The organism is Nostoc sp. LPT (assembly GCF_017115165.1).
Taxonomy (GTDB): Bacteria; Cyanobacteriota; Cyanobacteriia; order Cyanobacteriales; family Nostocaceae; genus Nostoc.
Genome location: NZ_JABXKF010000185.1, coordinates 1 through 57,671 on the forward strand (window position 1 = coordinate 1; position 57,671 = coordinate 57,671).

54 protein-coding genes and 2 pseudogenes (1 of these 56 running past the window's edge) are annotated in these 57,671 nt (G+C 42.0%); 31 read left to right on the forward strand and 25 right to left on the reverse strand.

From position 1 onward, the window contains the following. Window positions 1-90 precede the first annotated feature (90 nt). Together HWQ58_RS37075 and HWQ58_RS37080 are read right to left on the reverse strand one after the other, a co-directional pair. A complete protein-coding gene (locus HWQ58_RS37075; RefSeq protein ID WP_292873642.1) occupies window positions 91-2,379 on the reverse strand; it encodes an FUSC family protein in 2,289 nt (762 codons plus the stop codon). A gap of 108 nt (window positions 2,380-2,487) precedes the next feature. Next, the gene (locus HWQ58_RS37080; RefSeq protein ID WP_292873644.1) at window positions 2,488-5,064 is read right to left on the reverse strand and encodes a dynamin family protein; all 2,577 of its coding nucleotides are present in this window, start codon (window positions 5,062-5,064) and stop codon (window positions 2,488-2,490) included. Window positions 5,065-5,207: 143 nt separating this feature from the next. Between HWQ58_RS37080 and HWQ58_RS37085 the strand changes: the two genes are divergently transcribed. Together HWQ58_RS37085 and HWQ58_RS37090 are read left to right on the forward strand one after the other, a co-directional pair. Further along, on the forward strand, window positions 5,208-6,494 hold the full coding sequence (locus HWQ58_RS37085; RefSeq protein ID WP_292873646.1) for a hypothetical protein: 1,287 nt from the start codon (window positions 5,208-5,210) through the stop codon (window positions 6,492-6,494). A 508-nt stretch (window positions 6,495-7,002) separates the two neighbouring features. Next, entirely contained in the window at window positions 7,003-7,500 is a 498-nt protein-coding gene (locus tag HWQ58_RS37090; RefSeq protein ID WP_292873648.1) for a hypothetical protein, read from the forward strand. Between the two features lie 121 nt (window positions 7,501-7,621). On the opposite strand, the pseudogene HWQ58_RS37095 reads toward HWQ58_RS37090, so the two are convergent. The 5 genes and pseudogenes from HWQ58_RS37095 to HWQ58_RS37115 all read right to left on the reverse strand — a co-directional run. Beyond that, window positions 7,622-7,780, reverse strand: a pseudogene (locus HWQ58_RS37095) (histone deacetylase); the annotation flags it as partial. Between the two features lie 19 nt (window positions 7,781-7,799). Continuing rightward, window positions 7,800-8,645, reverse strand: coding sequence for a GNAT family N-acetyltransferase (locus tag HWQ58_RS37100; RefSeq protein WP_292873650.1), 846 nt, complete (start codon window positions 8,643-8,645; stop codon window positions 7,800-7,802). A gap of 113 nt (window positions 8,646-8,758) precedes the next feature. Then, the gene (gene purU, locus HWQ58_RS37105; protein WP_292873652.1) at window positions 8,759-9,613 is read right to left on the reverse strand and encodes a formyltetrahydrofolate deformylase; all 855 of its coding nucleotides are present in this window, start codon (window positions 9,611-9,613) and stop codon (window positions 8,759-8,761) included. A gap of 26 nt (window positions 9,614-9,639) precedes the next feature. Beyond that, entirely contained in the window at window positions 9,640-10,266 is a 627-nt protein-coding gene (locus HWQ58_RS37110; protein WP_292873654.1) for a DUF4340 domain-containing protein, read from the reverse strand. 57 nt (window positions 10,267-10,323) lie between these two features. Beyond that, the gene (locus tag HWQ58_RS37115) at window positions 10,324-12,060 is read right to left on the reverse strand and encodes a Gldg family protein (protein ID WP_292873752.1); all 1,737 of its coding nucleotides are present in this window, start codon (window positions 12,058-12,060) and stop codon (window positions 10,324-10,326) included. Between the two features lie 174 nt (window positions 12,061-12,234). Between HWQ58_RS37115 and HWQ58_RS37120 the strand changes: the two genes are divergently transcribed. After that, complete coding sequence (locus HWQ58_RS37120) at window positions 12,235-12,555, forward strand: four helix bundle protein (RefSeq protein WP_292873656.1); 321 nt, start codon at window positions 12,235-12,237, stop codon at window positions 12,553-12,555. A 16-nt stretch (window positions 12,556-12,571) separates the two neighbouring features. Further along, a complete protein-coding gene (locus tag HWQ58_RS37125) occupies window positions 12,572-12,748 on the forward strand; it encodes a hypothetical protein (protein ID WP_292873658.1) in 177 nt (58 codons plus the stop codon). Between the two features lie 7 nt (window positions 12,749-12,755). Here HWQ58_RS37125 and HWQ58_RS37130 read toward each other — a convergent pair whose 3' ends face one another. Continuing rightward, complete coding sequence (locus tag HWQ58_RS37130) at window positions 12,756-13,568, reverse strand: ABC transporter permease (protein ID WP_292873660.1); 813 nt, start codon at window positions 13,566-13,568, stop codon at window positions 12,756-12,758. Further along, the gene (locus tag HWQ58_RS37135) at window positions 13,569-14,579 is read right to left on the reverse strand and encodes an ABC transporter ATP-binding protein (protein WP_292873662.1); all 1,011 of its coding nucleotides are present in this window, start codon (window positions 14,577-14,579) and stop codon (window positions 13,569-13,571) included. Between the two features lie 261 nt (window positions 14,580-14,840). Between HWQ58_RS37135 and HWQ58_RS37140 the strand changes: the two genes are divergently transcribed. Then, window positions 14,841-15,710 carry a pentapeptide repeat-containing protein gene (locus tag HWQ58_RS37140; protein WP_292873664.1) on the forward strand — a complete coding sequence of 290 codons (870 nt, stop codon included), beginning with the start codon at window positions 14,841-14,843 and terminating at the stop codon, window positions 15,708-15,710. A gap of 112 nt (window positions 15,711-15,822) precedes the next feature. On the opposite strand, the gene HWQ58_RS37145 is transcribed toward HWQ58_RS37140, so the two are convergent. The 3 genes from HWQ58_RS37145 to HWQ58_RS37155 all read right to left on the reverse strand — a co-directional run bounded on the left by HWQ58_RS37145 (window position 15,823) and on the right by HWQ58_RS37155 (window position 21,661). Beyond that, the gene (locus HWQ58_RS37145; RefSeq protein ID WP_292873666.1) at window positions 15,823-17,622 is read right to left on the reverse strand and encodes an iron uptake porin; all 1,800 of its coding nucleotides are present in this window, start codon (window positions 17,620-17,622) and stop codon (window positions 15,823-15,825) included. Window positions 17,623-18,331: 709 nt separating this feature from the next. Next, complete coding sequence (locus HWQ58_RS37150; RefSeq protein WP_292873668.1) at window positions 18,332-19,549, reverse strand: glutathione S-transferase family protein; 1,218 nt, start codon at window positions 19,547-19,549, stop codon at window positions 18,332-18,334. An 849-nt stretch (window positions 19,550-20,398) separates the two neighbouring features. Beyond that, the gene (locus HWQ58_RS37155; RefSeq protein ID WP_292873670.1) at window positions 20,399-21,661 is read right to left on the reverse strand and encodes an RNA polymerase sigma factor; all 1,263 of its coding nucleotides are present in this window, start codon (window positions 21,659-21,661) and stop codon (window positions 20,399-20,401) included. 103 nt (window positions 21,662-21,764) lie between these two features. On the opposite strand from HWQ58_RS37155, the gene HWQ58_RS37160 reads away from it, so the two are divergent. The 4 genes from HWQ58_RS37160 to HWQ58_RS37175 all read left to right on the forward strand — a co-directional run bounded on the left by HWQ58_RS37160 (window position 21,765) and on the right by HWQ58_RS37175 (window position 23,608). Next, window positions 21,765-22,193 carry a YciI family protein gene (locus HWQ58_RS37160; protein ID WP_292873672.1) on the forward strand — a complete coding sequence of 143 codons (429 nt, stop codon included), beginning with the start codon at window positions 21,765-21,767 and terminating at the stop codon, window positions 22,191-22,193. A 35-nt stretch (window positions 22,194-22,228) separates the two neighbouring features. After that, on the forward strand, window positions 22,229-22,672 hold the full coding sequence (locus tag HWQ58_RS37165) for a nuclear transport factor 2 family protein (protein WP_292873674.1): 444 nt from the start codon (window positions 22,229-22,231) through the stop codon (window positions 22,670-22,672). Between the two features lie 22 nt (window positions 22,673-22,694). Then, complete coding sequence (locus tag HWQ58_RS37170; RefSeq protein ID WP_292873676.1) at window positions 22,695-23,105, forward strand: VOC family protein; 411 nt, start codon at window positions 22,695-22,697, stop codon at window positions 23,103-23,105. 95 nt (window positions 23,106-23,200) lie between these two features. Then, entirely contained in the window at window positions 23,201-23,608 is a 408-nt protein-coding gene (locus tag HWQ58_RS37175) for a VOC family protein (RefSeq protein WP_292873678.1), read from the forward strand. 117 nt (window positions 23,609-23,725) lie between these two features. On the opposite strand, the gene HWQ58_RS37180 is transcribed toward HWQ58_RS37175, so the two are convergent. From HWQ58_RS37180 to HWQ58_RS37195, 4 genes are all read right to left on the reverse strand, one after another. After that, on the reverse strand, window positions 23,726-24,166 hold the full coding sequence (locus tag HWQ58_RS37180) for a hypothetical protein (protein WP_292873680.1): 441 nt from the start codon (window positions 24,164-24,166) through the stop codon (window positions 23,726-23,728). A gap of 83 nt (window positions 24,167-24,249) precedes the next feature. Further along, window positions 24,250-25,104: a DUF72 domain-containing protein gene (locus HWQ58_RS37185; protein WP_292873682.1), complete on the reverse strand. Its 855-nt coding sequence runs from the start codon at window positions 25,102-25,104 to the stop codon at window positions 24,250-24,252. A 617-nt stretch (window positions 25,105-25,721) separates the two neighbouring features. Continuing rightward, window positions 25,722-26,393 carry a pentapeptide repeat-containing protein gene (locus HWQ58_RS37190; RefSeq protein ID WP_292873684.1) on the reverse strand — a complete coding sequence of 224 codons (672 nt, stop codon included), beginning with the start codon at window positions 26,391-26,393 and terminating at the stop codon, window positions 25,722-25,724. A 206-nt stretch (window positions 26,394-26,599) separates the two neighbouring features. Then, window positions 26,600-27,094, reverse strand: a complete 495-nt coding sequence (locus HWQ58_RS37195) for a hypothetical protein (protein WP_292873686.1) — start codon at window positions 27,092-27,094, stop codon at window positions 26,600-26,602. An 875-nt stretch (window positions 27,095-27,969) separates the two neighbouring features. Here HWQ58_RS37195 and aroF point away from each other — a divergent pair. Together aroF and HWQ58_RS37205 are read left to right on the forward strand one after the other, a co-directional pair. After that, on the forward strand, window positions 27,970-28,839 hold the full coding sequence (aroF, locus tag HWQ58_RS37200) for a 3-deoxy-7-phosphoheptulonate synthase (protein ID WP_292873688.1): 870 nt from the start codon (window positions 27,970-27,972) through the stop codon (window positions 28,837-28,839). 312 nt (window positions 28,840-29,151) lie between these two features. After that, complete coding sequence (locus HWQ58_RS37205) at window positions 29,152-29,508, forward strand: hypothetical protein (protein ID WP_292873690.1); 357 nt, start codon at window positions 29,152-29,154, stop codon at window positions 29,506-29,508. 92 nt (window positions 29,509-29,600) lie between these two features. On the opposite strand, the gene HWQ58_RS37210 is transcribed toward HWQ58_RS37205, so the two are convergent. Further along, window positions 29,601-30,209, reverse strand: coding sequence for a sterol desaturase family protein (locus HWQ58_RS37210; protein ID WP_292873692.1), 609 nt, complete (start codon window positions 30,207-30,209; stop codon window positions 29,601-29,603). Further along, window positions 30,193-30,429 (reverse strand): hypothetical protein, encoded by a 237-nt coding sequence (locus HWQ58_RS37215; protein ID WP_292873694.1) that lies wholly within the window; start codon window positions 30,427-30,429, stop codon window positions 30,193-30,195. Before HWQ58_RS37215 ends, HWQ58_RS37210 begins: the two co-directional genes overlap by 17 nt. A gap of 135 nt (window positions 30,430-30,564) precedes the next feature. Here HWQ58_RS37215 and HWQ58_RS37220 point away from each other — a divergent pair, with 135 nt between their 5' ends. After that, entirely contained in the window at window positions 30,565-30,969 is a 405-nt protein-coding gene (locus tag HWQ58_RS37220; RefSeq protein ID WP_094347724.1) for an NIL domain-containing protein, read from the forward strand. Between the two features lie 68 nt (window positions 30,970-31,037). On the opposite strand, the gene HWQ58_RS37225 is transcribed toward HWQ58_RS37220, so the two are convergent. After that, complete coding sequence (locus HWQ58_RS37225) at window positions 31,038-32,105, reverse strand: DUF3616 domain-containing protein (RefSeq protein WP_292873696.1); 1,068 nt, start codon at window positions 32,103-32,105, stop codon at window positions 31,038-31,040. 287 nt (window positions 32,106-32,392) lie between these two features. Here HWQ58_RS37225 and HWQ58_RS37230 point away from each other — a divergent pair, with 287 nt between their 5' ends. Next, window positions 32,393-33,376 carry a CHAD domain-containing protein gene (locus tag HWQ58_RS37230; RefSeq protein WP_292873698.1) on the forward strand — a complete coding sequence of 328 codons (984 nt, stop codon included), beginning with the start codon at window positions 32,393-32,395 and terminating at the stop codon, window positions 33,374-33,376. A gap of 302 nt (window positions 33,377-33,678) precedes the next feature. Here the strand turns inward: HWQ58_RS37230 and HWQ58_RS37235 are convergent, their stop codons facing one another. After that, entirely contained in the window at window positions 33,679-34,212 is a 534-nt protein-coding gene (locus HWQ58_RS37235) for a hypothetical protein (RefSeq protein WP_292873700.1), read from the reverse strand. 100 nt (window positions 34,213-34,312) lie between these two features. Beyond that, the gene (locus HWQ58_RS37240; RefSeq protein ID WP_292873702.1) at window positions 34,313-34,774 is read right to left on the reverse strand and encodes a hypothetical protein; all 462 of its coding nucleotides are present in this window, start codon (window positions 34,772-34,774) and stop codon (window positions 34,313-34,315) included. A gap of 1,201 nt (window positions 34,775-35,975) precedes the next feature. Here HWQ58_RS37240 and HWQ58_RS37245 point away from each other — a divergent pair. The 9 genes and pseudogenes from HWQ58_RS37245 (at window position 35,976) to HWQ58_RS37285 (ending at window position 47,684) form a co-directional block, all read left to right on the forward strand. After that, window positions 35,976-37,577 (forward strand): B12-binding domain-containing radical SAM protein, encoded by a 1,602-nt coding sequence (locus HWQ58_RS37245; RefSeq protein ID WP_292873704.1) that lies wholly within the window; start codon window positions 35,976-35,978, stop codon window positions 37,575-37,577. 201 nt (window positions 37,578-37,778) lie between these two features. Continuing rightward, window positions 37,779-38,420 (forward strand): FMN-binding negative transcriptional regulator, encoded by a 642-nt coding sequence (locus tag HWQ58_RS37250; RefSeq protein WP_292873706.1) that lies wholly within the window; start codon window positions 37,779-37,781, stop codon window positions 38,418-38,420. 633 nt (window positions 38,421-39,053) lie between these two features. Continuing rightward, window positions 39,054-40,418 carry an LLM class flavin-dependent oxidoreductase gene (locus HWQ58_RS37255; RefSeq protein WP_292873708.1) on the forward strand — a complete coding sequence of 455 codons (1,365 nt, stop codon included), beginning with the start codon at window positions 39,054-39,056 and terminating at the stop codon, window positions 40,416-40,418. Between the two features lie 228 nt (window positions 40,419-40,646). Beyond that, the gene (locus HWQ58_RS37260; RefSeq protein WP_292873710.1) at window positions 40,647-42,185 is read left to right on the forward strand and encodes an amidohydrolase family protein; all 1,539 of its coding nucleotides are present in this window, start codon (window positions 40,647-40,649) and stop codon (window positions 42,183-42,185) included. A 189-nt stretch (window positions 42,186-42,374) separates the two neighbouring features. Beyond that, on the forward strand, window positions 42,375-43,043 hold the full coding sequence (locus tag HWQ58_RS37265) for a dienelactone hydrolase family protein (protein WP_292873712.1): 669 nt from the start codon (window positions 42,375-42,377) through the stop codon (window positions 43,041-43,043). Between the two features lie 6 nt (window positions 43,044-43,049). Next, on the forward strand, window positions 43,050-43,724 hold the full coding sequence (locus HWQ58_RS37270; RefSeq protein ID WP_292873714.1) for a class I SAM-dependent methyltransferase: 675 nt from the start codon (window positions 43,050-43,052) through the stop codon (window positions 43,722-43,724). Between the two features lie 206 nt (window positions 43,725-43,930). Next, window positions 43,931-44,533, forward strand: a complete 603-nt coding sequence (locus HWQ58_RS37275; RefSeq protein ID WP_292873716.1) for a GDSL-type esterase/lipase family protein — start codon at window positions 43,931-43,933, stop codon at window positions 44,531-44,533. A gap of 160 nt (window positions 44,534-44,693) precedes the next feature. Beyond that, on the forward strand, window positions 44,694-45,692 hold the full coding sequence (locus HWQ58_RS37280; protein WP_292873718.1) for an aldo/keto reductase: 999 nt from the start codon (window positions 44,694-44,696) through the stop codon (window positions 45,690-45,692). Window positions 45,693-45,803: 111 nt separating this feature from the next. Continuing rightward, a pseudogene (locus HWQ58_RS37285) lies at window positions 45,804-47,684 on the forward strand (ABC transporter ATP-binding protein). A gap of 37 nt (window positions 47,685-47,721) precedes the next feature. On the opposite strand, the gene HWQ58_RS37290 reads toward HWQ58_RS37285, so the two are convergent. Next, window positions 47,722-47,859 (reverse strand): hypothetical protein, encoded by a 138-nt coding sequence (locus HWQ58_RS37290; protein ID WP_292873720.1) that lies wholly within the window; start codon window positions 47,857-47,859, stop codon window positions 47,722-47,724. Between the two features lie 27 nt (window positions 47,860-47,886). Between HWQ58_RS37290 and HWQ58_RS37295 the strand changes: the two genes are divergently transcribed. The 3 genes from HWQ58_RS37295 (at window position 47,887) to HWQ58_RS37305 (ending at window position 49,652) form a co-directional block, all read left to right on the forward strand. Next, window positions 47,887-48,261: a DUF433 domain-containing protein gene (locus tag HWQ58_RS37295; RefSeq protein ID WP_292873722.1), complete on the forward strand. Its 375-nt coding sequence runs from the start codon at window positions 47,887-47,889 to the stop codon at window positions 48,259-48,261. Then, window positions 48,258-48,653: an ACP S-malonyltransferase gene (locus HWQ58_RS37300; protein ID WP_292873724.1), complete on the forward strand. Its 396-nt coding sequence runs from the start codon at window positions 48,258-48,260 to the stop codon at window positions 48,651-48,653. The genes HWQ58_RS37295 and HWQ58_RS37300 overlap by 4 nt, the downstream gene beginning before the upstream one ends. A 231-nt stretch (window positions 48,654-48,884) precedes the next feature. Beyond that, window positions 48,885-49,652, forward strand: a complete 768-nt coding sequence (locus HWQ58_RS37305) for a hypothetical protein (RefSeq protein ID WP_292873726.1) — start codon at window positions 48,885-48,887, stop codon at window positions 49,650-49,652. Window positions 49,653-49,768: 116 nt separating this feature from the next. On the opposite strand, the gene HWQ58_RS37310 is transcribed toward HWQ58_RS37305, so the two are convergent. Continuing rightward, window positions 49,769-49,942, reverse strand: coding sequence for a hypothetical protein (locus HWQ58_RS37310; RefSeq protein ID WP_366839324.1), 174 nt, complete (start codon window positions 49,940-49,942; stop codon window positions 49,769-49,771). 165 nt (window positions 49,943-50,107) lie between these two features. Between HWQ58_RS37310 and HWQ58_RS37315 the strand changes: the two genes are divergently transcribed. From HWQ58_RS37315 to HWQ58_RS37325, 3 genes are read left to right on the forward strand one after another with little or no spacing between them, the layout of a single operon-like run. Then, window positions 50,108-50,386: a hypothetical protein gene (locus HWQ58_RS37315; RefSeq protein ID WP_292873728.1), complete on the forward strand. Its 279-nt coding sequence runs from the start codon at window positions 50,108-50,110 to the stop codon at window positions 50,384-50,386. Next, complete coding sequence (locus HWQ58_RS37320) at window positions 50,379-50,642, forward strand: type II toxin-antitoxin system RelE/ParE family toxin (protein ID WP_292873730.1); 264 nt, start codon at window positions 50,379-50,381, stop codon at window positions 50,640-50,642. The genes HWQ58_RS37315 and HWQ58_RS37320 overlap by 8 nt, the downstream gene beginning before the upstream one ends. Further along, a complete protein-coding gene (locus HWQ58_RS37325) occupies window positions 50,632-50,796 on the forward strand; it encodes a hypothetical protein (RefSeq protein WP_292873732.1) in 165 nt (54 codons plus the stop codon). Before HWQ58_RS37320 ends, HWQ58_RS37325 begins: the two co-directional genes overlap by 11 nt. A gap of 72 nt (window positions 50,797-50,868) precedes the next feature. On the opposite strand, the gene HWQ58_RS37330 is transcribed toward HWQ58_RS37325, so the two are convergent. Next, window positions 50,869-54,471 (reverse strand): HEAT repeat domain-containing protein, encoded by a 3,603-nt coding sequence (locus HWQ58_RS37330; RefSeq protein WP_292873734.1) that lies wholly within the window; start codon window positions 54,469-54,471, stop codon window positions 50,869-50,871. A gap of 176 nt (window positions 54,472-54,647) precedes the next feature. Between HWQ58_RS37330 and HWQ58_RS37335 the strand changes: the two genes are divergently transcribed. Together HWQ58_RS37335 and HWQ58_RS37340 are read left to right on the forward strand one after the other, a co-directional pair. Beyond that, on the forward strand, window positions 54,648-54,902 hold the full coding sequence (locus HWQ58_RS37335) for a hypothetical protein (RefSeq protein WP_292873736.1): 255 nt from the start codon (window positions 54,648-54,650) through the stop codon (window positions 54,900-54,902). A gap of 496 nt (window positions 54,903-55,398) precedes the next feature. Continuing rightward, window positions 55,399-55,791 (forward strand): hypothetical protein, encoded by a 393-nt coding sequence (locus HWQ58_RS37340; RefSeq protein ID WP_292873738.1) that lies wholly within the window; start codon window positions 55,399-55,401, stop codon window positions 55,789-55,791. Window positions 55,792-56,032: 241 nt separating this feature from the next. Here the strand turns inward: HWQ58_RS37340 and HWQ58_RS37345 are convergent, their stop codons facing one another. After that, window positions 56,033-56,617, reverse strand: a complete 585-nt coding sequence (locus tag HWQ58_RS37345; protein WP_292873740.1) for a Uma2 family endonuclease — start codon at window positions 56,615-56,617, stop codon at window positions 56,033-56,035. Window positions 56,618-56,770: 153 nt separating this feature from the next. On the opposite strand from HWQ58_RS37345, the gene fni reads away from it, so the two are divergent. Continuing rightward, window positions 56,771-57,671, forward strand: partial view of a type 2 isopentenyl-diphosphate Delta-isomerase gene (gene fni, locus HWQ58_RS37350; protein ID WP_292873742.1) — the 5' portion only. Its footprint extends 149 nt past the window's final position; only the first 901 of its 1,050 coding nucleotides appear in the window; it begins with the start codon at window positions 56,771-56,773; its stop codon lies off the right edge, out of view.

Sequence of the window (57,671 nt, forward strand, 5' to 3'; positions counted from 1 at the left end):
TCACTGGTGGATTCAATTTGGAGTTTAATCGTAACTAATTACCCGGACATGATATGATACGTAAAACGCAACGCCAGCGCGAAAAGAAAATTATTCTTGCAGACGAGCAATTACACAGTGCATAACTTTAATTTCATTAACAATTCGCTCCAGTTCTGTGGAGAGCAGAGTTTGTTCTTGAACGGCTTGTAATGTGGGAGTTAAAGTGTTGGAATTGGTGGCAATCTCTGATAACCGAGCAGTATGTAGCTGTTTTATTTGGTTGTGAATTGCTTCGAGATAGCTATCCAGCGCTGGTAATGGTTGAGGTGGCTGTCCCTGCCCAAGGGCATCTGCTAAGTTTTCCAAAACTTGGACAATGGTATCGGCAAGTCGCTTGAGTTCAGTAAATTGGTACTCGCCGCTAAATTCCCGCAGATGTTCTGCCAAAGTTGTTACCGAACTGAAAAAGCCACGAATGTATGCCATCAGCGTCATTACAGGTTCGATTTCTCCCTGAATGTGACGAGGTTCGCTGAACAATCGTTGAGCGGCGGCGTTAGCGTTGACGTTTTCTAGCGCTGCTTGGTGGCGTAGCGTGTTAATAGAATCAGCAAATGCATTATGTTCTGGATGGAGATAGTTAGCTATTACTTGCTGAAAGTAAGCAAGATTAGCTCGAATTGTCTTTTCTAGTTGTGCAGGAAGTTGCTGTCGTTCCCAACGCGGGAAAAGCAAATAGCTACCAAGCAGTGCTAAGGCACCCCCAGCAAAGCTATCGAAGATCCGCAATACTCCAACCTGCCAGCCACCTGCACTAATAATGTTGAGTAACAAGATGATGGCGGGAGTGAGTAGTATGGTGAATATACTGTAGCTTAACGGTCGCACCGACATCGCAACAAACACAAGCACCAGGAAACAAACTGCACTCGCTAATGAATTCTTAACTAGTAAAACCAGAGCAATACCGATAATTCCACCCAAAATAGTGCCAATGACTCTTTGCACTGTTGTCTGTGACGTTCCACCAAAGTTGGGTTTAAGTGCAACTAAAGCTGTTAGCGTTATCCAGTAGCCTCTAGGTAGTTGGAATAGCTCGGCAAGTAATTCCGCAAGCGTTGTGATTAGTGCCAGACGCAACGCATGACGAAAGAGGACTGAATCAAAAGTGAAGTTATTTCGTAGCGTATCAATAATTGTAGAACGCTCTGGTTGGGCTGGTGGGGAAATATCTCGTTGGCTAATGCTGTTGCGCTGTTTTCCTTGGCTTAAATCTGTAACAATCTCTGCATCAGTATGAATTTGCTCTGCCAGCTTTGTCAGACTGGCTGTAATCTTCCCAAGGTTAACTAGATCGGAATATTCATCTGTCTGAGCATTGATTGTTTGATTGAGGACTTGAGAGCGTAGAACTTGCCTTTGGTGTTCTAGTGCTTCAATACTTCGATCCAGATCCCCTAAGTGAGGTGAGTTTTTTCCTTTGGCGATCGCTTCTGATAACATTTGCAAAGCAATTGCCGACTGTTGTATAACTTGCTGAATTTCTTGCTGTAACCGAGAAAATAGTTGATGTTCGGATGCGATCGCTAACAGTTCGTTCAGTGCTACAACAGAATTGACAATTTGATTTATATCCTCAATTAATACGAGTAACTGATTTCCCCGCAGGTTAGCTCCTTTTTGCCTAGTCCAGATAGTTGTCCAGACGCTACGGGCAGATGTCAAGTTCTGAATGAGTGTATCCTGAGCTTGCAAAAATTGCTGTTCCCACTGCTGACGATCTTTTGGATTTAATGCTCTGTGGCCTGCCAAGTCCACAAAATTGCTTAATGAGAGATAACAGTTAGCAACTATCTGCATTGCAGGTACATAAGGACGCACCACCCACAGTCCTAATGACAAGACAGTTGTCCATGTTCCACCAGCCAGACATAGCCCACAGTGTTGAATAAGAGTAGGCAAATTAGAAAATGCAGCGAATCTAGCCAGCGCAATCACAAACATGATCGAAGTAATCAAGCTGACAGATGCAGCCACGTTGCCATAGAGATTTGCTAAACCTGTGATAAATATTACCAAGAATGTGGTCGGGACAGCTAACCAGAGATAACTACTAACCAGACTTGCGATTAGGAACATCACAGTTACCCCAATCGTAGCTGCGATCATTGCAATCGCTCGCTGACGGTAGGCTCCGTCAACATTTACCATCCCAACGAACCAAGCTGCCATAGTGGCGATCGCACTTTCAGCAGCATGACCTGTAAGGATGCCAATTCCAATTGGAACACCCAGTATAAAAAGGCTACGCAATCCAGAGGAAAGGGCGGGCTTACCTGGCTGGAGTTGAAACTGCTGCAACAACCAACCCAAAGGACGTTTATCTGTAAATGACATTATGAGACTGGCGACTATAACAAAGCGCGATCGCTTCTTACAGCATTTTAGCCAGATATAACTGCGTGGAGGATGTCTGTAATATGTCTTTTGAGGTCATTCAGTTGTTTAATTTTTACTATCACTGGTGCATTTACTGAGAATGACTTCCAGCCCATTCTGTACTTGTTCAAGTTCTTGGCGCTTTTGGTAAATCCACATTTTTTCAGCTTCACGTTGTTCCAGAGTTTCGTTGTGAGCTTTTTCCTGCTGTTCGAGGAGATTTTCGTAAAGTGCGATCGCTTGTGCGATTACTCGACTAGCTGATTCAACTCGGCTATTAAAAACTGAGCCAACTATTTCATCTAATTTCTCAGAGAATTTATCTATAGATTCATCAAATTTTTCAAATCCTAGTTCAAAAATTTTTCCCTTTATTTGGTCTTTTAGTCCATCAAAATCTAGCATTCCTAAACCAAACGAACCCGCAATTGCAGCAGCTACACTTGCAACAATTACGGCAATAAAACCAAGTCCTGTAAATACAATTAATCCAGCAGCTAAAGCACCACCTATTCCAACACCACCGCCAAATCCTCCCATACCCATAAAGTCATCATTTATACCATTGATTGAAAGTTTAAGCTGTTGACTGAAATTTGTTTGTATATGTTCGTCAAGGCTTTGAAACTGACCTTGAATTGCATCTAGTTCATACGCAATACTAGTGTCTAAATAATTAATATTTTTTTGCAAAATTACATCTTTAAGTTTTGTATTTTCCCATTCATCTATTTCTTTTGACAAGTCTCTAATAAATTGATTTGTATAATCTCTAATGAGTTTGTCTTGGCTCCAAACAGGGCTATGTTCAGAATACCAGTGTTGACTTTTTTTAGCCATGCGATCGCCCAATCCTTCACGCCATTCATTCCAAGATTCAGCAGCTTGCTCAAATACTTTGTCTATCAATTGATCTGCCAACAGACGGATTCTGACATCGCGCCCACTGGCTTCTCCTATTTTTTCTAAAATTGTCTGCTTTTCTGTTTCAGAAATTTGAATTTTTCCATCTAAAGTACCATTCGATTTATATAGCCCATCTAAACCTTTTTCGATGACTCTATTTATTTGACTAATAGAGTGCTTAATTTTTACTATTCCACTATCAAACGTCAAAAACTTCTCAATAGACTGGGTAAAATTTTGGAAGGCTTTCAAATATTCATCTTCAGTTCCCTGCAAAATTGCATCCAACGCAGCTTGAGCAGAAATAAAATGAACGCGGTTTTCACCTACAACTATAGGATTTTGACCTTGTATAAATCTTTCTATCCTCTGTTTTACTTGCTCACGTCCTTTTTCACTACGCACTAAATCTATAAAGTTTCCTACTACAAAAAGATTGTTAGCAGGTTCATTTTCTTTCCCATGATTTAGTTGAGTTCTCACATCTTGGAGTAAGTCGCGTTCTACCTGAGTTAGAGAACGTGAAGCATTAGTTAAGAATATTACTGCATCCGTATCCTTCAGTAATTTTTGAGTAATAGCGGTGCGGTCAGGGTGTTCGTTTAATCCTGGAGAATCTACAATTTCTACCCCACTACTGCATAACTCTAAATCAGGATGCTCAAAAACAATTTCATCAATTTCATCATGTGCTAGTTCATCACTTAAACATCCAAGTGCTGCATCTTCTGAAATTGTTGCCTTTAATTGATATTGCTCAAAAGGAATTTCTTCTTCTCGTCCATCTTTATAACGACAGACTACCCGCTTTTGAATTCCATATTTTAAAACTGTTATCATACCACTACAAGGAATCTCTCTGGCAGGTTGAATTTCTTCACCTAGTAAGGCATTAAGTAAGGTTGATTTTCCTTGACTAAACTCGCCTAGCACTGATAGTCGAAAGCGCTGGGATTGTATTTTTTGAGATACTTTCCCTAACTCCTCTATTAAAGTGTGAGGCAAGAAGCCACGATTGGTACAGTCTTGGATTATATGAAATAGCTGATAACAACAATTGTCTACTTGTTTGCGATATTCCTGAAACTTTTTCAATTCTCCGTAAGATACATTTCTGTGCGGTTTGGTTATTTTGTGTTTTGGTTTAGCGGGTAGAGTGGCTAACATATCACTAGCAGCCTTAACAAATATAGTATCCAGTTCTTGAAAATGAGCAGGATTGAGTAAAAAATGTACTTCATCTAAAGCAATAGGCTCCACATTTTCTTGATGAGTAAAACCAGCTTCTAAAATTGCTAAATGTTGTGATTTAATGGCTAAGTGCTTGGCAACTATCTCCAAATATTTTTTCTCGTGGGGGTCAATTTGACCATCTGCTGCTGACATTTCATAGCCAAAACCAATCAACAAAAGCTTTTCTGACTCTGAAAGGGGAGCCGCTAATGCTAGTAAATTATTAACTTGCTTATAAACTTGATTTTCTTTGACTCCCTTAATCATCAAATGTGTCAACTTACGCACATCACTTTCTGGATTACTAAATCGATAAAGGGTTGTCAGTAAACGTTGCTTTTCTGACTCTGCTACTATGCCATCTACAAATATCACTCCCAGCAGCACCGTGACTAAATTTGCCAGAAATATCACAGGTGGCGTGAGATTCTTTTGAGTCAGTTTTTGTCCGGTAATCTGCGACAATAGCTCAACAGCCTGAGAGTTAACTAGTGAAGTATCCATAAATTATGTAAGGCGAGAGAGTTTTTCAGGCTTAGTATGCCCAGATTTAGACAAAATTAATTAATATACCGAATAAATACGGTTATCTTTACTTTTTTATACCAGTTAGGCTCAAGAAAATTAGCTTTTAGCAACCTAAAAATATGCTGTTTCAATTTGCGCCTGCAATTCAAGGTGGTATTGATGCTGGTAAATATCTACAAGTCTTTAGCAATGGAGTACCCTTAAGCATGGCTAGAGATACAGTTACCGGAAAGTTTGTAGGCCATGCTATTGGTGCTACTGTTAACAACAGCCCTTTATCTCCACTGATAGCAGCTTCTAATCTAGTCACGAGTGGGGCGCAGATGTATCAAACTCAGCAAGGCTTTACAGCAGTACTGAATGGATTGCAAACTATACAGACTAGCTTGGGTGTGCTGCAAGCAACTACAGCCTTGATTGGTGTAGGAACTGTAGCAGGTATAGCATTAACAGCAGTCAACCTGCATCAGACATTGAAATTAAGAAAAGAAGTAGAGCAAATGAGGCTAGAAGTCAAAAACGGTTTTATTGACTTGAAACAAGCCTTAAAAGACCAAGGAGTAGAAATTAGACAAATAATCGAACAAGTAGCCCAAGATATCAAATTTGAACAACATCGCACAGCTTTAGTGAGGGCGTATGGAGTGTTTATCCAGGCGATGAACCGCTTCCGTTCAGCGATGCAATTGCAAGATTTCAGCCGAAGAAACGCTGAGATTGATGACGTGAGGGGAATGTTATTTGCGGCTTTAGCAGATTACAGCAATCCGCATCTACTGGAAGAAACCTGTGCAGCAGGTCAACTACGCAGACTCGAATGCGCTTGGGCAATTGAACAGGCTATTGTTGCAACTTATCAAGTGCAGAATGAGGTTTCAGCAGTGAGCGATCGCCTGTCTCATCTCCAGGATAAAATCTGTCAAGATGCTCTCACTGTGATTCATCGCTGCGAATCACATGATGAGCTTGATTTTCTATTTCCCGAAATTATCCGCATTAAAAATCATGATTTAGTAGTATTGGATTCGTGGCAAAATCATGTTGATTGGATGCGATCGCTTCCTTCATCAGAATTAAAACTTTTAAGTAGCGCTGATTTTAATAGTCCAGATACTCACTACTCTACAATCAATTTAGCAGAACCGCCAGAACAATTAGTATATGAGAGTTTAACCGAAAAATCTCATTTCTATTCGCTTCGTGACCAGTTACTATTTATCTTCGAGCCTGAACTACGTCGAGAGTACGAATTTTATATTAGTCAAGAAGCTGTAATTACTGGTTATAAAACATTAGTTACATCTAATTTGCAGCAGGCATCAGACTTAACTGTTGCTAATCTTTATTACTACTTTAACATTAGAGATAAATCGAAAGATGAGACAGAAGTAGTTTCAGCTAACTAAAACGCCTACGGCAATTCTTGAAATAACTATTTTTTAAAGTCTGTGTAGGCAGACTTTATTTGTTGGTAGCTGCGATCGTCACACTTGTTAACAACTGACCTCTTAAAATTTATCAAGGTTGACACACGCAAACTAACATAAAATCAAAAAGAGAAGTCTGTAAGTCAGGCGATTAAACAATGGCGCATTTAGTGAAAATGACTTCCAGCCCATTCTGTACTTGCTCAAGTTCTTGGCGCTTTTGGTAAATCCACATCTTTTCAGCCTCACGTTGTTCCAGAGTTTCGTTGTGAGCCTTTTCCTGCTGTTCTAGGAGGTTTTCATAAAGTGCGATCGCCTCAAGATAGCAAATAGAAACAATACTCCCAAAAGTAAGAAAATCCAGCCCTTAATTTCTTACTTTTATTTGCCACAGCCGAGACTTATTAATGGTTTTGGAAGGCAATGCAGATTATCTTCAACTAGAATCAACTGAGCAGTCTACCTGAGTAAATTTAAAAAAATATTTATGACAAAATTTGCAGTTTACTTACATCCACATACTTGTTACACATCTAAGCCAAGTCATACAATTTCCTGGACAGGTTATTCATTTCCTTACTACAGTCAAGTCAGGCTGGAATTAGCAAAAATATTAACTAATTACCCAATCCTACCAGTACGAAAAGCCCATTTGGCTGATTATCTGCAAGTCCATACAAATATTTATCTGAAAAATCTAATTTTAAAAGCTTTAAATAAACATAGTGATATCGATAATTCGTTACCGAAAAATGGTGGCGAATGTGAAGGATTGGAATATTGTCTTCCTAGCTATTTGTACGGCTTGGGAGGATTGCTAGAAGCAATAGATAACATGAAAAAAGGTGTACTAGAGCGTGCTTACTGTTTTACCCTACCAGGACATCATGCACATAGAGATTGGGGGCATGGTTATTGTTTACTCAATCCGTTAGCAGCAGCAGCCAAATATGCTCAAACTCAAGGTTTTCAAAAAATGTACTAGAGTTAGCTAAAAAATCATCAATTCCAGTGATATCTACTCATGGAGGTGGCTACAAATTGCCTGTAACTGTATCGGCTGCATTTAGCCATGTAGAAATTTTAGCCAGCTATTAAATAATCTTTTATGAGTTGACAACAAAAACTTTTAAACACTGTTTGACTGTCTCAAGCACAGATAGAGAAAGACTGTCTAATTCATAACCACCCTCCAAACCGAAAAGGATTCGCGGTGTAATCTTGAAACAATAATCAGTCAGTATGGCGTAATCTTGGGGCTGTAAACACGTTGTTTGTCCGTCTCTAACCTAGTTCCAAACTTGTCACAGCAAAGACGCGATTAATAGGTAAACTAGGAATTTCTTTAGTGTACATCCGAGCGGTTTGAGAGACTGGCTGCAATTGGTAACGTTGAACTAGGTTAATCGCTTGTACATTTGTATCCGGCACATCAAGAAACACTGGAGCATGAGGATTTTCTGCAAGCAATGCTTGAAATAATGCTTCAGCAATTTCTTCGTCATTAGCAAACAGTGGCCCAATCCGAAAACCTGTATAAGCAGACCGGATAACTCCGTAACCAACAAGATATCCATTTTTGAGAAACCCGAAAGCAGCACTTTCTGGCTGTTCAATCCAATGTCGCAGAAACACTGAACGCTTAGAAGGAAAAAGTTGGCAATCGTAAGCTACCAATTCTTCAAAAGGCACTGTTTTCAGTTCGACGATACCAGCAGGCACAACACCGCCGCCCACCCCTTGATAACGAATATGGTTATAAGCGATTTGGAAGCCAGACTTTTTGTAATTATCTTGTTGAGCTAGTACACCATCCAAAGCGATGTTACGGTCAGTACCTAGATAGTCAATTGCTGTCTTCCAAATTTTTATACCGAACCCCTGCCCACGAAATTGGGGTTTCACAACGTAAAAAGCTATAATACTGAAGTGTTGATCGTAAGCAACAGCAGAAATGCACCCTACCGGCTCACCATTCAACTTGCCCAAGAAAAAACCGTTCTTGTCAGTTTGATAAAAAGATTCAGCATCATACCTTCCTGGATTCCAACCTTCGCTTGCTGACCAAGTAATCGCCAAATCAATTTCCGACCTGTTCATTTTGCGGACGATGAAGTTGTCAGGGATCATAATATCTTCTTACTATCAGGCTGTTAACTATTTAACTTCGCTTTCGCAAACCCAGCAATAACTCTTAATATTTTTATACTCATTCGTACAATTACATTCGTTCGAATATAAAATCACTCGAATACTACTGTTCGATTTCCATATACTAAGACACGATTTTGTAAATGCGATCGCACCGCTCTTGCTAATACAATTCTCTCCAAATCTTTGCCTTTTCTCACCAAATCATCAACTTCATCACGGTGACTGACTCGCACTACATCCTGTTCAATAATTGGGCCTGCATCTAAATCAGCAGTGGCATAATGCGCCGTTGCACCAATAATTTTTACACCACGTTCAAAAGCTCGGTGATAAGGGTTGGCTCCAATAAAAGCTGGTAAAAATGAATGATGTATATTAATAATTTGCGGAAATTGACTAATAAAATCTGCACTAATAATCTGCATATATTTCGCCAATACAACTAAATCTATTTTGTATTTACAAAGTAATTCTAGTTGTTGGGCTTCTTGTTCTGATTTATTATCTTTAGTGATAGGAATGTGTTGGAAGTCAATATTAAATTGTTCTGCTACTACTTTTAAATTAGAATGGTTACTAATAATTAAAGGAATTTCAGCCACAAATTCTTTGGCGCGTTGTCGCCAAATTAAATCAAATAGACAATGGTCTTGCCGACTTACCCAAATAGCAATGCGTGGTACTGTATCAGAAAAACGTATTTCCCACTTAGCGCCTAAAGGTTGAGCAATTGCATTAAAAGCCGGGGCAATAAATTCTCGCGGTAAATTGAACCCCTCCAACTGCCATTCAATGCGCGTAAGGAATAACCCAGCAGCAAAATCTGTGTGCTGATCTGCATGGATGATATTACCACCATTGGAATAGATGAAATTGGCAAATTTTGCCACCAATCCTCGTTGATCGGGGCAGGAAATCAGCAATGTTGCTGTCGGATTTGTCATAATAATATCGCCAGATTTGAAATTAATTATTTGCTGTTTGTCGGACTCGGATTGGGAATGGTGAGCGAAGGAAGTTTCTGACTATTATCTACAGGTTGTTTCCACTCTGATAGTTCCCGATTCACGGCATTTGCAAAATCTGTAGATACCAACAGCACATTTATATTACCATCAGGTTTTGCAGCAGGGTCAGCTTGAGCATACAAGAAACGACTGTTAAAGTTAGATTTACCTAAAATTAACTGATGGCTATGTTGGTTTTTCAGGGTGATATTGATGATAGCTTGGGGTGGATCTAAGGTAAATTCTCCAAGCTGTTTTACTGGAGTTGATAAAGTGCTATCGCTATTACCCTTGACCAACAAATCGATTAAATAAGAAACAATAGCATCATTTGCTGGCCCAGATATCGGAGATTTGATTAACCACTTGGGGTTACTAGAAGATTCAGGGCTACGTTCCAGATTCAGGGTGAGTTTTTTTGTCTTGACTGTTAAAGACTGCACATCATCTTCTGCAAAAGAGAAAATTTTCTGCTTTTGCTCTTTTGTTTCTTCTCGCACAGTTGCACCCCGAATTTCATAGAAGTAAACAAAACCACCTAAACCCAGCGCTAGCAGTATCAAAATTAAAGTCGTTCGTGGCAATTTCATTTTTTAGTCATTTGTCATTTGTCATTTGTCATTGGAATTGAGGGGGAATTCTTCACTCTACCGTCGTTTCCACCAAATAATAACTGCGATCGCAAACCCAATTAAGGGTAAAACCAACAGAGATGACAATATTAAAAGATTACCTTGTGTGGTTGTCAGGGTTATCCGCCGGTTTTTCGGTTCTTTGGGACGAATGGAAAGGGGTTGCTCATCCTGTTGACTCAGCCAAGTAACTGAGTTGAGGAATACATCTCCATTTAATTGCTGTTGAAATAAACCATCGGTGGCGAAATTGGAATTTCCTAAAACTACTAACCGTGACTCAGTGGCTGTTTGAGATGAGGCAGCAGGGGCAGGAGCGGGGGGGGCAGGGGGAGTGGGGGAAGCCTTGCTTTGAGTCGTTGGTGATGGTAAGGGTAAGGCTTGCGGAGTCTTGGGGGAAGGGGAAGCAGTAGGGCTAGTCTTGCTTTGAGTGCTTGGTGATGGTAGGGGTGAAGGTGTAGGTGAAGCTTGGGGAGTGGAAGTAGATTTGGGTGTTTGTTTTCTTGTTAAGGCAACGCCTAAGGTTAAAGGCCCTTTCAAGTCTTTATCTGCATTAAACTCTAATTTTTCGCTTTGGAGATCGCTTTCTGCCCAACTGTTGGGGTAGGGTTTGGTTCGTAACAGTGGAGTAGCCTGAACACCAGGCACAGAGGTAATTTCCAGTGGTCGTGCAACTGGATAAAAAGAATTACCGTTACTGAAATCTTTGGTAATTGGATGTTGTCCGTATTCCGTTACTAAGGGCGCAGCAGGGCCAAGTCCCACAACGCTTTCTCCAGAAACATCGACTGCTAAACGATTATCCAGACGAACACCCCACTCTTGTAGCAAACTGTTAAGTTTGGGATCGGTATTAGGATCGATCATCAGCAGTAAATTACCACCGCGATTAAGGTAGTCTTGCAAAGCTTTGACTTCACCTTCAAATAGTCCTCGCTTGGGGCCAGCTACTATTACGACAGCCGCATCTTGAGGAACTTTGGAAGTTTCTCCTAAATTCAAGGATGATGTTGTGAAATTTTTCTCGCCTAATCCCTGAACTGCTTGTGATATTGCATCTTTACCAGGCGAAAGTTGGCGTTCGCCATGACCTTGCAGTAAGTAAACTTCGGCTGTGGTTGAATTTGTTAGTTGTTGCAGGCGACTAGTTAATCTGATTTCTGACAAGCGCTCATTTTCATTTACTGTTTGTACTAATTGCCGTTTATCGCCAGATTCTAAATGAACTTCTCCATAATCTTTAACGCCAAACTTTTCTGCAAGTCCTGGTCTAGCTTGGGGATCGATATACTCGTATTTAAATTTTGAGCTTTGGCGTTGATAATTTTCTAGTAATTCTCGGTCTTGGGGATTTTGGTTAATATCAAACACCCACACTTTAACAGGCTGTGGCAAAACCTTTACTAATTCACGTGACTGGGGTGCAAGGGTAAATAATTGAGCCTCTGTTAAGTCTGCCCGTAAGTGATAGCGAGTTCCCAAAAAGTTAATCAATCCCAAAATTGCTAATATTGCCAGAGTTGCCACTAGGGCATTAGTCCCGGCTTGGGTAGAACGACGGTTCCACCAGTTACTCTGGTAGCTTTGCCATATTATCCCCAACCCACTGATAACAATTCCCGCAATTAGAAATACTAATGGAATTAATCCCCACTGTTCAGAGACTAACCCAACTGTTAAGCCGACAGTAATTAGGAACGGGCCCAACCAAAACAGATATTTCCACAGTTTCTTTTTTGCAACTATCTTCATATTTGTCATTTGTCATTTGTCATTGGTCATTGGTCATTGGTCATTTGTTATTTGTCGTTGGTCATTGGTCATTTATTATTTGTCGTTGGTCATATATCACAAATTAGTGACAAGTAATAAATATATGCACGAAAATTGATTTATTAAATAAAAATTAGCAAGACAACTGAATCAATGGCAACAAAGCGGTTTCAAGAATTACAGGTGTATCAATTATCAGAACAATTAGCAGATGACATTTGGAAAATTGTTGAAGGATGGAACTTTTTTGCAAAAGATACGATTGGTAAACAGATTGTCCGTTCGGTAGATAGTATCGGCGCCAATATAGCAGAAGGTGTAGTCAGAGGTAGTTTTCAAGAAAATAGACGTTTTATCAAAATAGCTAAAGGTTCTTTGAATGAAACTCAACATTGGTTAAGACGGGCTTACACTCGTAACTTATTAACTACCGAGCAGATAAATGCAATCAAAACAATTATTAACGAACTATAGGACTCATATTTGATTTTTGAAAAAAACTCAGTACACCTTTATTCCTTCTTCCCAGTCCCCAGTCCCCAGTCCCCAGTCTCTACGAGTAATTCAGGAATCAAATCGTATTGCTATAGCACCTAAATTAAACTCCTACCTAAACTCAATTGGCAATGTACCAGATGACCAAGGACAAATGACAAATGACCAATGACAAATGACTATTGCCTTTGAAAACGCAGTGCATCAATTGATTGAGCTGTGAGAAAGATTCCCAAAAAAATGTAACTGGCGAATAAAATCAAGGCAGTAGTATCAAAAATGCCTTGAATTAAGGTGTTGTAATGTTTCAGCAACGACAGATAACCTAAAGCTTCGCCTACGGGGCCAGGGACAATTTTGGCGATTAAATCAATCAATAACAATAATAAGATTACTGCAAAGGTAAGAACGGCTGATAGAATTGTGCTGTCTGTTAATGAGGAAATAAACATTCCTACAGATAAAATTGCCGCTGCTAGTAAGATTAATCCAAAATGACCGAGCAAGGGAATTGAGGGTGTCATTGGTGGATTTGAGCCGCTGATGGCGATCGCTTCCAACACTAGCATGGGTACAATTATTGCGATAAAAAATGTGATCACACCTAATAATTTACCTACAGCTACCGCCCAATTGGTGATTGGTGAGGTGGCTAATAGTTCTAAAGTGCCCCGCTTCCGTTCTTCGGCATAGAGTCCCATCGAAAGTATGGGCAGAATAAACAACAATAGCCATCCCATGCGATCCAAAAATGCCCGAATAAATTCGTAGGGGACATCTATAGGTGGTACTGGTACTCCCAGCTGTTGCCCTTGTGCATCTATTGCCGCAACTCCTACTAAAATGCCATCTGGTCCTAGCAAAATCATCACGAAGAATAACCCCGCGAGGAACCAAAATATGCCTGCGATCGCATAAGCTAAAGGCGATACAAAATAACTCTGTAACTCTCGGCGATAAATGGCAATAATATTACTCAGCACTATACCCATTTACGCTGCTTCTCCTTCGTTGTTTGCTGCTAAATCTACCTCAGGATCGAAATTCTTTTCTTCTGTGGTCAGTTGCAAGAATACATCTTCTAAGGTAGCGTTAACCCGCCGCAGTTCGTGTAAACCGAATCCTGCACGCACTAATGTTGTGGCAATATCGCGTCCTGGTTCTTTTCCCGGTTGCGATATCACCCGCAGGTAAGCGCGATTTGCCTGGGGTTGATGGCTATGTATTCCGGCTGTGGGAATTGATTCTACCAAACTCACACCCGCGACTTTTTGCAATACCTGTTTCGCTAGGGCAGCTTCTCCTTCTATTTCTAATTCATACCCTGAGCCACCTGTCAACTGAGTCATCAGGTTTTCTGGTGTATTAGTTGCCACTACTTTTCCGCGATTGATAATGGCGACGCGGCTACAAGTCATACTCACTTCTGGCAGAATGTGCGTGGAAAGAATAATTGTGTGAGTACCAGCAAGACTTTTAATTAAATTTCGCACTTCAATTATTTGTCGGGGATCGAGTCCGACGGTGGGTTCATCAAGAATGATTGCTGGGGGATCGTGGACGATCGCTTGAGCAATTCCTACACGTTGGCGATATCCTTTTGAGAGTTTGCGAATAATTACCCGCCGCTTATCTTCTAAGTTGCAGCGTTCGATGGCGGCTGTTACCTTGTTGGGGCGATCGCCTCCTGGAACTCCCTTAATTCGGGCGACAAAATGCAAAAATCCCTCCACCGTCATATCTGGATATAACGGCGGTGTTTCCGGTAAATAACCAATCCGTTGGCGCACAGCCAGAGAATTTTCATGGACATCATAACCAGCAATCCGGGCATTTCCATTAGTTGCCGGTAAATAACCAGCCAGAATCCTCATGGTTGTGGTTTTTCCAGCGCCATTGGGACCCAACAACCCTAAAATCTCCCCAGGTTCGACGCTAAAGGTGACATCAGTAATCGCTGGGGTAGAGCCGTATATTTTACTCAGATGTTCAACTTCAATCATCCGTATAGTGGCGATCGCAATTTATAATATACCCAACAATCTTAGATCGCAATATTGGGTATGGGGGACTGGCACTAAGATTAGCTGACAAAGGGTAAAGTTCCTGAAAAATCTCTTTGTGTCAAAATAATTGATAATTCCTAATTGAGTATGTATATAAAATTAAAAGAACTAATTGCATCAGTTCTATTAATTAGTTTTCTTCTTGGTTGTACAGATTGTGAGGCTAAAAGAACTGCAAATCTCAATCACATAAAGCAGTTGCTGACAACTAAAAAATGTCCCAAGTGTGATTTAGGTGGTGCAGATTTAAGCAATACGAATTTAGCAGAAGCTGACTTGCGTCAAGCGGAACTCACAGATGCTAAATTAAATGGTGCAAATTTACGAGGTGCTGATTTACGCCAAGCAGAGATGCGATGGACTGATAAATCTGAAGATGATCGTGGAGAATCTGGATTTTCAGAAATTGGTGATATTGATTTTAGTTGTAATGCAGACTATAAAGTTTCGTTAGAGAAAGTTAACTTACAATCAGCTAACTTTTCTGATACTAATCTTTCTGGCTTATCTATTTATGATAGTAATCTTCGTGCTGCAAATTTAAGTAGTGCTAACTTAAAAAGTACGTTCCTTGCAAATGTAGATTTAGTAGGAGCAAATCTCAACAACGCTAATTTATCTTACGTCACCTTTGGGGATGTCAATCTTCAATCAGCAAACTTACAAAATGCTAATTTGTCTCATGTCAGCTTTCATAGTGTTAATCTTCAATCAGCAAACTTACAAAATGCTGATTTAACCTATAGTGAATTAACGTTCTCAGACTTAAGATATATAGATTTGAGTAGTGCTAGATTAAATGTTGCAGAATTACATGGAGTAGATTTAAGAGGTGCTAACCTCTATGATGTTGACTTGACTCAAAGTAATGTAGATAGAACAGATTTTCGTCATGCTAAAAATCTGACGACTGAGCAGATTAAATTAGCACAAAATTGGGAAGAAGCGGTATATGACGAAGAATTTCGCGCCAAATTAGGACTACCTGCTTGCAAGTCTAGGTTAGGAGAGTATTTAGAGCGACCTTTTATTTTTAGTAAAATTAAGAAAGGATGTTTTCAAAATTAATCACCTAAATTTTGGATAATCCATAAAAATAGTCAAGTGAAGCAATAGACTTTTAGCCCTGCTTAAAGGGGGGTTGAAGGGATCTAAGACTTTGAAAACACGCCCCAGCGCTCTAAAAGGCAAAAGTAGTGCGAAATGCGCCTACAATTGCTGTGTCGTTAGCACTAAAGCCTTCGGGACTGAAGATGAAATAGACACCAGGGGTAATGGAGATATTGTCATTGACCCGATAGTTATAAAACGTTTCTAAATGGTAGGGAGTCGTGTCTTCTGGACGAGAAGCAATTCCCGCTACAGATTGTCGATAAAGCGGCTGTCCAAAAATGACGGCGGCGGTGTTTCCTTCATGAAATATATCTTTAAAATGCAACCCAGCCGACCAGCTACTAAAGGTTGTAGAGGCATCTACATTCAAGAGATTAGCAAAAAGCAACGCACCTGATAGTGACAAAGATGTTTTCGGCGCAAACCGCCACGTTACCGTTGCACCCACAGAATTTACATTGATTGGCTCATCAAGAGTTGCTAGTGTAGCGTCACCACCAAACCTCGCTAGTTGTGCTGCATTGGGAGTAAATCGAATAGAAGCAATATCAGCGCTACCCAAGCCTGTACCTAGAATATTGATTGTGTGGTAGCTGTGTGCATAGTTGATGCCGATATCAATAGTTGAGATTGGTTTGAGGGTTAGTTGTGCAGCAATTGCTTGTGTACCGTTAAAGAAACCTCCTCCCAAAGGTGTGTTCAAAAGTCCGCGATCTTCTGGTATTGAAGCTGAACCACTACCATAGATAACTCCGAGTCCTACTTGTTTTGAAGGATTCCACAAGAAACCAGCACCCGCTAATAAACCCGTACCAGAAGTACCTCCTGTGATTCTAACGGCAGCGTTGTAACCTGCAAATCGAGAGATTGCACCTTGACTATCGCTAGCGTAGGGAGTGATAGCAGGAAAAACATCTGTAATCTCTGCATTTGTTCCACCAAAAACAACGAATTTCTGAGACAACGGTAAGACATAGGCTAGCTTGTAAAGACTAACTGAGTTTGCTCCGCCGTCAGGTTGCAGTGTCTGGGGGTTAAAACCAGAAAATTGAGGTTCAAAACTTAACTTGGTTGAGCCTGCGCCAAAAAAACTTGAATTCGGCAGTATTTGGCCTTGAATGGTTCCTCTTTCATAAAATGAACCTGTCGATCTAAAGTTGTAAGCTTGAAGTCCAACAATGAACAAATCACTGCCGTTAAAGCTGCTGGTAAGATTCAGCCTGACGCGATTATTGAAGGCTAATTTAGCATCTTGGCTACCTGGTTCTCCACCTGTCGCTGTGGACAAAGAAAAAATCGCTTCGCCATTAAGTTTAGTTGTGGTAGAAAACTGTTGCTTTTCTAAGGTAGCTGTGTGAGTTTCTAAGGCATCTACTCGACCGCGTAGTGTTGCAAGTTCAGATGCAAATTGTTCTTGAAGTTTTTGGAGAGTAGTTAAATCTTCTTTCTTAACTAAATCACCAGTGCTAGTAGCAATCAGTTCGTTGATTCTATCCAAGCAAGCATTCAAGCCAGCAGCAAATTCATAACGGCTTAAGGCACGATTTCCTTTGTAAGTACTGTCAGGATATCCCACAATGCAACCGTAACGCTCCACTACCGATTGCAGTGCTTGAAATGCCCAATCTGTTGTTTTAACATCAGATAATTGAGATACTGAATTTACTTGAGCGATCGCATTAGATTCTAAAGAATTAAAATTAGTTGAAAAAATGCTACTGTTGTCTTTGTCTGTGCTATCAAAATTGTTTACAGGATTGTCAGCAGTTAGTTGAGCCGTTGCAGGAGATGCACCCAGTGAAATAAAAGCAGTAAGTAAGCACAGCCAAGTAACTCTTTTCGCACAGATTAACTTGTAGTAATTCACAGTCATTCCTCACACACAAAATAAAACACCACTGTTTTTTGCGAATACTAATTATTCACAAGCTAAAGCTAACTTGCCAAAGCAAGCTCTCAATAATTAAATACTCTTTTTGTTGAGAGTTTGCCGATTAATATGCAAATTTATGCCGCACAAAATTACTTTGTACAGAATTCACAAAGTAATATCTCAATCGATGCATCGGCTGAGGATAATTGCAGCTTTTCTCAAGCTCAAAATTGGAATTCTAACAAGTACTTAGCCATGAGTAACGACTTCATCGCTTGAAAAATACTTTTTGAAATTTTTAAACTTTTATAGATACACTATAGTTTTGATAAGTGGTACTTTACTAGCTATTTTTTACAAAAATAAACATTTTTGAAGTTTTTACTTTTTAAATATATACAAACAACATTAAAGTATTATTTAATATAATAAGAAATAGCTTTTTGATAATATTAAAATATATAACCCGATCGCTCGTGCAATCAATAATGAGTTTATTGTCAGGCGAAACAATCGTATAGTTTTGGGGAGAGGATTAAGGGGAGCCAGTGCGGTCTTGGGGTCTCCCCAAGTGGAGCATCTGGCGTGTGGGGTGCGATGATTGTAGGAATCATGATATAAGATATCTCCATTTGAACTTTTGTAGAGATGTAGCACTGCTACGTCTCTACATTCTTTTGTAAATGACCTGGAAATGCGATCGCTAATAAAGAGATGCCAACACCTTATCAGCTGCTGCCCGGAATGCAGTTGCAGCACCAGCGCTCATATCCCGTGGCGCACAGATGCGATTTCTCACATAGGCGAGTGTGATAGCACCAATCGCAGCCGCAGTGGGATCGGCATTATCTTTACCACCCACGCGTCCCCACGGTAATGCTGCACCATTGCCATTGATCAGATAGTCAGCCAGCAATCTGAGGTGAAAATCAACTGTTTCTTTAACGGCTGTTGTGTCGCCATTGACCGCCAAAGCTTGCACCCCGGAGTTTTTCAGAATATCTCCTAAAGCAACTTCTCGGTTATCAGTCAACCTCTCAGCCGCTTCTGCCCGAAATTGGATTTCTTGGCTAATAGTTGGGTCAAGGGGTAAGGGATTGCTGATTGGTGTCACGCCCCATCGGCGACGCAAAAGTAAATTGTTGGTGATATCATCCGATTTGACGCGGTGATAGGCAAGACGCTGTTTGAGCGCTTCAAACCAAGCGTCGATCCGAGGATACCGAGGATTTCCCTTGAGGTGATATCCTTGATAAACGGGTAAGTTAGCCGCCAATCTGTCTAAATGGGGACTATAGGTAATATCTACGACGCTAAATGTTGACAAAAAGTAGGGACCAGGATACTTTCCGAGAAGTTGCTCCAGTTCATCTAGTTTCGTTTCAAAAGCTGCCTGTAAGCTTGCTAATTCATTCGGATCTTCCGAGGCTTGTCTGATAAATTTGTAGGCGATACCTATGACACTATTGGTTTCAGCATCCTCAAGCCACTGCCTAGCAACGGCGTTTTCCTCTGGGTCTTCAGGCAGCAAGCTTGGCCCAAATCGTTCTTCTAACGCTAACAGAATCTCTTTGGATTCATAAACTAACTTTCCCTCAATTTTCGCCGCCGGGACAAGGGTTGTAGGAACTAAATCAGTATACCATTTAGGCTTATTGCTCAAGTCGATAAACTCTGTTGCAAAAGGAATTTCTTTTTCTTCGAGAGCAAACCAAACCCGTTCGCAAAATGGACACCAAGAGTTAGTATCGCGGTAGAGCAGTACTGGCGGTTCTGTATTTGGTGGCAGTTTATGGAGACTGCTAGGTATGGGAGCGGTAGAAGGATATTGTCCTGGTCTACGCACCCGTCGAGCCTGGGTATTTTTTTGGGCAATTTCTAATAGTTGTTCCCAATTAGGTACTGTGTCTTGAATTGACATATTTTACCTTAGTTTAAGTTAACTTGATTTCCACAAATGAGTCAGAGTTGATTTATAAAGTAAATCTAAGTAGGGTGTGTTATGGCTTTAGCCTAAGGCACCGTACTGGTGTGGCAAGGCTAAATTGTCACAAAAAAATTGTAGTTGAGGAACTAAACCCAACACTCGGATCGATGTAGGGTAACGCGAAAGCTCAACCCAATCTACATCTATTTTTTAATAGATAAAAAGCTAAATTTTTGAATTCTGACCATTAACTACTGCAAATTTACGCGCTTACCGGAGTTAATGGTGATTATCACATGAAAATAGTTTGAAAGCAAGATTTAATATATCTACTTTTTGACTTACTGAAGCCATCAAAATCAGAAAAATCTCTATTAATTCGAGTTATAGAGCAATACACTTGGTTAAGGCTAAAAACTAAAACTGGCGTAGGTTGGGGAGCCACTGCGCCCTTGCAGTTTCCCGACTTGTACTCCTACGGAGAAGCAAGCTACGCGCAGCGTCTCCCCTTCTCCCAAAGGGAGAGGCTAACGCCAAGGGAGAAGAAAGTGGCGTTTGAGGAACGAAACCCAACATTATCAAAACTTTGTTGGGTAATACCGTTTCTTTGTAAAGCTGCGCCAAATTATATAATGGCTGGCTGTATGCCTACTGGGTGCGATCGCCTGAAAAATACTGACCGACAGCAAAATCTATAACAACGGTTTCATGTTGCTACACTTGAACCGAGCAGGACTGGCATGATGAAAGTGCGATCGCATCGCAGTCGGGCATAGCCAGCAAAAGCAGAACGTTTTTGTCAATATAGTAAATAATTCTTCGCCTGTCCGGTGATGCTGGACGTTAGGGCTGAACTTCGCGCAGCCGACGCTCCAGAAAGCGGCGTTCGCTGTCATTACTGACTAGCATGAGCGCGAGCGCGTAGCTCTGTGCGGCTGACGCTAAGGCTCCGATGCGGCGCAGCATCTCGGCACGGGTGGCGTGAAATAGATGGTAGTCGTTAAGTTGGGGGGCAAGCCCATCAATGAGTCCGAGGGCCGTCTGAGGACTCTCTATCATTGAAATCGCCACCGCCCGGTTCAGCGACACAATTGGCGAGGGCTGCAAGCGTTCGAGCAAATCGTAGAGGCGGACAATTTGTAACCAGTCCGTTTCTTCTGCTTGTGCTGCCTGACAATGTAGTGCCGCGATCGCTGCTTGCACTGCAAACGAACCAATCTCGCCCCGCAATGCCTCTTCAACAAGCGGTAGCGCCTCAGCAATCTGCTGTTGGTTCCAGCGACGACGATCCTGATCTTCGAGCAACACCAGATCGCCTACCTCATCCAAACGGGCATCGCGCCGGGAGTCGTGCAGCAACATCAGCGCCAAGAGTGCAGTCACTTCTGAGGGCGGTTGCGGTGCCATCAACGTCCTCACGAGGCGACCCAGCCGAATCGCTTCTGTGCAGAGGTCAGCCCTCACCATCATCTCGCCCCTAGTCGTCGCGTAGCCCTCATTGAAAATCAGATAGATCGCCGTCAGCACTGCGTTTACCCGCACAGACAGATCGGTTGTGTCCGGCACTTTATAGGGAATACCTGCATCCCGAATCTTGCGCTTGGCACGCACCAACCGTTGCGCCATCGTTGCCGTGGGGACGAGAAACGCCCGCGCAATTTCATCTGTCTCAAGTCCGCCCAGCAGGCGCAGTGTCAAAGCAACCTGCGCCTCGATCGCCAGTGCTGGATGGCAGCAAGTAAAGATCAGTCGCAGCCGCTCGTCTGGAATTTCGTCTGTGTCGTAAGTTGACTCCTGGTGGGTTGGGATTAACCCGGAGGCGGCGTACCATTCCAATTTTTCCGTCAGCCGTGTCCGCCGTCGGAGGCGGTCAATGGCTTTGTATCGAGCTGTTTTGACAATCCACGCACGGGGGAGATCGGGCACGCCGCTAGACTGCCATTGATTCACGGCGGCTATAAAGGCTTCCTGTACTGCTTCTTCAGCCACATCAAAATCCCCCACCAACCGGATAAGGATGGCGACGATCCGCCCCCATTCAGCCCGGTAAAGGGAGGCGATCGCTTGGTTTACGTCTGTTTTTGCGTTTGGGATTATACCTGACATAAAAAATTTTTGGCGAGGTGTCGATTTGAGGCAGCACCGTTCGACTTACTAACAAAGGGAAACAAGGGAGGTATACCCCAATCGTACTAAACGATCAAAATTTTTGGCGGAGTGTCGATTTGAGTCAGCACCGTTCGACTTACTAACAAAGGGAAACAACGGAGACAACCCGATGAAATATTTGCTGCTGATTTACTTGGAGGAAAATGCCCTCAGCCAAACCGAACGGGAACATTGTTATGTAGAATCCGCGCAGCTGGCACAACAACTCAACTCGAAGGGGCAGTATCTCGCAACCGCCCCGCTCCACCCTGTGGCAACTGCAACCAGCGTTCGGGTGCGCGACGGCAAACCGCTAGTAACTGACGGGCCGTTTGCAGAAACTCGCGAACAATTGGGCGGTTTTTTTCTGATTAATGCTCAGGATCTCGACGAAGCGATCGCGATCGCCGCCCGAATTCCAAGCGCACACGTCGGCACTGTTGAAATTCGACCTGTGATTGAAGTTGCAGGCTTGCCAGAGAATTCGTAACTGCACTCAACCTCAACCCAAAAGGAGAGATGACGATGACAACTAAAAACACGATCGCAACCAATGAAGTTCAGATTCGCCAACTAATTGCCGAGCAACAACGTGCCATCTGCACCAAGGATGTTGAGCAAATTATGTCCCGTTATGCTAACGAGGTTATCGTCTTCGATGTTAAACCTCCTTTCCAAACCCAAGGAAAAGATGCTTGGGGTCAAGTGTGGTCAGAATGTTTGCCTTACTTCCCCGACAGCCTTGAAATTGAAACACGAGACCTCAAGATTACCGTCAGTGAAGACTTAGCGGTTGCACATTGGCTATTTCGCTTCACAGGAACCCAAGACCATCCAGCAATGCAGACGTGGATGCGCGTCACCGCTGTCTGCCAGAAAAATCAAGGCGAATGGCAGATATTACACGAACATCTCTCGGTTCCATTTGATCCAGAGACCTCTCAAGCTGTATTCACGCTAAACCCATAGCCTAATCTACTGAGCCAACGCCATGAAACTCAATCCTTATCTCATGTTCAACGGCAACTGTGAGGCAGCGTTCAAGTTCTATGAACACTGTCTTGGCGGCAAAATTGTCATGATGATGACCCACGGAGATGCACCCTCAGCCGAGCATATACCTGCCGGATGGCATGACAAAATCATGCACGTCTGCCTCGATCTGGGCGATCGCCTCTTGATGGGGTCTGATAGTCCGCCTGGATATTTTGAAACACCCCAAGGCTTTTACGTGCAAATCAGCGTTGACGAGCCAGCGGAGGCAGAACGCATCTTTCAGACCCTGGCAGAAAACGGAAAAGTGAAGATGCCGATCGATCAAACTTTTTGGTCTGTCCGCTTTGGTATGTTGGTCGATCGATTCGGTATTCCGTGGATGGTCAACTGCCAGAAGACTGCTTGACTTGTGGGGAGGCGCTTATGGGCGTCTTCCCTAGAGTAAAACCTCAGCGCTTTTTCGCCGATCTTTCACTGTGCAATAATTCAAAAGAAGAACCCATGAGTACTCAAATTTTCGTTAATCTGCCAGTTAAAAACCTCAATCAATCGATCGAGTTCTTTACTCAACTCGGCTTTGAGTTTAATTCTCAATTCACTGACGAAACTTCCACCTGTATGATTGTGTCCGAAAACATTTTCGTCATGCTTTTGACCCATGAGAAGTTTAAGACGTTTACTCCCAAAGAAATTTGTGATGCCACAAAAAGCACAGAAGTGCTTGTGTGTTTATCTTCTGATAGCCGAGAACAAGTCGATGAAATAGTTCGCAAGGCTGTCGCCGCTGGTGGAACAACCTACAATGAACCGCAAGATCATGATTTTATGTATGGACATGGATTTGCTGACTTAGATGACCACATTTGGGAAATTATCTACATGGAGCCAAGCGCAATAAGTCAAGGTTGAAAATTTCATGTTTGAGGAATTATAGCAGTTCCCATTCAGATGTAGTACAACGTTATATCGCATTTGTATGGGAACCGCTATAGCTGTAATACACAAATGCAAATACTCCTATCTTCTTCAAATAGCTCTTTGCCGCAGATGTCGCCCATCAAATCCTTGCTTAATCCAATTCAGACATTCATATTCAGATTTGAATAACTTTGGAGCTGCAATATTATTCAATAACTCTGGTGGGTAATGGTCATAAAAATATTTATCTCCTTCTTGGAAGATGATAATTAAATTGTTCCGATAAATGTAGCGAGACTTAAAACTATCTCCGCGATGAACAAACTCTGAATTTTGATCGATATGCTCTTTAGCAATATTAATGATGTTAATAACGCCACTTCCATAGATTCCTGCTGGATTTTCTGCTTTATGAAATTGGTTTCTGTGCCCAATTTCAGATAACAATTTATACGAATAAATTTCGTAATTATCCGCCTTCCCAAAAATAAATGGAATGATGAGATATCCTTTATATGAGACTGAATTTTCATAAAGAAGACGACTCATCTCAACCTCCTTTGGTGGAACTGCTCTGAAAAAATTTGCTTTAACAGAAAAGTATGACAATACCAATTATCTACTAAATACGCTCACCATAAACTGAGTTGATTGGGGGGATGCTCAAGGTTATTCCAAGGTAGGGGTAGAACTAGTGTACCACTTTGTTCCAATAGCTGTTGGAAGTGACGGGCTGTACTGGGCGATCGCGCTTCTATTGGACAATGGACAAAGAAATAAATTCGCACTCCCATCTGTAACCATTGCTGAATCTGCCTTACCCACTCTTCCATAAATGGCTGATTCACTGATAAATTCCGATGAGAAATAAACCGAATTAGAGTAAAAGATGTTGTCACACTCAATTGCAACGGTAATTTCGGTTTGCGCCGTTCCGATTGTAATTGGGGGTCATCATCTCCAGTGTAAATAGGGCGCGAGTCTAACAGTACCCTTCCGACACCTAACTTTTCTAAAAGCGTCGTCAAATTACTAGCATGGGGTTCCTTGAACCAGTCGGGATGGCGAACTTCCACTGCTAGGGGTGCTTCTGTACGTGGCCAAGCTTCCAGAAAGTTGGACAAATCGTCAAGTAATGCAGGTGCATAGCTGGGTGGTAACTGGGCAAACATTGGGCCAAGATGCTTACCTAAAGGGCGCATCCCCTCCAGAAATTTTAAAGCAGCTGGTATATAAGGTTTTAGCAACCCTTGATGGGTAATATCTCGCGGTAATTTTAGACAAAATTCAAAACCTACTGGTGTTTCGGTAGCCCAACGGGTTACAGTTTCTTGGTTAGGCACGGCATAAAAGGTGGTGTTACCTTCTACAGTGGTGAAGCGACGACTGTAGAGATGGAGAAAATCAGCAGTGCGAGTACCTTGGGGATAGAGTTCGCCTACCCAACCTTTATATGCCCAAACAGCACAACCGATAAAAAAGTTCACAGTGCTTAAAAGCCTTGATGTATCAATATTCAATTTTACAGGCAGATTGTAGCAATGGATGAAGCTAGTACCGCAAGGCAAAAGTCACGCATTCAAAAGTCAAAAGTCACGCATAATTATATTCCAAGCTCTTGCGCCATTTGAAATGGTGAGGCAGTCGCTCAGAGGGGGTTCCCCCCATGAGGAACTGCCGTTAGCGCAGCGTTAGCGAGCCTGCGTTCGCGCAGCGTCTCGTAGAGAGCGTCACTCGTTAGCGCAGCGTTAGCGACGCAGGAGCGTCAGGGGTATGTTTATTTACGCCATGCTGTACTAGGTCAAATTCCCGACTTGTTAAAAAAAATCACAGATTTTTTTCTCAAAATGCTTGATTGCTTTCTCATTTCGGTAGATTCAGCAAGCAAAAAGGCATATTGCTTTCTCTTTTCAGTAGATCGCGTATTCATTTTAGTGGTTTAGGCAAGCAAATAGGCATATAGCAGTTTTCAATTGCATTGCATAGGAGTAATTTATGCACCAATACGTTTCAGTTAAGGGTTATTGGTATAGATAATTGGTTTTTTAAGACGCGATAAATCGCGTCTCTACATGAGGATTTTGGTGTTATGGCGCAACCTCACTTATTGATAAATTGAACCATCAGGCATAATTGCCCCTGCTAAATTAGTCCCAACTAATTTAACCAGAAGACGCTCACCAGAGCGAATCCGCGCTCCCGTCAAGTCGGCTCCTCGCAAGTCGGCCCCACTGAGATCCGCTCCAATCAAATTAGCCGCGCGTAAATTCGCCTCCCTGAGATCCGCTAAAAGTAGGTTTGCCCGAAATAAATTTGCTTCAGATAAATTTGCACCTCTAAGGTTGACTTTGTGCATAAAAGTATCACTGAGATTAGCACCACTCAAATTGGCATAACTCAGATTTCTGCCAGATAAGTCTTTATTGCTCAAATTTGCCCGACTGTAGTCTTTGCCGCTTAAATCTGAGTTTTGCTTTGGTGGTTTCTGGGTTGGTTGAGATGGTTTTTCCTGTTGAGGTGACGGTGAGTTATGTGTGGTTTGATATGTAGTTTGATGTGTGGTTTGAGGTTTGGTTTTTAGAGAGCGCAACTTTTCACGAGCTTCATTTATAGCTTTCAGCTTGTCTTGTGCTTTCTGCTGTAAACGGAGATTGTCTTTGGGAATGCGATCGGGATGCCAAACAAAGACTAAATCTTTGTAAGCCTGGTTCACTTCTTCAAGTGTTGCTCCAGGCTCTAATTCCAAAACTCTATAGTACCGCTCCAGATCGCTCATACGATATTTTGGTGGACAATCAACTTAATTATGAGTGATGGAGTCATCTATACGCTGCATTATTTGTTAGGGATTATCGGGCATTGGGCATTGGGAATGGAGAAGAGACAAGGTAGACAAGGAAGAGGGGGAGACTTGAGAGAGACTTGTTCAATAAAATTCTCCCTTGTCCCCAAGTCTCCCCTGCCCCTCTTCTCTCCACTCCTTCATCTTCCCATTTCTCCATTTCTCCATCGAGCGATCGCTCTAAAATATGCCGCAATTGGAATCTGATAGACTTCAATATAAATCCAAACAATAATTGATAAATGTGATAAAAAGGTTAATATTGTCCAAATATATGGCATCCAGGTAATGGGTTCTTTCAGATTAGCAGGAAAATAGTAAGCTACTATGCCAATTAGAGTAGTGGGAAAAATTATAAAAATTGCTGCTGCTAGTCCATAACCCCAACCTAATTCCACACCTTCCAATTGGCCTTCTGTCCAACTAAACCCATTCCAACGCCAAGTTAAAGGTGGTTGCCTAGAAGGCATCTTGATTTGCTGTTGTTCTAAGTTGACTGTAAAAATCTCTTGGCAAAAGTCACAAGCCATAGCTTCCATCAATGGCATGTGAGAAATCTTACCTATTCGACAGACTGGGCAGGGATAAGCTCCATAATAGTCGAAAGATTGGGTTAAGATTTTGGAACTGGGCATAATGAGACTGATGATCCTAAAAAATTGATCTGGTCAATGAGGACTTGGGTAATAATGTATGGCGGTTGTCAATTCCCTGCAATCAGCTTTCGTAAGATGAAATCATAAGTCAGGAGAATTATATATTTTAACTTCTCAATCCTGGCTTTTTCTTCTAAGGTTATATAACTATCGTAATGTCTAATGACAAGCCCTTCGGGTTCGGGGGTTCGCAATCGACGGGAACCGCCAAGACTGCGACCCCCTCACCGCTTTTTTCGCTACGCAAATAAGCAACTAGTACAATCAGAACAGAGTGTGATTTTGAATTGTGCAAAGCGTTATTAGTCTTAATCCCCAGAGTTGTACTGAGTCTATCGTTTTTTTATAGTTTGTGCAGGTCTTGACAAAGCCCACTCTTACTGCTATTGTTACATTTTATAAGTATATTTCTTAAGTTTTCCAGCAAAAACCCCGCAAATGCTTAACACAAATTCTTACTTTTATTTTTGGTTTAGGGTGGTTCACCGGGAGTGAATTAAGTTTCCTAATGGAAACCACCCGGTGAACCGCAGAGCAAACTCTGCGGTTTTTGTTTTTTTAAGGAGAATTTCATTGTCATGACTTATTTCAGTAGCTGGTTTTATGGCTTTTACTTTTGGCCCAGAATAAATTCCGGGTAAATAGCGTCATGCTAATGAATCAGAACGCGCCCGGAACTCTTGAAGGTTTCGGGCTTTTTTTGTGATTGGGGACTGGGGACTGGGGACTGGGGAATAGGGACTGGGGACTGGGGACTGGAAAACAACTCTTACCCCAATACCCAATCCCTAATACCCAATCCCTAATACCCAATCCCTAATACCCAATCCCTAACTTTTCACGAGAATATAACCATGATTAATGCTAAACTTGCTGCACAAACCCATCTAAACCACCAGACAATCGTTAAAATCTCGAAAGAAGTCGCTTTCGGCGGTAAAGAACTGGTAATTATCGGCGGTCCCTGCACTGTTGAAAGCTTAGAACAAATGGAGATAGTCGCCCAAAAGTTATCTACTGCATCAGTACAGGGGTTGCGTGGCGGTGTCTACAAACCCCGCACATCTCCCTACGCTTTCCAAGGTATGGGAGAGTCAGGATTAGAGATTTTAGCCAGGGTGCGATCGCATTACAATATGCCAGTTGTCACGGAGGTGATGTCAATTTCCCAAATTGAAGTAGTCGCCGCCCACGCTGATATGCTTCAAGTTGGTAGCCGCAATATGCAAAACTTTGATTTGCTCAAAGCTTTGGGACAAGCTGGTAAACCAATACTGCTCAAACGTGGTTTAGCAGCGACTATTGAAGAATTTGTCATGGCTGCTGAATATATCCTCAGCCACGGGAATCCTGATGTGGTGTTGTGCGAAAGAGGTATTCGCAGTTTCGATGATTACACCCGTAACGTCCTAGATTTAGGGGCAGTGGCAGCACTCAAGCAAATAACTCACTTGCCTGTAATTGTAGATCCTTCTCATGCCGTCGGTAAACGGGAGTTGGTAGCACCCGTGGCTAGGGCTGCGATCGCTTGCGGTGCAGATGGATTAATTATTGAATGTCACCCAGAACCAGAAAAATCTGTTTCTGATGCCCGTCAAGCACTTTCTTTAGAAGATATGGTGCATTTAGTTAATAGTTTAAAGCTTGTAGCCACAGCCGTTGGGCGTAGTATATCAGATTTCGGGGCGGGTTTGTCACCTGCCCCGATTTTTTGGGCTGCTTAAATTTCAGCAAAGAGCGATCGCTTGAATGTCTGAGTCAAAACATTTCTTTTGGCTTAAGGATAAATAGCGATCGCTTTTATAAAATCAAGTTGTTACTTCAGCTATTCCATTGGTTCTCAAACGTATTTTTGCAACACAATCTTCTATATATAAATTTAATTTATCATTTTAAGAAATAAGACTATTTGATTTTATTCTACAAGTCGTTTTATCCTGAAATCAGTAGATATTTTAACTTTTACTAAATTCCCTAAAGAAGTTTTAGGATACCGATCTTTCAACTTTGAGAATCTAAAGAAGGACAATAACTAAATGCTAGAACAGCAGATTGATTGCCCCATCAGACCTAAGACAAGTGCAATGATTATAAAACTTTTTCAAATCACTATAGTGGTCTTAGTACTTTGGATCGACTTAGTAATTGCTTTCCCCTCTTGGGCAGAAAGTACGCTTTCTTTAACTAGCAATCCTAATAACTTTCAAGTTGGGCAAAAAGTGATTTGGCTTTACAAGCCCCGCACAGATTCTAGCGATGTCCAAAGAATTCCTGCCGAAATAGTCAAGTTAAGTTCCAAGCAAGTGCAAATCAAGGTTTACAAACATAACAACGAATTTGTCAATCGTTGGGTGAATCCAAACAAGCTTGAGAATTCGACAAAAATTAAATAGTCAGTAGTCATTTGTGATTACAAAGGACAAATGACTACTGACTAATGACAGCAACAGAAAAATATTTCACAAATGATTTAGGACTGCTATAGTTAAAACTCCCTTGTGTGGGTTTTGTTTTCATAATTAGCATCTTCAGTACCAAGCAGTTTGTCCCAGAACGTAAAATACAAACCGTAGTGTACTTTATACTTGCGATGATGTATGGAATGATGCATAGAACCAATAAGCCACCTTCCAATCCAGTAACTTTTAGATGAGGAGGGAAATAGCTCAAATCCGAGATGGGTAAACACTGCCCATACTGTCATAGTTATAAGTGCGGCAACTAAGGTGACAAAATGCAGCGGAACTATGAAGCTTACACCTACAAAGAAAAGTGCTTGTACGATCGCTTCTGGCAAATCGAAGGCAGAGGAACTCCAGGGTGTTGGCTCGCCTGAACGGTGGTGTCCATAATGCATCCATCTAAAAATTAGAGGGTGGTGAAACATCCGATGGATAAAATAAAAGTAAGTATCCTGAAGAATTAGCACTGCAATAAAGCTAACTATCAAATACCACAGTCCGTATTTCCAGATGTCAGCGTATAACAGCGTTGCTCCCAAATTATACTCGGAGATCATAAATGCTCCAGAAATAGCAAAAACTACTGTGGAGATTACTGATAATTCAATATCCTTTTTAATGGAACAATTCATCAACGGTTTCAAACGCAAACTCTTGTTGGCGAGAGACTTCCCCAGAACTAAATAAAAGAGCAAGTATGCTCCACCAGCAATCAGAAAGTATCGGGCAAGAGTGATACCGAAGAAGAAAAAGCAATAATACCAAAATGAGTGGTTCGTCAATTAGACCCATCCGTAATATTAATTCGGTGACATGAAAATGCTGATTATGTCCAATTGTTTTGGTCTTCATTACCAAAAATAAGCAAATTACGATTTAATTTGTTAATCGACAAAATCCACTGCTTATTTTACAACATCAAGTAGTTCAGCAAATATATAATAAAACTCTCAATACGCTACAACAGAAAAAACCTCTGCTAAATCTGTGAAAAAACGAGTAACACTCACCTTCCCGAAACGCGCCGTGCAAATGCCAGTCACTTACGTACTGGCCAAAGAGTTCAACGTCGCCGCCAATATTATCCGCGCCCAAGTTGCCCCAAATCAAATTGGCAAACTGGTAGTGGAATTATCGGGAGACATCGATCAATTAGATGCAGCGATCGAGTGGATGCGATCGCGTAATGTTAATGTTTCTTCTACATTAGGCGAAATTGCGATCGACGAGGATGTGTGTGTCCACTGTGGCTTGTGTACTGGGGTTTGTCCTACCGAAGCCCTCACCCTCCAGCCAGAGACGTACAAGTTGACATTTACGCGATCGCGCTGTATCGTTTGCGAACAGTGTATTCCCACCTGTCCCGTACAAGCAATCTCTACTAACATTTAAGATTACCGCATACACCACGGAGCATTGCCCATCCAACTTTCTCAGCAATCCAAAATCTAAAATTGAAGTTAGCCCAACTTAAACACATCCGCGATTACACCACTATCACCCACCAGCCTACTTTTTGCTGGAGAGTCATAAACTACCAATAGCGAAGGTATGCCAGCTACATCCTGAAACATCGTCATTCCCTCAGCGTGTTCTTCTCGATTTCCATAAGGAATATCTTGCACAAAATCGGGATTGCTGAAGACATTTTCTCCTAAATTCACACCATTTAACCAGCGATAAACTTGCACGGGCCCATCTAAATCCATCGTTGGCCCGGCTAAAATCAACAAATCTTTATCATCTACATACAAATCCCGAATTCCCAAACCATTCAACCAGATAAAATGCTTTTTATATAACTCCTTCAATTCCCCAATTTGCTTTAGTTTCATCAGTCCAGGGGTAGAATCTTCTAACTCTATTTCCAGCACCACAGCCCAACCCCGCAATACAGGGCCCCGCAAACCCAGAAAGACGCGGTTTTGATAAATGCCTATTCCTTCAATATCAAAGCCATTATCCTTTCCGGGAATTCCTGCCTTAATAAACAAGCCTAAATGGGCATCATCTGCTAAAGCTGTCATCAGCAAATTACCCTGATTCGTCACTTCTAATTTAGCCGCATTCAATTGCACATCTGGCTTTTCGGGGTGTGGGCAAGATGAGCATAGTTTACCCTCTATCAGAGGAATTCGTCCTAAAATGTAACGGTTCGGTTCCGATTCAATTTTTGCTAGCCTTTTAAAGTTTTTGGCAGCTGTATTTTCAGGTTTGGATTTTTTGCGTTTGTAGCTGTGAGAACCAACAAACCATAAGTAATTATCAGCGTAAGCCAGTCCTTCTATATCAATTTCTTCCTCTTCTGGTGCAGGTAAATTGATAAATTCTGCTACACGAAATTGTTGATGATCTGTAAATTTATCAGTATCAACCAAAGATAAACGCTCAATAGTTGAGGTTTCATCTGACCCCAACCATAAATACTTCTGATGCGTTAGCAGCACTGCTGATAAGTCTTCTCTATGTTCTTGAAAAGAATCTACAAAAGTCAATAAAACTTGATTTAATAAATGTAAGTTTGGCATTTTAAATCATATTGATAGTTATAAATATGCTAGCCATGCTATTATAATATATGATTCAATTATCGTAAAAACTTATCTCAAAACTATAGTTTATATGAACTTGACGGGATGAACTACTATTTAAACCTTTGACAGATATTGCATATTTATAGAAGAGGATGCAACTATCAATAGTCATAAGCATACGTGACAATCCTCATAGTTAAAAAATATCAAAACTAGATGCAAATTTTTAAATAATATTGTTATTATGCAATAACCTCATGAGGGAATCATTCAGACCAATTATGAAATTAGCCACACAACCCACAGTAAAAACTCTCGGTGACTACGCCTACCAAGCGATTGAAAAACATTGTAAGAAAACCTTCAAGTGGGAAAAATCAGTCAAGAAAGATGAAGATCCAGAAGCGCTACACCAAATGCGGGTGGGAATGCGCCGCCTACGGACAGCGGTAACTCGGTTTGGGCTAGCAGTGGATGTATCGAAACCAGTCAGCGATAAAAATATTGGTAAAATAGCTCGTCGTCTTGGTAATCTGCGAGATTTAGACGTACTCAAAGAAAGTTTGGAAAACAATTACAAACCAAACTTACCCCGTAAAGAGCAGGAATCTCTACAAACAGCTTTTACAGCTTTGGCGAAACAACGTGAAGATGTACAATCGAGTGTGCAGAAAACATTAAACGATGAATCTTACAAATCTCTAAAAGATGCATTGGATAAGTGGTTAGAGAAACCCAGTTATCAACCTTTGGCAGCTGTTTCGATTCAGCAAGTGCTACCAGACTTACTTTTACCAGAAGTGAGTAACTTCTTACTGCATCCAGGTTGGCTAGTTGGTACTGAATTTGTAGAATCAGAAGTGAAGATCCAGAAAAACTGGAAACCAAAAAAGATAGAAAAACAATTGACAACAGAAGGTGAAAATCTTCATAGTTTGCGAAAAGAAGCTAAACGTATACGCTATCAAATGGAGTTATTTACTGACTTATATGGCGATTCTTACGAAGCTTATATTACAGAAGTGAAAAATATCCAAGAAATTTTGGGTACGATGCAAGATAGTACTGTTTTAACTGACTGGCTTACAGATATATACAAGTCAGAAATTCAGACTCAGTTACCCACCTTTGCTAATTTGTTAACTGAAAATCGTTACCAGTCGTGGCAGCAGTGGCAACCTTTGCAAGAACGGTATCTGAAAACTGAAACCAGACATAGTTTTCATTTAACAATATTGCACCCGCTTTCAGGATTAATAAGTTAAAAGTTACTCTTTATTCAGAAAGGATTGGACTAACGAACAGACAATTGAATAGGAGCTTCTAGAGACAAAACATAAACACTGCTCTAGGGAATTTGTGCAATACAGGTCTTTTCAGCGGAACCTAAACTTGAAATTAGTCTAATAGTGCTTTATAGCATTGTTCCCCGCTCAGTTTGACCGGGGAGCGCCTTGCCTTGGCTGAAAAAGTTCAAGACGCTTCCACCAATCCTGCCTCAAACAGAGCCATTCTTGACGGTTTTATGATTAACTCGCATGAATTTAGATGAATTTAATATCTGAATCTAACGGTATCTAGCAGTTCCCTTAAGTGGGAAAGTCTCATATAATTGTAGTTGCCCAAATATTGGTCTTCGGATTAATCCTGATGTTTTTTCGGTAGTGAGAATTGCTTGAGTTTGGACAGGAGTTTCTCTATCACCAATAGGTAAGTTAACAGTGGGTAACAAAAAACTGAGTTTGACTGTATTGCCTCCGACAGTAGGATTTGGACTGCTAATAATTACTGTAATCAGTGTCCCGATATCAGTAGTTAATGTCTTAATGTCATCGCCACTGAAATGAAGGGAAGTATTTTGAGTTTTGTAATCAAGCTGTGAAACTTCGTTAAGGATAGAATACTTAATCTGAGTACCATTGCCATTAAGTGTAAACTCATTTGGTCGTTGCACAACAATTGCTTGTGCTTTTTTTGTAGATTTGGTCATCAACAAAGATACTAGTGATGTCGTAGTTAAGCCAGTCACAAAGGTGAGAGCAGCTTTGAGAATTTGACGGCGGGGCAAATTTGAGGATATATCTTTCAAGTTAGGATTCATAGTTCTTTCTTCTGATGCTGATTGTGACTTGTTGAAAGCTACCTAATTTTATTGCTTTATTTTAGTGGTTGTTTTTCGTCTTCTTTACACCCTCAAACGGTTACAAACTTTTAGAAGTTGAAAAGTTCAATTCCTGTTGAATACTTTTGGCGTCATTATACAAATTTGTAACTTTAGAATCATTACTTGGACAGCTAATATCTGGAGATTTCTGCCCGGAATAATTGACTTGAGTTGATGTCCCGAATGAAACAGATTTCGGACACGATCTAAATGGTAATTTTGACAGTGGTTTAGCTGCTGAAATATCATTGAAAAATTTAGTGGCTGTGTTCAGTTTAATTTCACCTGTACCTTTTGTATTGCAAACAGTGTAAGTTGCCTTTCCTGATGGCAATACGGAAATGTTATACTTGCAAGTATTCGTAGAACCGCTATTAATAATAATAGCTGGCTCTTGAATAATTGGTGTTTGTGCAAGTATTTTTAAAGAAAAAATACATAAAGGTGTAGCTAGTAAAACTGAAGCCAAGCTAATTTTAGAGAATGCAAAAAGTTTCATTATCACCTCACATTTAGTTTTTTAATTATTTAGATTTTCTTAACGGGTTGAAAAGATTTTTTAGAAGAAAATTATATAACAGCAACTTTTTGGTTAATGCTTGATTAAGAAAAACTAGATTCTTAAGTAGTATAGTGTGAAACATAAATTATAGATAATATTTAAAACTATAGTTGACTCTATACTTTTTAGATATGTCATTATTGTGTCAACTTTGTGTCAGAAAAATATCTAATTTTAATGTGGTATCCCTATTGAATATATGTTTGGGGCTTTGCAGCAAAAAAATTCAGTGAGGTAACTTTGACAGGAATACTGCACAGTTGAACCCTACGGTTCTCGGTAGATGCTGACCTCTGTTTTGGGGTACAGGACTTTTATTTGTCTAAAAAAATTCTCTCCAAAAGCGGATTGTTTATTTTCAAGTTTGATAAATCAATACAAGACAGGCGTGAGATTGTTGGCTGGATGATTGGTCACTTATTTCAGAAAAATACTAGTATTTTTAAATACATTTAAATAAGTATCTGAAACTGTTGGTTAATTAGTTTTTCAGATAAAAAATCTGTCGGCATTAACTCGACAGTGTAAATTTTATCTGCGTCTACCTCATAATCAATAACAACACCACGAGAACTTTTCCTTCTTAGACCGGGAAACAATAATTTATAAGATTTAAAAAAGTCTGGCCATAAATAAAGACGGGTTGCAGCCCGTCTAAATAGCTTGAAAGTGCAAATACACCTTGTATAGGATTGAAAATAACACAATTGATTTTCTCAAAGTTGCCAATTTGCCAATTTATAAAAAAACATCTCCATAAATTAAATATACGTTATCCAAAACCCTTGTAAAGACGTAGCAGTTCTATATATCTATATTTTTTTCACTCATATCTATAAAGAACAGATGTTAGAATCGTCCTAAAAGTCTTGGTATTTGCAGCTAAATCATTTACCCATACATATTTGAGGCTTTTTAGAAATTACGATTGCACTCCTCACACTCATGAGCAATTTTCAGCTACTCCCTGCTCTAAAAACAGTAATAATCGCCCTCACAAGATATTGCTATGTCTAAATCAGTCATAGTAGAAGTTACAGCTAGTGGATATAGAAGCTCCCCTAATGTGTTATTACGACTGGTTTAGTTTGACATGAACTCAACCAGCAACAAAAATCAAGGTTTATAACCATCAAATATGAACGTTTTACTTCTATACCCCCGCTTTCCAAAAAGTTTTTGGTCTTTTGAAAAAACATTGGCTTTATTAGACCGTAAAGCAATGCTACCGCCTTTAGGCTTGGTAACTGTAGCAGCGATTTTACCGCAAGAATGGGATTTCAAGCTAGTAGATCGAAATGTTCGCGTTTGTACAGAAGCCGAATGGGCTTGGGCTGATTTGGTTATTATGTCGGCGATGATTGTGCAGAAAGAGGATTTGCTCTCTCAGATATTGGAAGCAAAGCAGAGAGGGAAGCGGGTTGCTGTGGGTGGGCCTTTCCCAACAGCGCTACCGAATGAAATGACATCCGCAGGAGCTGACTATTTGATATTAGACGAGGGGGAAATCACCCTACCTTTATTTGTAGCAGCGATCGCACGCGGCGATCGCACAGGCATTTTTCGCTCTGGCGGTGAAAAACCAGATGTCACCAATACTCCAACTCCTCGCTTTGATTTGCTAGAGTTTGAAGCCTATGCAGAGATGTCAGTGCAATTTTCCCGTGGATGTCCCTTCCAGTGTGAATTTTGTGACATTATTGTGCTATACGGTCGCAAACCCCGCACCAAAAACCCAGAACAACTATTAGCAGAACTTGATTATCTCTACAAACTGGGTTGGCGGCGCAGTATTTTTATGGTGGATGACAACTTCATCGGTAATAAGCGGAATGTGAAATTATTTTTGAAGTCCCTTCTACCCTGGATGGTAGAGCATAATTATCCCTTTTCCTTTGCCACAGAGGCTTCGGTTGATTTAGCCCAAGATCAAGAACTGATGGATTTGATGGTAGCGTGTAATTTTGGAGCCGTTTTTCTGGGAATTGAAACCCCCGATGAAGAAAGTCTTACTTTCACTCAGAAATATCAGAATACCAGAGATTCACTCAGTGAAGCAGTGGATAAAATTACCCGCTCCGGGCTGCGAGTCATGGCAGGCTTTATCATTGGGTTTGATGGCGAGAAAGTAGGAGCCGGCGCCCGAATTGTCAAGTTTGTGGAGCAAACAGCAATCCCCACAGCCTTATTTAGTATGCTGCAAGCACTTCCAGATACAGCCCTCTGGCATCGATTAGAAAAGGAAGGACGACTCCGTAATAAATCTGCCAACATCAACCAAACCACGTTGATGAATTTTGTACCAACTCGACCTTTAGAAGATATCGCTCGTGAATATGTGCAGGCGTTCTGTGATTTGTATGAGCCAGAGCGGTTTTTGGAGCGTACATACAAACACTTCCGTCTTTTGGGTGAAGCAACCTATCCAAAAAAGGGGAAAGCTGCTAAAAAACCATTGAACTGGAAAGTACTCCGGGCGTTGCTGGTGATTTGTTGGCGTCAAGGTTTACGTCGTCAGACGCGCTGGCAATTCTGGCGCAACTTGTGGAACATGTATCAGCATAATCCGGGTGGGGTGAGTAGCTACTTAGCTGTTTGTGCCCAAATTGAGCATTTCTTGGAATATCGCCAAATTGTCCGGGATGAAATTGAGGCTCAAGTAGCTGAATTTCTGAAAGCAGAAGCTAGGGTAAAACCGGAAGCAGAAGTAATGGAAGTGTTAGGAAGCTTAAAAAAATAACTCATAGTACTTAGAGCAAGGGTTTAAGACTTCTACTGAACTCCGTCTTTAACAACAGATGCGATCGCCTTCTCAATCACACTTATAGACTATTATTATCTCTAAGTGTGGTTGAATAATCAAAAGTTATACCCATACCTCAAAAACCATAACATCTCTCGTTATCATATTTCAGAGGAATGAGAGTAAGGTTCAAGCATCATGTACATCCCAAATGCTTTTCGAGAAGATGACATTGAGAAACTTGTCGCCTTCATGCGTGCGAACAGTTTTGCCACATTGGTGTCTATTCTCAATGATGTTCCTGTTGCCTCACATATTCCGCTGGTTGTCACAGTGCAAAATAATGTGGTTAAGCTATCGGGTCATCTTGCCAAACCAAATCCTCAATGGCAGGTCTTTGGCGTAGGCGAGGCACTTGCCGTCTTTACGGGGCCTCATGCTTATATCTCGCCATCTTTGTATGAGAAGCAAGAGAGTGTACCGACGTGGAACTACATCGCTGTACACGCATCTGGTGTGCCCCAAGTTATTACCCTTGGTGATTCGCCGGATTTGATGGATAAGATGATTGAGGATATGATTGACACCTATGGTTCTGAGTATAAATCTCAATGGCATAGCTTATCCGATAACTTTCGTGAAGGAATGATGAACGGCATTATTGGTTTTGAGATGACCATCACGCGACTGGAAGGGAAATACAAACTTAGCCAAAATCGCAGTCATTTTGACCAGAGTAATGTTGCAGATGTGTTGCTACAAAGTACAGAACCAACTGTTCATGCGATCGGTGCTGCTATGAAACAGAATCTTCAAACCAGGGAACAATTGCCAGAGTGAAAACCCGCAGTTTCTAGTCGTGGGGAGAGGTCAAATGAACCTGGAGTATTATCTAACAAGCTTTGGGCATCATACATAACTATATACTCCGCAAACAAATAGTTTGCAATACTTAATATTAGTGAAACTAATAATTAGTTTTTCATGAGATTGTGATTGCCAACACATCTTTTTTTGTATTGATCGTGTAGGCTCATATCTGCTGGGTAAAATTACTAGATAAATTTATGGTAATTCGAGCACCAAGCAGCATAATCCCTAATTCTGCTGTGCTATTAAACTTGCTTACAATTTGGTTATTTGATTTTTGAGCAATTATTAGGTAACTGAACGGTAAGCTTGGTTGCTAGAGAGCATTCCATGATTACATTCAGTACTGACGTAGCCATGTACCAATGGCACGAATAAAAGTGCTAACCCTTGAGATTACTGCTTTTGGGGTGTAGAGAATATAAGAAGAGTAGAGCTAGGTTTCACACTCTCAAATGCAAAGTCCCTTAGGACTACACTCAACACCCTACACCCTGACAAAGGCGAGGTTTCACTTTTTCTTCATGCTATTCACAATATATACAAATCAGCGATACCAGCCATAGAGCTACTGCTAAGGCAATTTTAAGAAAACAAAAAAGCATGAGTACAACACGCAAAATTCGTTTAGGTGCATTCATTCAAGCTACCGGACACCATGTCTCTGCTTGGCGACACCCTGATTCACAAGCAGATGCTGGACTGAATTTCGAGCATTACAAAGAAATTACCCAAACTGCCGAACGCGGCTTATTCGATGCAGTTTTCTTAGCAGACAGTCCAGGAGTCTGGGGCGGCGCTCCAGAAACTCAGCATCGCAATGGTAAAATTGCCCATTTTGAGCCTGTCACCCTCTTTTCAGCCTTATCCTCTGTAACTCAAAACATCGGCTTCATTTCCACCGCTTCGACCACTTATGAAGAACCCTACACCTTGGCACGTAAGTTTGCTTCCCTAGACTACTTGAGTAAGGGTCGGGCCGGGTGGAATGTAGTCACTACAGGCAATGAGAATGCTGCACGTAATTTCGGCCTTGAGCATCACCCGGAACATAGCCAGCGTTATGAACGAGCTGAAGAGTTTGTGGAAGTGGTGAAAGGTCTATGGGATAGTTGGGAAGACGATGCTTTCATCCGTGATAAAGAGTCTGGTATTTATTTTGATCCAGATAAACTACATACACTCAACCACAAAGGCAAATATTTCTCTGTAAAAGGCCCTTTAAACGTTGGTCGTCCGCCCCAAGGCTACCCGGTGATTGTTCAGGCTGGAGCCTCCGAATCGGGACGGGACTTAGCCGCACGCACTGCCGAGGCGATTTTCACTGCCAATCAAACCTTAGCTGATGCTCAGGAATTTTATGCTGATATCAAAGGTAGGCTAGCACAATATGGGCGATCGCCAGACGATCTAAAAATCATGCCTGGTGCTTTCCCAATCATTGGCCGTACCGAATCAGAAGCTCAAGAAAAATACAAATTTCTGCAATCGTTAATCCATCCCGATGTCGCCTGGGGAATTTTAAAGAACTATTACAAAGGTGTGGATTTGTCGAAATATTCTTTAGATGATGTAGCTCCCGAACTACCCAGCGACACCAATACTAACAAAAGTCGTCTCAAACTAGTCAAAGATTTAGCTACTCGTGGCACTCTCACGCTGCGCCAATTGTATCTTTCTCTTGCTACTGCACGAGGTCATCGCACCATACTCGGTACTCCCGAAACCATTGCTGACCAGCTAGAAGAATGGTTCAACAACGGTGCAGCAGATGGCTTTAATATCATGCCACCAATCCTGCCCACAGGATTAGATGAGTTCGTTAACCTAGTCGTTCCCGTCCTCCAAAAACGCGGACTGTTCCGTACTGAATACGAAGGCAGTACCTTGCGTGAAAACCTGGGATTGCGTCGTCCGGCCAATCGTTTTGCCGTTAAACAACTAGATGAAAGATTGGTGTTGGCGTAAATAACTTTTCATATCTGTACTGTGCAGTGCTGTAGCGTAAATGAATTTTTCACGGATGCTTAAGCCATACCTTTTAAATTGCACTTTCTGTAGATCGCCGCCCTACAGAATTTGAAAATTGTGGAGAGACGCGATAAATCGCCCTCTCTACGGGAAATGTATTTGTTAATAGCAGCATTGGATGCTAAAAAAATCCTGTAATTTTTGTGCAGTAGGCAAGGAAAAAACATGACTGAATATAGCCGATTGAAGACCTCACGCTCCGCCGCAATCAGAGCGACCCTTGATTATCCAGTAATCGATACCGATGTTCATACTAATGATTTCACCCCAGCTTTTGAAGATTACATCGCTAAGTACGGTGGCGTGAAACTCGTAGATGAGTTACGTAAGACAGAAGCCTCCCGTCTTAACTCCAAGAGCAACGGTAAAGACTGGTATCAACAAACCCCTGAAGAACGTCAATACAACCGGACAATTCGATCGCCTTGGTGGGCCAGAGTTACCAAAAACACATTGGATCTCGCTACTTATACCCTCCCCGGACTCCTCTATGAGCGTCAGGCAGAGCAAGGATCGGACTATTCGGTGTTGTTTCCGAACAATGTTTTAGCACCGGCTGGAGCGAGTGCAGAGAATCGTCAGGCATTGCAACGTGCGGTTAATCACTATCATGCTGATATTTACCGGAAATATAGCGATCGCTTGACACCGGTAGCTGGCATTCCCTTGACCAATCCCCAAGAAGGTATTGAGGAGCTAGAGTTTGCAGTTAAAACACTGGGGCTTAAAGTGATTAATATCACTGGTGGAGTGAAACGGACAATCAAAGCGATCGCTGATAAATATCCAGCTGATAAATTCCCCGAAATTGCCAAGTACGCTTCTTATATCGACTTCTACGGATTAGATAGTGAATACGACTACGATCCCTTCTGGGCCAAAGTCGTGGAACTGGGAGTACCCGTTACCACCCATTACGGCAGTCAAGGCTGGACTGGTCGTTCCTCCATCAGTAATTACATGAACAACCATATCGGCCACTTCGCCGATGGTTCAGAAGCATTTGCGAAGGCGCTGTTCTTCGGTGGTGTTACCAAGCGTTTTCCGCAGTTGCGTGTAGCAATGCTGGAAGGTGGTGCAGATTGGGGTGCCCGCGTCTACATTCATTTGGTAGATCGGTTCTCCAAGCGCAACGTCAAGGCACTGCAAAACTACAATCCAGCATTGACAAATGCCGATGAGTTGTTTGAAATATTTGAGCGCTACGGTGCAGAAATTACTCAAGGACATTCCCTCGATAAAGATGAATTGACCAAGACTGTACTGGGAGCTTCATTCAGCCGTTTTAGCCGTGTGCCCATTGATAGCGAATTGAATGATTTTGCAGCAGCAGGCATTGAAACCATTGAAGATATCCGCGATCGCTGGGTGAATAGTTTCTTCTTTGGTTCCGAGTCCGACGATCGCACGATCGCTACGGCATTCAATGACAAAGCCAATCCTTTGGGAGTCAAGATCAACGCCATCTATTCCTCTGATGTTGGTCACTGGGATGTGCCAGACTTGACTTCCCCCTTAGCTGAAAGCTGGGATCTCGTGCAAGAAGGCGTCCTGACCGAAGCCGACTTTAAGTCCTATGTATTCGCTAATCCCTACAAGTTTTACACCCAAGCTAACCCCGAATTCTTCAAAGGTACAGCGATCGAATCGAAACTAGGTAACACCGAATTTAAACAAGTAGACAAGAGCCTAGTGGTGGCATGAAGAGTGCTGAGTTCCGAGTGCTGAGTGCTGAGTATTGAGTACTTCTTAATTCACTCAGGACTTAGGACTTAGTGCTGAGTAGGGTAAAAGGCGAGATGAGGGAGCAGAAAAGAAGTTGCAGTAATGTTTTTCTCCTCTGCCCCTCTGCCTCTTGTACCCAATCCCCAAATCAAATTAGGAGTCACAACAATGCCTGTCGAACAACGCTCTCATGACACTAACAATGGTTCCTTGCCTTATCTTTTCTCGCCTGTTTCTGACAATGCCAACAAACCTGCACCCTTAGTACTTTTTCTACACGGAGGACGCGATCGCGGGACGGATTTGAATGTGCTACTGAAATGGGGTCTACCTCGTTTCGTGGATTTATCCGACTCATTACCTTATGTCTTTGCTGCACCCCAAATTCCGGCTGAACAGACTTGGGCAGATCGAGCAGATGATGTGCTTGCTTTGCTTGATGAACTGATCGTTTCTCAGCCTGTCGATCCAGCGCGGGTGATATTGGCTGGGTTCAGCTTAGGTTCGGCGGGGATCTGGCATCTCGCTGCTTTGTATCCCGATCGCTTCGCAGGTCTGATACCTGTGTCTGGACGTGTACCCAAAACATTAGCAGAAAGCGAACTAGCTGCACTCAAAAACATTCCCGTTCAGATATTCCAAGGTGGACAGGACAAAAATCTGCCGATTGAGGATACAGAGAATTTTGTTGAGCGCTTACGCAAAGTAGGGGGGAAAGTTGATTTGACAGTGCTGCCGGAAGGCGATCATTTTATTGCAGATGAAGTATACGGCGATCCGAAGTTGCAGCAGTGGCTAATTTCCCAGAACCGTCGTGAAATTTCTGTAGTTGTCTAATGGATTATGTCTTACGCACCACCCGATCACTGGAATCAAGTCTTCGCTAAATGGAAGGATGCTGGCACCGATCTAGATTGGGGAACCCAATGGACGAAAGTTCACCTTCCGTTCCTCAAGTCCGCCAACGTTAAAACTGTGCTTGACCTTGGTTGCGGGACAGGGAACGACGTGTTACGTCTTGTAAGGCAAGGTTTCACAGTAATTGGTGTGGATTTTTCAGATGAAGCAGTGCAACAAGGACGCGAGAAAGCAAAAAAGCTAGGACTAAGCGCACAGTTTGTAGTTGCGGATATGGCAAAACGTTTGCCTTTTGATAGTGCAACATTGGATGCTGTCATGTCCAATGTTGCCATCCACATGTTTTCAGATCAGATTACACGCCAGTTGTTTAAAGAAATTCGACGAATAGTACGCCCCAACGGATTATTTGTTTTCCATGTTAATTCTACAGAAGACGCTTTAGTTCGGGCAGAACGCCACTTACCCATACGCGAAATCGAGCCAAATTACTTTCTAGAACATGATGGACAAACTATGCATTTTTTCTCTAAAGAATATTTGCTAGACCTTTTATCTGACTGGAAAGATGTAGAGCTAAAACATTACGAAATATTGCATGAGCAAACAGGCAAGCCGTTTAAAAGAGTTTGGTGGGGTAAGGCAATACAGCCTGACTAATCGCCTTGTTCCCAGTCTTAAGAATGGGAATGTATTACCAGAGGGCTGCTGCCTCTGGTAAAGCGTCTGGAAGTTCCGCCTCCAAGCTGGGAACCAGTCAATATATTAATATCTTCAATATCTTCGTGATATGGAAAATAGAATCATGAACATAATGCTTCTTCTCAAGTCAAAACCGAACTTTTTCGCTAAAATTCAGTTGAATTATGTCAGATTCTCGCAAAGAGATCAGAATTTGTTTTATTGGTGAATCTTTTGTCAATGGCACAGGCGATCCAGAGTTTCTGGGTTGGACAGGTAGAGTGTGCCGCAGTGCTGAGTTAAGAGGATACGCTATCACCCATTACAATTTGGGGGTGCGGGCAGAGACGAGTCGGTATCTCAAACAACGTTGGTACTCGGAAGTCTCCTATCGTCTCCCAAGAGAATTTGATGGTCGAGTAGTGTTTTCCTTTGGAGCAAACGATTTAGGATGGGCGGGTAAACAACAAGGAATCGAACTTTCAGAGTCGATCGCAAATGCTCGCAGCATCTTAAGCCAAGCAAAGCAACTCTATCCGATCTTGATGGTTAGTCCGTCACCCTGTGGTGATAATCAAATTCTTGCCAATCTGTCACAGGAATTCGCGTTGGTTTGTAATGAACTAGATGTTCCGTATCTTGATGTGTTTTCTAGTTTGGTGAAGTCACCCATCTGGCTAGCAGAAGCAAAAGCCAATGACGGCGCTCACCCAAAAGCTGATGGTTATGCAGAATTTGCCGCGATCGTCCAAAACTGGGAAGCTTGGTTAAATTGGTTCACACCTTAAAAATGCCGAAATCGGGCTAATCATGGCTTAGTTAATATGTCCTATAGGTTTTTAGTTCTGCGTTAGCGAAGCGGTAGCGACGTTAGGAGCGTCAGCGGGGCGGAACGCACGTCGCATTCTATTTAAAAATTTCCACACTTTCTCAATCAACAACATTTCTATGACCTTACCAACTACTAATCTCGGTAAAACTGGATTGACCGTTTCGCGCCTCTGTCTCGGCACCATGACCTTTGGATTGCAAACCGATGAAGAAACTTCCAGGCACATCCTCGACACTGCTGCTGATGGCGGAATTAACTTTTTGGATACAGCCGACGTTTATCCCCTTGGCGGCGGGCTTGCTACTGCTGGACGCACCGAAGAAATCGTTGGGCGCTGGCTGAAAGGCAAACGCGAACATTTTATCTTAGCTACCAAGTGCGTCGGCCGAGTTGGCCCTGCACCTTGGGATCAAGGGGCTTCGCGGAAACATATTTTGGATGCGATCGATGCTTCCCTGCGGCGGCTGGGAACCGATTACATCGACCTGTATCAGTTGCACTCCGACGATGCCTCCACTCCCCTCGATGAAACTCTGGAAGCATTGGATACAGTGGTTCGTGCTGGCAAGGCGCGCTACATCGGGGTTTCCAACTTCTTAGCTTACCGACTTGCCCGCGCCTTGGGTCGTGCCCAGACGCGCAATTTAACCAGGTTCATCTCTATTCAACCCCGCTACAACCTATTATTCCGCGAAATTGAGCGAGAACTGTTGCCTCTGGCAAAAGAAGAGGGACTGGGTGTAATTTCCTACAATCCCTTGGCGGGCGGTTTGCTGACTGGCAAACACATTCTTGCTCAAGGCCCCACTTCAGGTACGCGTTTTACGCTAGGTGCTGCCGCAGAACGTTATCAAGATCGTTACTGGCACGATCGCGAGTTTAATACTGTCGAAGCTTTACGTACAGTAGCGGATCTCGCCGGATTTTCCCTCACCACCCTAGCGGTGGCTTGGGTTTTATCTAATCCTATTATCACTGCCCCCATTATTGGCGCTAGCCGTCCAGAACAACTTACTGACAACCTCAAGGCACTAGAACTAAAACTTGACGACAATTTGAAACAAAAGTTAGACGACCTAACCGCCGAATACCGAAGAGGAGATTCTCTTCGTTAGTTTCTATTTATAAAAAATGATTTTCATAATTACGAATTACGTTAGCGCAGCACTAGCGATGTAGGAGCGTCATTACGCATTGGTATTAGACGTTTGCAAACCGGAACTTTCATGACAAAAAAGACTAGACAATCCAAATCCTTTCAACGTGCTGCTGATGCACCAGATTTGCCATCAACTCCATTCAGGTTCATTTGCTATTTCGTTAACCAGTTTCGCTAGTGGTATGTGCTAGCAGTTATCTTGGAGATTATACACGCAACCTGTGGCATTATGTTGCCTTATGCCATTGGCGAGATCGTTCGGGGTGTAACGCGATCGACGGGCGACAGCAAACCCATTTTTGATGCGATGAGGCAGCCTCTGATGCTGTTCATCGGCTTGAGTGTGGGTGAAGTAGTATTTGGGCGCTCGGCTGGACTCTTGCAGACGATTCTCCATCCGATTCATCGACAGCACATTGTGCGATCGCTATATGCCTACTTACAACACCATTCGCATCGCTACTTAAGCAGCAGTTTTTCTGGGGCATTAGCACATCGAATTAGCGAAACTTCTCTGGGTGTTACCCAGACGATGCAAATGATGATTACTGAATTTATGCCAGTAATTGTTGTGTATGCCGTTGCCACAACGATACTGTATCGCGCCTATCCTCCGCTAGCTGCACTCGTGGGGATATGGGCAGTTCTCTTTATCAGTATTTCGTTCTGGCTGGCAACTCGCTGCCGAATTTACTCCCGGAAAGCCGCAGCCGCCAGAAGTGAGACAACTGGTATCATCGTAGATGCGGTAACAAATCTCACCAGTAGCCGATTGTTTGCCCGCTTCGGTTTTGAACGACGCTATTTGAATGAGCAATTAAGGCGCGAAATCAAAGAGGTAAGAAAGTCCAACTGGTACTCGGAGCGAATTCGCTGGTTTCAGTTCATCTCAGCAGCCATTCTGAAAATCAGCACCCTGTATTACTCGCTCTCTCTCTGGAGTCAAGGAAAGATCGCTACTGCTGACTTCGTTGTAGCAACCAGTCTATCGCTGTTGATTATTAGTGAAGCCCGCACTTTGAGCCGCCGCTTTCTGGAATTTTTTGAACATGTCGGTAATGTCGCCAATGGTGTCTTTATCATCATTCAACCGCACGAGTTGGTTGATCGCGAGAAGGCGATCGCCCACTCAATCACTCAAGGTAAGATTGAGTTTCGACGGGTAAATTTCAACTACACAGAAGAGAAGAAAGTTTTCAACAACCTTTGTGTCACCATCCAACCGGGACAGCGTATCGGATTGGTGGGCTTGTCCGGCTCTGGAAAATCCACCTTTGTCAATCTGATTCTGCGTTTGTTTGACCCACAATCTGGACAGATTATCATTGATGGGGTCGATATTCGAGACATGACTCAGGATGCCTTACACGCTCAGATCAGTTTGATTCCTCAAGATCCGTCTCTGTTTCATCGCACTTTGCTGGAAAATATTCGTTACGGACGCCTAGATGCAACCGATCAGGAAGTAATAGAGGCTTCACGAAAGGCTCATGCTCACGATTTCATCGTCCAAAGTAAGGATGGTTACAATTCTCTGGTGGGCGAACGTGGTGTCAAGTTGTCTGGAGGACAGAGACAGCGCATTGTGATTGCGCGGGTAATCCTCAAAGATGCGCCGATTCTGATTTTAGATGAAGCCACCTCCAGTCTCGATTCAATCACCGAAAAAGCGATCCAGGATACCCTCGACTTAGCAATGAATGGGAAAACGGTGATCGTGGTAGCTCATCGATTATCTACCATCGTTCATCTAGATCGGATTCTGGTGTTCGACAAAGGTCGGATTATCGAAGATGGTTCCCACGCCAACCTGCTGGCACTCGGCGGCGCTTACTACAGATTATGGAAAATGCAAGCAGGTGGATTTCTACCGGAAAATCTTGACGAGGAACGCATACGCGAGGTTCGTACTGGCACAGATAGCGTCGAAGAGGGAATGATCGCTTGACATTTGCCGCTACTTGAGGTTTATTTGCAAATTCAATTCAAGAAAATACAGATGCGATCGCTTCCTTAAGAGGAGCAACGTAAAAAAGTGAGATTATAGTTAATGCAACTTGACCAAGAATTATTTCATCAAATTTATTACCGATTTTATCAGCAACTTGTCTGTGAGATACCATAAAGCTAGATTCTTAAGGAGTACAAATATGACTCCAGCATCAAATGGGCAAGTTTCAATTATTCGTACCGAGCGTGGGCTAACAATTTCAGGCACACGCATCACTTTGTATGACGTGATGGACTATGTGACAGAGCAGTACCCACCCAAGTTTATCCGTGCGATGCTCAACCTCACAGATGAACAAGTGCATTGTGCGCTATCTTACATTGATGCACATCGTGCCGAAATTGAAGCAGAGTATCAATTCGTTCTTAAGGAAACTGAGGAACTGCGGCAATATTACGAGGAGCAAAATCGCGAGCTGATTGCTCGCATTGCTGCAAAACCTCCAAGACCAGGTACAGAAGCAATTCGAGCAAAGCTTCGAGCAGAACGAACCAAGCTTGAATCACAAGGATGAACCTTCTGATTGATCATAATTTACGAGGACATTCTATTGTCTTAGCAGGTAGCCTTGCAGCAAGCGGCTGGCTTGACTTAATTGCTATTCGTTTTGTCTTATTTGAAGAAGTTGGGTTAGAGCTCAATAGTGACGATCGCGTTGTTTGGCGCTGTGCTCAAGCTAACAAGATGATTTTACTAACTGCTAACCGAAGCATGAAAGGAAAAAACTCGTTGGAACAAGTGATGCGCGAGGAGAATACCCCGACATCGCTTCCTGTTATTACGATAGGAAATATTGATCGGTTGCTTGCTGAACCAGAGTATCGGAATCGCTGCGTTAATCACCTGGTTAATATTATAGTTGACATTGAAGACTATCGAGGCGCAAGGCGAATTTTCATTCCGTGATGCGGTTGAGATCAAGTAATTGTATGATGACTTCAGGAATTGCAAAATCAAGTATTGTAGTCACCAATAGGCGATGGCATCTTCTCAAGAGTGTGATCGCATCAATGCTTCTGACAAAAAGGGGCTATAATGCTTTATTTGTCGTCATCAAGAAAAAGATTATATGAAAACTTTCCGTATAATAAATAGTTAGGCGTATATTGACCCAAGTAAAACCAACAAAGAAATATTATGAAAAATAAACCTTCAGCGCTTTTTGGCTTTTTAGTCTCTGGAGGCGGGATAATTCCATACTCAGAAGAAACAATAAGTTTTTTAGCTTCAGGTTACAAATGCCCCAATTGTAGTCATCGAATATTAGATCGAATATTAGGAGGTTGGTCGGGGTTAAACTCATACTCGACAGATGGGAAGAAACTAAACTACTGGCGAGTGGCACCCTTATTCCCTGACTTGGTAGAATGTCCAAAGTGCTATTACCGTTGGAAGTTCCTTCGTGATTCTCAAACCATTACTAACGACAGTAGTTCAGTTGAGAATCCGCAATCACAGCAGATTAATTCTATAAAAACAGATCAACCAAACTTCACGATACACTTAGAGCAAGAATCTGAAAGAAACCGGACAAGCAGTGAGACCGTATTTGTACCTCCTGGTGTCAAAATAACAGTGAAACGTTCGCGTACTGTTGAGCATACAGTGGATATTTCTTGGGGTGAGTTAAAGGGTAGAAGCCTCGATTTAGGGCTTAAAGACATTTTCGGCATATCGATTAAGGGTGAAATAGAAAAAAAAAGAGGACGCAGCTATAAAGAATCTCAGACGAGCGAATACGAAGTTGAGTTAAATGGTGAAAAGGTAAGTCAATATAACTTAGTCTGGACAGATATCTGGTGCAAAGGTTTCATTGAACTCACTAGAAATAATACGATTCAAATGTTCCCCTTTCGTTTCCGGGATAGTTCAGAATTGGAAGTCATACCAGTAGAAAAAAATTGATCTGCAAAACAGCTTAACAACCCTGTTGGAGCGAATTGTAGGGAGAGAGTTGGGTCTCTCTCTTCTTTTAGGAACGGAACTTTGAATTTTCCCCCTTTCCAATGCAATAAGGGGTTTTATTCCTCAATCAACTCAAAATTCACCCGTTCGTAAATATCACGCAAGGCAATTTGAAAATCGATAGAATCTAAAACTAAAACTGCCTCTTCACCTTCATATTCCTTAAAAATCCACTGTCCTTCTGCTTGCTTGGCAAATTGTTCCACAGCAAAAGTATACTGGTCAATCATAATATATTCTTGAAAACCAGGAATTGAACGATAATATTTAAACTTATCTGTTTTCAGTTATAGCAGGGGACTGGGTTAAAAGTGAAGTATAAAAGCTAGTTGCTTCTATCATCTCCAGTGATCGCGGCATAATAAAAACTAAACCTTAAAATTCTGAAGTAGGCAATGGATACTACCGATAATTCTCCGATGGATGATGGGTCATCAGCAGATTTGATTTCTGTCGCAGAGTTACAGCAACAGCTTAATGACTTACTCCAGCAACTATCTCCAGAACGATTACAGGTGCTGACTGATTTTGCTGCTTATTTGGCAAATGCTGAAAGCGAAGCTGCAACCCAAGAACTTTTGGCAATTCCTGGATTGTTAGAGCGAGTTAAGCACTCATCAGTAACGCCTAAAGCCCAATACACCGCCTGGAGAACTCTTCGCTCTGATGTATGAAGTTATTCTTCATCCCGATGTTCAAGAAGTTTATGTCAATGCTGACAAAGCTTTTGCTAAGAAAATTGCCCGATGTTTGCAGCAGCTAGAACAAACTCCTCGATCGCACCCCAACATTAAAGCCCTGAAGGGAGATTATACAGGCTACTATCGCTACAGAATTGGGGATTACAGAGTCATTTATTTTATAGACGATGAAGTTGTGCAGGTACTTGTTATGGCGCTCGCTCATCGCAGTGAGGTATATGAATCATAAAGGTGATCGCTTAATCAATTCATCGCGGCGATCAAAAGAGCGATCGCATTCCCATTCTGTTCACAATATCTGTTTTATTAGGGGCGATCGCATACCCTGGATTGCGGAAATATCGGACGCGATAGATTTACGAGACGCTTACAAGATGCGATGAATCGCGTCTTTACAAGGGATTGCTGCTTTCACATTTCGCTTATGTTTTGGCTGGAAAAAGTATTTTTCTTTCCTACTTTCCATCTTTCACTTTCTCTTGTTGATGCCAAGCTTGATAAAAAGCTGGGTAGGGCATACTTTGGGCGCACTTCCAGATAACTTTGTAGCAAATATCAAATTGCTCAAAGTCATTTTTGTAAATTTCTGGTGATAAGTAATCCTTCAATACGGTGACAACACTCGGCATCTGTTCCTCTAACATAATTTTCCCTAAGCTTTCTGCTACTAGCCTTCGGGTAGAATCATCCAGTTGTGGATTGCCGATTAACTCCACCAAAGCAGCGATCGCTTTTTGGTTGCCAGAGCCAATTTCCCTTAAGCTTTGTGCCGCATGCATTCGGGCAAAATAATCCAGTTGTGGTTTCTCGATTAACTCGATTAAGGCAGCGATCGCTTTTTGGTTGCCTGGGTCAATTTTCCCTAATCTATCTGCCGCTAGGCTTCGGGTATCATCATCCAGTTGTGGTTTGCCGACTAACTCCACCAAAGCATCAATCGCTTTTTGGTCGCCAGAGCCAATTTCCCCTAAGCTATATAACGCTTGCATTCGGGTATCATCATCCAGTTGTGGTTTGCCGATAAACTCCACCAAAGCATCAATCGCTTTTTGATTGCCTGGGTCAATTTTCCCTAAGTTTTCTGCCGCTAGCAATCGGGTATCATCATCCAGTTGTGGTTTACCGATTAACTCCACCAAAGTATCAATCGCTTTTTGGTTGCCTGAGCCAATTGCCCCTAAGCTATATGCCACCGCTGCTCTTTGGGTATCATTATCCAGTTGTGGTTTGCTGATTAACTCCACCAAAGTATCAATCGCTTTTTGGTTGCCAGAGCCAATTTCCCTTAAGCTTTCTACCGCTTGCCTTGCGGTAAACTCATCCAGTTGTGGTTTGGCGATTAACTCCACCAAAGCATCAATTACTTTTTGGTTGCCTGAGCCAATTTGCCCTAAGCTATATGCCGCTTGCATTCGGGTATGATTATCCAGTTGTGGTTTGCCGATTAATTCCACCAAAGCATCAATCGCTTTTTGGTTGCCAGAGTCAATTTGCCCTAAGCTATATGCCGCTTGCCTTCGGGTAGAATTATCCAGTTGTGGTTTGGCGATTAACTTCACCAAAGCATCAATTGCTTTTTGGTTGCCAGAGCCAATTTCCCCTAAGCTTTCTACCGCTTGCTTTTGGGTATCATCATCCAGTTGTGGTTTGCCAATTAACTCAACCAAAGCATCAATTACTTTTTGGTTGCCAGAGCCAATTTTCCCTAAGCTTTCTACCGCTTGCTTTCGGGTATCATCATCCAGTTGTGGTTTGGCGATTAACTCCACCAAAGCATCAATTGCTTTTTGGTTGCCAGAGCCAATTTCCCCTAAGCTTTCTACCGCTTGCTTTCGGGTATCATCATCCAGTTGTGGTTTGGCGATTAACTCCACCAAAGCATCAATTGCTTTTTGGTTGCCAGAGCCAATTTCCCCTAAGCTATATAACGCTTGCATTCGGGTATCATCATCCAGTTGTGGTTTCTCGATTAACTCGATTAAGGCAGCGATCGCTTTTATGCGATTTGTTTGAGGTAGTGTTGTCATTGCTCCTTCTGCAATTGGTTCGATAAATTTCACCCACTCCTTTTGTTCAACTTCAAACTTACCAAAGCCGAATTTAACGATTTCCGCCACAATAGCATCTGCGTTGCAAGAATTTTTCCACTCATCAACCGCAGCAGCAGCAAGAAAATAAGCGCGAAACTCGTAAAAGTATTCTGCGCACCCATCATCAAATTCCATCAACGCCTGAATAAACTCTTCCTTCTCCTTACTCCTCACATCCTCACGTCCCAACCACAGCAAAATCACCTCTTTCCACTGCGGGGCAAAAATGCGATAAATGCCTAGCGCAGGGTTGTCGGGAACATGATTCAGAAACTCGTGCCAATCATCAACTGCCAAAGCTGCAAAATATTCCTCAAATGTGGGATGGTAGAAAGCGTAAACTTTCTCTTTTGTTGCTGATTCCGCAGCGATTCCAACTTCATTTAGCCATCCCAACTTTAACGCTAACCAAAATAAAGAATTTTGCTGTTTTGCATCACCTAATTCCTCACGTACAAACTTATGTCGTAGCCGAAATCGTGACGTTTCTTGGTCGATTGCCCGTTTTGCCAAACGTCCCAACGCTGCGTTTAATTCCTCTTGCTGCTGTTCGGTGGTAGGGAAGCGGTTTTCTTTCCACTTGTAAAACTCTTCCATAAATTGCTGATAAAGTCCGGCTTTAGTTTCCGGTAAACCTTTGTCGGAACCTTGCCAAGTGCTACACAACAGCGCTAACCGCAAAGGATTTTTAACTAAATCTTGGATGCGCTGACGTTCAGCTTTATCTAATTCCTGCCATAATCTTTCCCCTTTGTCTGCATCCTTGTTGTGAAACCAACGCCGAATAAACTCTTGCACTTGTTGCGGATATTCAAAATTGAGTAACCGATATGTCTCAAACTTTTCTAAAGCGCCCGCGTTTGCTTCCCAAACATTCACCCGACAAGTCAGCACAACCAGCGCATTTTTCACCCATCCCGTTAACTGCTGGGAAATCTCAGTTAATGGTTGGAGTGAAGACATTTCATCTGCTGCATCCAACAACAACCACACACGATTATTCTTGAATAAATCTGCAAAAGCGTTTTCTTGTTCTTCTTTTACACGCACTAGTTCTAAAGCATTCTTCAGCCAATCTTGCAACAGATATTCTTCTAACTTCTTTCCTTGCAAGTCTGCCAAAGAAATCCAAATTGGTAAACCCAGATTGTTGTCTAATATCCAAAAAGCTATAGTTTGCAACTGAGTAGTTTTTCCCGCACCCGGTTCCCCAATTAAAGCGATGCGTTGTCCTTGAGTTTTACCAACACCATTACGGATAATTTGCTCTAAAAAAGCCTGATGTTCAAATCGCTGCTTCTCTTCATAACTCGGTTCGTAAAGCCGCGAACCTTGTTCTGGGGAAATATTTTCGCTGTACTTCTTCGGTTTGTTACGCTCCACCAATGCTAAAGGGACATGAATTGCCTCTAACTCAAATTTCATCTCATCATCAGCAAACAGCAACTCATTTGTGGTGAGACGCTTGTGCTTTTCCAGCATAGCGCCGCAGATTTCTTGCCAATCAACACCCTGAGATTTTTCTTTCGGAGTCTTGGGAACTTTAGCAGAGTTGTTTTTTTGAGCTTCTCGGCATTTATCCCATTCCCCGCCTTGCTTAAACAACCAATTGAGGTTTTCTTTTTTATCGATGCTGGGAAACTTGAGCGCGAAAAGCCAAACTTTTGAGTTTGTTCTAGTTTTGGCGTTGGTTTGTCCGCGTTTATCCTCAATAATTTTCAGACTTATCAGACAGTTGAGCGCATTCCTAATTGCTTCAGGCTCTAAGCTGTTGTTATAACTCTTCGTCAGTTCTGCCAGTCCTTCTAGTGTAGAATGCGTTACCCATAACTCAGTACCCGCTTGCCAATCGGCTTTACAGTCTTTTGATTCTTCCGAATTTTCCACAAATGACAGTAAAGCACGCAGCAATATTTCTGCTTGTTTTCTACCAGCATCGTAGCTAAGATTCCGCCCCTTCCGCTCCATGTAAGTACCGTCATCGAAAAGAAAAAATTTTCCAAAAAGTTCTGTGCTTTCCCAAGCCAGACATCTTTCCCAAGCACCCTATGTAGATTTTAAACGGCTTTTAATCAGCGCTTGGGAAATTTACTTGTCAATTAATCCCAACCTTAACCTCGATTTTCTTCAGGTGAGGTAAATAAATGAAAACTCAGCGCAAGCAAAGCCAAAGCACTCGTCAAAAGCTTTATCGTCAAATCATTACGGTGTTGTTATTAATACAAACAATGCTAATTGGCGTAAATGCCGAAAACCGCCTTCAGCAAGGAGACTCACCAATCGAGGTTTTAATCTGGATGATTAACCAGTGTATCCCAGTCCTGAAACAAGCTAGCAGTTTGCAAGAAAAACAGAAAAAGAGCCTGTTACCCAAACATCACCGTTCTGAGGATCAATAATATCACAAGCCCCTCTTTGCTCGGTCGAATTACCCCCCTTAATCCCCCCTTTCCAAGGGGGGAAACAAGAAATCCTGTTCCCTCCCCTTTTCAAGGGGAGGGTTAGGGTGGGGTAAAACCTTGGTTAATCAGCTATTTCAGACTTGTATGTACACCGTAGCCTTATTCTTGGGGTGGGCTTCTTTGGGTTGAATAAGTAATCAAGCGGACAAGTCTATTCGTTCAGAACATAAGTCCATTGGTTCCCAACACAAGTCTATTCGTTCAAAACACAAGTCCATTGGTTCCCAACACAAGTCTATTGGTTCCCAACACAAGTCCATTGGTTCCCAACACAAGTCCATTCTCAACCATTTGTTGTGTAGCGTCGTGTAATTACTGAGCTAGCAACTCAATCTTATTATAAAAAACACCCTTTTTTGCAAGTTTTACTGAACCACTACATTGCTCCATTGAGACACTCTAGAAAGATAACTTTAGTAAAAGGTGTGCATTGATGCCACGCAAAAAAAGAAGTTCTAACGTGCTAGAAAAAACCGAACAGAGAGTAATTGGATTTAAATCAATTGATTCTAGCCTCGACTTTGGTGATTCTATCAGTGTAAATCATTTAACCCAGTTAACCGGGCAGCTTCGCAACCAGATTGACCAATATAATATGATGTTAACCGCCCTTGACACAGCAAAGGCAGAAATAGAAACCCTTGAAAAGACCATTCGCGAAACTTCAGAACGCTTAGTTAGTGGTGTAGTGTTGAAGTATGGCAAAGACAGCCGGGAATACGAAATGACAGGCGGAGTACGCAAAAGCGATCGCATTCGTAAAGCCACTATCACCCGGTTAAAATCGACCACAGACTCAAAAGCGGCTTCTACACAGACGGCTTAACAATTCAAAATTCACGCATTCACGCATTCAAACATTTTAGACATTTTCAGACGGGGATTTAAGCCCCGACTGAAAATGAAAAGGAGGCGGAGTGTCCGAAGCTCTGCGCTACCTGTAGAGGTAGGGGTCTTAAACCCTTTGATTTACGATAATGAGCAATAAGTAGGCATCATTCACGGTGAATGATGCCCATTGCTTGGTGTAGGCTAGCAAAAACCGCAGGCATCGCACGATCGCAGTTTTATTCCTCAATCAACTCAAAATTCACCCGTTCATAAATATCACGCAAGGTAATTTGAAAATCGATAGAATCTAAGACTAAAACTGCTTCTTCACCTTCATATTCCTTAAAAATCCATTGTCCTTCTGCTTGCTTGGCAAATTGTTCCACAGCAAAACTATACTGGTCAATCATAATATATTCCTGAAAACCAGAAATTGAACGATAATATTTAAACTTATCTGTTTTGTCATAATTTTTAGTTGAATTTGATAAGACTTCAACAATTAATAAGGGATTAGTAATAGTTGTTGTACCTGTTCCCTCATAAATAGGCTTACCTTTGATGACTATAACATCAGGATAAGTATAAAGACGATAACGAGGGATTGATAATTTCACATCCCCTATGTAAATCTCATATTCTTGTCCTTGCACTGTCAGGGGAAATTTTTTATAAAAATTACCTGCAATTTTGTTGTGGTTGGTTGTTCCCCCTGTCATCGGTATAATTTCTCCATCTATGTATTCATTTTTATATTCAGCCTTCTCTTCTAATTCCAAATATTCTTCAGGGGTGTAGTGCTTTTGTGTTTGTAAAACCATATTAATTAACTCACCAAATGGGGGAATGGTTCTGTTATCAATAGCGTAACGTACCCGAAAGATAGCGAAAATAAATATTTTTGTTATACAAATACGATTGCAGACAATGTAACAATAGCGATCGCAAGCCAATACTTTTAGCCATACCCACCAGTGAACCCCCCTACCAATATCTCTGCACAAACTCAGAATCGCAAAGCCGATCACATTCGCATCTGTTTAGAAGAAGACGTTCAGTGCGATAAAATCACCAATGGACTGGAACGTTATCGTTTCACCCATTGTTGCTTACCCGAACTCAACCACAACGATATTGATATCAGTACAACTTTTCTGGGAAAAAACCTTGACGCACCCTTGTTAATTTCTTCCATGACTGGCGGAACAGAACAAGCCGCGATTATTAACCAACGTTTGGCCCAAGTCGCACAACACTACAAAATTGCAATGGGTGTCGGTTCCCAGCGAGTAGCGGTGGAAAAGCCCCAGGTGGCTGATACTTTTGCTGTTCGCAAGTATGCCCCTGACGTTCTACTACTTGCAAACTTGGGGGCTGTGCAACTTAACTACAAGTACGGCTTAGATGAATGTTTGCGCGTAGTTGATATTTTAGAAGCTGATGCTTTGATTTTACACATTAACCCTTTACAAGAGTGCATTCAACCCAAAGGTGATACTAATTTTCGGGGTTTACTTGACAAAATCTCTACATTATGCTCAAAATTGCCAGTACCAGTGATTGCAAAGGAAGTTGGTAACGGTATTTCAGCAGCGATCGCACAAAAACTTCTTGCCGCTGGGGTAGCAGCAATTGATGTCGCGGGTGCGGGAGGTACTTCTTGGGCAAAAGTAGAAAGCGAACGGGCAGAAAATCCATTGCAGCGTCGCTTAGGGAGGACGTTTGCCGATTGGGGTTTACCGACAGCAGAGTGCATTACAACTATTAGAGCGATCGCCAAAGATGTGCCCTTAATTGCTTCAGGAGGTTTGCGTCATGGATTGGATGTTGCAGCTGCGATCGCCTTGGGAGCAGATATAGCTGGTTTAGCAATGC

Bases quoted from the DNA above. Each gene is read 5' to 3' on its own strand.
- HWQ58_RS37100 (WP_292873650.1), bottom strand. From the start codon at position 8,645: ATGATCCCTGACAACTTCATCGTCCGCAAAATGAACAGGTCGGAAATT.
- aroF (WP_292873688.1), top strand. From the start codon at position 27,970: ATGATTAATGCTAAACTTGCTGCACAAACCCATCTAAACCACCAGACA.
- HWQ58_RS37300 (WP_292873724.1), top strand. From the start codon at position 48,258: ATGAACCTTCTGATTGATCATAATTTACGAGGACATTCTATTGTCTTA.
- HWQ58_RS37235 (WP_292873700.1), bottom strand. From the start codon at position 34,212: ATGAATCCTAACTTGAAAGATATATCCTCAAATTTGCCCCGCCGTCAA.
- HWQ58_RS37225 (WP_292873696.1), bottom strand. From the start codon at position 32,105: ATGCCAAACTTACATTTATTAAATCAAGTTTTATTGACTTTTGTAGAT.
- HWQ58_RS37240 (WP_292873702.1), bottom strand. From the start codon at position 34,774: ATGAAACTTTTTGCATTCTCTAAAATTAGCTTGGCTTCAGTTTTACTA.
- HWQ58_RS37110 (WP_292873654.1), bottom strand. From the start codon at position 10,266: ATGAAATTGCCACGAACGACTTTAATTTTGATACTGCTAGCGCTGGGT.
- HWQ58_RS37245 (WP_292873704.1), top strand. From the start codon at position 35,976: ATGAACGTTTTACTTCTATACCCCCGCTTTCCAAAAAGTTTTTGGTCT.
- HWQ58_RS37210 (WP_292873692.1), bottom strand. From the start codon at position 30,209: ATGAATTGTTCCATTAAAAAGGATATTGAATTATCAGTAATCTCCACA.
- HWQ58_RS37215 (WP_292873694.1), bottom strand. From the start codon at position 30,429: ATGAAGACCAAAACAATTGGACATAATCAGCATTTTCATGTCACCGAA.
- HWQ58_RS37080 (WP_292873644.1), bottom strand. From the start codon at position 5,064: ATGGATACTTCACTAGTTAACTCTCAGGCTGTTGAGCTATTGTCGCAG.
- HWQ58_RS37335 (WP_292873736.1), top strand. From the start codon at position 54,648: ATGAAAACTCAGCGCAAGCAAAGCCAAAGCACTCGTCAAAAGCTTTAT.
- HWQ58_RS37260 (WP_292873710.1), top strand. From the start codon at position 40,647: ATGACTGAATATAGCCGATTGAAGACCTCACGCTCCGCCGCAATCAGA.
- HWQ58_RS37345 (WP_292873740.1), bottom strand. From the start codon at position 56,617: ATGGTTTTACAAACACAAAAGCACTACACCCCTGAAGAATATTTGGAA.
- HWQ58_RS37150 (WP_292873668.1), bottom strand. From the start codon at position 19,549: ATGTCAATTCAAGACACAGTACCTAATTGGGAACAACTATTAGAAATT.
- HWQ58_RS37115 (WP_292873752.1), bottom strand. From the start codon at position 12,060: ATGAAGATAGTTGCAAAAAAGAAACTGTGGAAATATCTGTTTTGGTTG.
- HWQ58_RS37205 (WP_292873690.1), top strand. From the start codon at position 29,152: ATGCTAGAACAGCAGATTGATTGCCCCATCAGACCTAAGACAAGTGCA.
- HWQ58_RS37320 (WP_292873730.1), top strand. From the start codon at position 50,379: ATGTATGAAGTTATTCTTCATCCCGATGTTCAAGAAGTTTATGTCAAT.
- HWQ58_RS37165 (WP_292873674.1), top strand. From the start codon at position 22,229: ATGACAACTAAAAACACGATCGCAACCAATGAAGTTCAGATTCGCCAA.
- HWQ58_RS37155 (WP_292873670.1), bottom strand. From the start codon at position 21,661: ATGTCAGGTATAATCCCAAACGCAAAAACAGACGTAAACCAAGCGATC.
- HWQ58_RS37230 (WP_292873698.1), top strand. From the start codon at position 32,393: ATGAAATTAGCCACACAACCCACAGTAAAAACTCTCGGTGACTACGCC.
- HWQ58_RS37305 (WP_292873726.1), top strand. From the start codon at position 48,885: ATGAAAAATAAACCTTCAGCGCTTTTTGGCTTTTTAGTCTCTGGAGGC.
- HWQ58_RS37280 (WP_292873718.1), top strand. From the start codon at position 44,694: ATGACCTTACCAACTACTAATCTCGGTAAAACTGGATTGACCGTTTCG.
- HWQ58_RS37180 (WP_292873680.1), bottom strand. From the start codon at position 24,166: ATGAGTCGTCTTCTTTATGAAAATTCAGTCTCATATAAAGGATATCTC.
- HWQ58_RS37075 (WP_292873642.1), bottom strand. From the start codon at position 2,379: ATGTCATTTACAGATAAACGTCCTTTGGGTTGGTTGTTGCAGCAGTTT.
- HWQ58_RS37315 (WP_292873728.1), top strand. From the start codon at position 50,108: ATGGATACTACCGATAATTCTCCGATGGATGATGGGTCATCAGCAGAT.
- HWQ58_RS37295 (WP_292873722.1), top strand. From the start codon at position 47,887: ATGACTCCAGCATCAAATGGGCAAGTTTCAATTATTCGTACCGAGCGT.
- HWQ58_RS37255 (WP_292873708.1), top strand. From the start codon at position 39,054: ATGAGTACAACACGCAAAATTCGTTTAGGTGCATTCATTCAAGCTACC.
- HWQ58_RS37085 (WP_292873646.1), top strand. From the start codon at position 5,208: ATGCTGTTTCAATTTGCGCCTGCAATTCAAGGTGGTATTGATGCTGGT.
- HWQ58_RS37330 (WP_292873734.1), bottom strand. From the start codon at position 54,471: ATGGAGCGGAAGGGGCGGAATCTTAGCTACGATGCTGGTAGAAAACAA.
- HWQ58_RS37265 (WP_292873712.1), top strand. From the start codon at position 42,375: ATGCCTGTCGAACAACGCTCTCATGACACTAACAATGGTTCCTTGCCT.
- HWQ58_RS37190 (WP_292873684.1), bottom strand. From the start codon at position 26,393: ATGAGCGATCTGGAGCGGTACTATAGAGTTTTGGAATTAGAGCCTGGA.
- HWQ58_RS37175 (WP_292873678.1), top strand. From the start codon at position 23,201: ATGAGTACTCAAATTTTCGTTAATCTGCCAGTTAAAAACCTCAATCAA.
- HWQ58_RS37090 (WP_292873648.1), top strand. From the start codon at position 7,003: ATGACAAAATTTGCAGTTTACTTACATCCACATACTTGTTACACATCT.
- HWQ58_RS37340 (WP_292873738.1), top strand. From the start codon at position 55,399: ATGCCACGCAAAAAAAGAAGTTCTAACGTGCTAGAAAAAACCGAACAG.
- HWQ58_RS37130 (WP_292873660.1), bottom strand. From the start codon at position 13,568: ATGGGTATAGTGCTGAGTAATATTATTGCCATTTATCGCCGAGAGTTA.
- HWQ58_RS37310 (WP_366839324.1), bottom strand. From the start codon at position 49,942: ATGATTGACCAGTATACTTTTGCTGTGGAACAATTTGCCAAGCAAGCA.
- HWQ58_RS37170 (WP_292873676.1), top strand. From the start codon at position 22,695: ATGAAACTCAATCCTTATCTCATGTTCAACGGCAACTGTGAGGCAGCG.
- HWQ58_RS37120 (WP_292873656.1), top strand. From the start codon at position 12,235: ATGGCAACAAAGCGGTTTCAAGAATTACAGGTGTATCAATTATCAGAA.
- HWQ58_RS37195 (WP_292873686.1), bottom strand. From the start codon at position 27,094: ATGCCCAGTTCCAAAATCTTAACCCAATCTTTCGACTATTATGGAGCT.
- HWQ58_RS37325 (WP_292873732.1), top strand. From the start codon at position 50,632: ATGAATCATAAAGGTGATCGCTTAATCAATTCATCGCGGCGATCAAAA.
- HWQ58_RS37135 (WP_292873662.1), bottom strand. From the start codon at position 14,579: ATGATTGAAGTTGAACATCTGAGTAAAATATACGGCTCTACCCCAGCG.
- purU (WP_292873652.1), bottom strand. From the start codon at position 9,613: ATGACAAATCCGACAGCAACATTGCTGATTTCCTGCCCCGATCAACGA.
- HWQ58_RS37250 (WP_292873706.1), top strand. From the start codon at position 37,779: ATGTACATCCCAAATGCTTTTCGAGAAGATGACATTGAGAAACTTGTC.
- HWQ58_RS37275 (WP_292873716.1), top strand. From the start codon at position 43,931: ATGTCAGATTCTCGCAAAGAGATCAGAATTTGTTTTATTGGTGAATCT.
- HWQ58_RS37270 (WP_292873714.1), top strand. From the start codon at position 43,050: ATGTCTTACGCACCACCCGATCACTGGAATCAAGTCTTCGCTAAATGG.
- HWQ58_RS37290 (WP_292873720.1), bottom strand. From the start codon at position 47,859: ATGGTATCTCACAGACAAGTTGCTGATAAAATCGGTAATAAATTTGAT.